Raw genomic sequence first — 46,857 nt, forward strand, 5'->3', positions numbered from 1 at the left:
TTTTACTCCCCAAAAAAACCCCCCCCCCCCCCCAAAAAAAACCCCCCCCAAAAAAAACCCCCCCCCACCCCCCCCCCAAAATTACCCCCCCCCCCCCGCCCCCCCATATCCCCCCGGCCCCCCCCGGGTTCCCGCCATCTCGATTGCAAGCTGCCCTGGAGGACCGATGGACGGTGCGGTTCCGCTCTTCCGCATGGAAGGCATATCCAAACGCTATGGTGGCGTGCGGGCGCTGGAAAAGGCCGAGCTTTCGGTCATGCCCGGCAGCATCCACGGCATCCTCGGCGAAAACGGCGCCGGCAAGTCGACGCTGATCAAGGTCATGGCCGGCGTCGTCGCGCCCGATGAGGGCCGTATGATGCTCGACGGAAGCGAGGTGAGCTTCGCTTCGCCGGCCGCCGCCAACCAGGCCGGCATCGTCAGCATCTTCCAGGAACTGTCGCTCGTCCCCGAACTGAGCGTCGCCGACAACATCGTCATTTCCAACCCGCCGACGCGTTTTGGCATGATCGACCGCAAGGCGCAGCGGCGCATCGCGGAAGAGGCGCTGGCGCGCGCAGGCGCCGCCGACATCCACCCGCTGGCGCTGGTCAAGGATCTTCCGCTTTCCAGACGGCAGATGGTCGAGATCGCCAAGGCGCTCGCTCGCAAGCCGCGCATCCTGATCCTCGACGAGGCGACCTCGGCGCTGACCGCGGCCGATGTCGCCAAGATTTTCGGCGTGCTGAAGCGGCTGCGGGAGGAGGGGCTGGCGCTGCTCTACATCTCGCACCGGATGAACGAGATCGCCGAGCTGGCCGACCAGTGCACCGTGTTCCGCAACGGCCGCAATGTCGCGAGCTATGCCGCCGGTTCCAAGAGCGACAATGAGGTTGTCGAGCTGATGATCGGGCGCGAATACAGCCATATTTTTCCGCCCAAGCCAGTGCGCCTGCCAGCGACCATCGCCCCGGTGCTCGAAGCGCGCAAGCTGTCGTGGACAGACCGGCTGGACAATGTCTCGCTGACCGTCGCGGCCGGCGAGGTGGTGGGCCTCGGTGGCCTCGACGGCCAGGGCCAGCGCGAGTTGCTGCTCGCCTTCTTCGGCGTGCTGCGCGGCCTCTCCGGAGAGATCCTGATCGATGGCAAGCCGGTGGCGATCGCCAGCCCGGCCGCGGCCCGCGACGACAGCATCGGCATGGCGCTGATCCCCGAGGACCGCAAGACGGAAGGGTTGATGCTGCCGATGACGGTGCGCGAAAACCTCTCTTTCGCCGCTCTCGACCGGCTGTCCAAAGCCGGCATCATCGACCGCGCCGCCGAACAGCGGCTGATCGACGACATGGTGGGGCTGCTGGCGATCAAAACGGCGGGCCTCGACATTCCGGTCGGCGCGCTGTCGGGTGGCAACCAGCAGAAGGTTGTCATCGCCAAATGGCTGATGCGCCAGCCGCGCATCATCCTGCTCAACGATCCGACGCGCGGCATCGATGTCGGCACCAAGCAGGAGCTCTACCAGCTGATGCGCAAGCTGGCGGATGCGGGTGCGGCGATCCTGTTCTACTCGACCGACTATGACGAGCTGATCGGTTGCTGCGACCGGGTGCTGGTGCTCTATGACGGTGCGGTCAAGCGCGAGCTGGTCGGTACCGGGATCACCGAACGGGCGCTGATCGCCAGCGCCCTCAACATCCATGGCGGCGACGCCACCCCTAGGCACGGAGCGGACGCGTGAAGGATTGGCGCTACTGGCTTGCCGAACAACGCGGAACGCTGCTGGCGCTCGCCATCTTCATCGTCATGTTCGCGATCTACACCGCGAACCATCCGGCGGGCTTTACCGCCAATGTCGTGCAGACGGCCTCCAACAAGGGCGTGCTGCTCGCCTTCGTCGCCATGGCGCAGACACTGGTGGTGATCACCGCAGGTATCGACCTTTCCGTCGGCATGATCTTCACGCTGACCAATTGCCTCGCCTCCTGGCTGGTTATCGGCACCGGCCTCGAGACCGCATTCGGCGTCATCGCGGTGCTCGGCACCGGGCTCCTGTGCGGTGCGATCAACGGCGCCATCGTCATCTATGGCCGCCTGCAGCCGATCGTGGCGACGATCGCCACCGGTGCCGTCTATTTCGGCATCGCGCTGCTGCTCAGGCCGTTCCCGGGCGGCTCGGTCAATGAGGATTTGGCCGATGCGCTCACCGGGCGCCTGTTCGGCGTCGTGCCGGCGAGCCTCGTCGCACTGTTCGCCGTGGTGCTGATCGTCTGGGTGCCGTTTAGCCGTTCGGTGCTCGGCCGCGCGGCTTATGCAGCGGGCTCTTCCGAGACGGCGGCCTACATGTCCGGCGTGCCGATCCGGCGCGGCAAGTTCGCCGCCTACGCGCTTGCCGGGTTGCTGGCGGCGATCGGCGGGCTGTTCCTGACCTTCTTCACCTATACGGGCGACGCAGCCTATGCCAGCGGCAACGCCTACACGCTGTTTTCGATCGCCGCCGTCGTGCTCGGCGGCGTTTCGCTGTTCGGCGGCAAGGGCAGTGCCATCGGCGCGATCTTCGGCGCGCTCGCCTTCCGCACCATTGGCGACCTGCTGTTCGTCTTCGATTTCGACCCGCTCTGGCAGCCGCTGTTCCAGGGCGTTATCCTGCTGATCGCGGTCAGCCTCGGCGCCTTCGCCCTGTTTCGGGTCCGCAACCGGCTGGAGTGGTTCCTGTGAGCGAGACGACCTTGGGCGGCATCGCCGGCCGCATGCCCAAATTCATCCGCCGCGCCGATCCGGCCGTTGTCACCGCCTTTGCCTGCATCGTGCTACTGCTCTTCCTCGGCAGCCTCTATTCGCGCAGCTTTCTGTCACCGGAATACCTGCTACAGCAGCTCAAGGTGGCGTCGTTCCTCGGCGTCATCGCCACCGGCATGATGCTGGTCATCCTGCTCGGCCAGATCGATCTGTCGGTGCCATGGTCGGTGGCGGTCGGCGCCATGATGGCGGCCGCGGCCGCGGCCTACGGCCCGGTCGGCGCGGCGCTTGCCATCCCGTTCGGCATCTGCTGCGGTATCATGATCGGCATCGTCAACGGCATCGGCGTCGCCTACCTGCGCATCCCCTCGATGATCGTGACGCTTGCCACCAACGCCGTCGCGCAGGGGCTGATGGTGGTCTACACCGGCGGCTTCTCGCCGCAGGATTCGGCGACCGGCGCCATGCGTTATCTCGCCACCGGCTTTGCCATTCCGGGTGTGCCCAATGCCGTCATCATCTGGGCGGTGATCGGCGCGGCCATGGTGTTCGTGTTGACCCGCACCGGTTTTGGCCGCAGCGTTTACGGCATCGGTAACCGCGAGCGCGCCGCCTATCTTTCCGGCATCGACACCAGGCGCGTGGTGATGATCGCGTTTGCTGTTTCGGGTGGGCTCTCGGCCTTCGGTGGCGTGCTGCTCGCCGGCTACGCCTCCAAGGCGGCGCAGTCGATGGGCGATGCCTATCTGCTGCCGTCGATCGCCGCCGTCGTGCTTGGCGGCACGTCGATCCTCGGCGGGCGCGGCTCCTATCTCGGCACGGTGGCCGGCGTGATCCTGATCACGCTCCTGCAATCCATCCTCTCGGTCATGCAGATGCCGGAGGCGGGGCGGCAGATCATCTATGGCGTCGTCATCGTCGCCATGCTCCTGCTCTACGGTCGCGCGCCGGCAAGCCGCTGACCGTGAATGAAGGAAGCGCAAGACAGCAGACCCCGGGGTTTCGCATGAGCGATCTTCGGACGGCGCCGGCCATCGTCGTGATGGGCGTTGCCGGATGCGGCAAGACGGCCGTCGGCGAGGCGCTCGCCAAGGCGCTGGGCGCCGACTTCATCGAAGGAGACAGGCTGCATCCGCCGGAAAACGTGGCGCGCATGGCGCGTGGCGAGCCGCTGACGGACGCGCTGCGCGAGGGCTGGCTCGACGCCATAGGCGAGCGTATCGCGACCTCCATTGCCGACGGACGGAAAGTGGTGGCGGCCTGCTCGGCGCTCAAGCGCGCCTACCGCGACCGGCTGAACCGCTTCTGCCCCGATATCGTCTTCCTCTATCTGAAGATAGATCGCGAAACCGCCTGGCGGCGGGTCGCCAGTCGCAAGGGCCATTTCATGCCCGCAAGCCTGGTCGACAGCCAGTTCGCCACGCTGGAAGAGCCTGCCGCGGACGAACGGGCGGTGACGGTCGACGGAACGCTGACGGTTGCCGAGATCGTGAGAGAGACTATCGAGTAGAGCGGTTATCAGACGCCTCAGGCGCCATCGTTGCCGATCGCGGCTTCGGTCGGCCGCTCGGTCAGCCGCACGGCGCTCGACCAGGCCATCATCTGCTCCGGGCACAGCTTGATCGTTTCCAGCATATGGTCGCGCTTCGACAGGATGTATCCGGCCTGAACGGAGAGGTTCTTCGCCGTCGTGTCCTTTGCCGGCGATGCGGGCACTTGCGGGTCCGCGTTCAGTTCGCTGACGATCGCCCGATACTGGCGGAAGGGGATCGTCTCGATGGTCGCCATATGAAACAGCGCCGCGCCGGCGCGCGCGGCGAAGTTTGCCGGCGCCGAGGCGAGGTGGGTCCAGCCACGCTCGCCCATCGCCGCCTCGGTGAAGGCGGAGCCGGCATAGACGGTGTTGGTCATCAGCACCACGCCATTTGCTTTCAGGGTCTTCTGGATGCGCGTGGTGACCTGATAGGCATCGGTACGCTCAAAGACGATCCGGCTTTTCAGGAAGCGGTTCTCGACCTTGACCAGTGGTGGATTGATGACGCGAAAGCCGAACTTGCTTGGCGAGAAGCCGTGGTATTGCGCGCTCACTTGATGGGCATCGACACCGGCCTCATGCAGCGCGCGCTTGCCCATGATCGTCTGCGCCGTGAACTGGTCACACCATATGATGGCGCCGCGCCCTTCGCGCACGGCTTGCTGCAGACCTTCGAGCCCTTCCAGCCGGATCGCCGGCGCCCAGCGCCAGCCGGCGACGAGATGCGCCGCAAGCGACAGCCGCCGGCGGTGAACGGCGGCAAGTTGTGCCTCGAACATTTCTCGCGTGTCGACGGCATCGCCGAGCACGGCCTTCACCGCGACGTCGTAGCGGGCGAACTCCTTGCGAAAGTGGCGCCTGCGCCTGAGGCTGGAAACCCAGCCGCAGATAGGTCCCCACCAGGAGACAGGCAGCATCGCGGCGACACCGAGATAGAAGCAGGACAGCAGGCTCTCGCGCAGGTCCCGATTGGAGAAGCGACGCAATTTGCCGGGGCGGACAACCTTGCGGCTGAAGAAGCGAACGCACTCGTTGCGTTCCGGCACCGCAACGTCGGCAGTGATTTCGGTTTGATAGATGTCGCTCGATGATGGTTGCCGGCTGGCCTTGCGGGAATTGCCAAGCCAAGGCAGCCTCATGCGTCAGAGCCCCGTTTCATCCTCCAGCCGCTTTACTGCGTCCGCAGCGGACTGGCAACCGAGGCCGATAAGCCGAGCCGGGCGGTTTCTCGTTCAGCGCAACTCCGGGCGGAAGGCTACGGCGAAGTCGCCGGGCCCAACATTTTGCCCGGGATCGCTTTAAATCTGGGAAGTGAGCTCCGCCGGAAAATCATCATTGTCGGCGTCGCGCATGGCGGCGAGGCTGCGGTTGTCGAGCACCTCGGCAATGGCCTGGCGCACTTCCAGCATCATGTGGCGGACCTGGCAGGTGGCTTCGTCGCAGTCCTCGCAGCGCTGGTACTGCGTGCGGCTGGCGCAAGGGATCGGCGCCAGCGGCCCGTCGAGCACGCGCACGACATGGCCGATCTTGATCTCGGAAGCGGGCCGGGCGAGGCGGTAACCGCCTTCCTTGCCCTTGCGGCTCTGGACGAAACCGGCATTGCGCAGCTCGCCCAGGATCGCATCCAGGAATTTCTTCGGGATGTTGTTGGCGACCGCGATGTCGTTGACGAATGCAAGCTGGCCAGCCGGTAGGCTGGAAAGATGCACGAGGGCCTTGAGGCCGTATTTGCCTTTTTTGGTCAGCATGCCCGATTCAGTTCATCAAACCCCAATGCGCCTGCATCTGGCGGTTGTTTGTGTGCAAATCATGACAGTTTGACCGCTGAACGCCCTCTGGACCAACAATTTGCCGGTACAGCTTAGGCATAAACGCGTTGATTCTTCGTAACGTTTTTCACGTTGGGGGTCGGGATTTCCCCCGCGAACTCATGCAGCTTCGCCTGCATGAAGAAAGCCGGCAAAAGCTGGCCTCGTTGCTCTTCCTGATTGTGGAGCCTTTTTCAGCGGCTGCCATAGGCCTGATCGAGCAGCCCGCCGGAGGCGAAATGCTCTTTCTGCACCTTGTCCCAACCACCGAACACCTTCTCCACCGTCAGCAGCCGGACATCGGGAAAGTCGGCCTTGTATTTCGCCGCCACGGTTGCGTCGCGAACCCGCAATCCGTTGCCGGCGGCGATGTCCTGGCCCTCGGGCGTGTAGAGGAAGTCGAGATAGGACCTGGCGAGATCGCGGCTGCCGTGCTCGTCGGCGACCTTGTCGACGATCGCCACCGGGAACTCGGCCAGCAGGCTGACCGAAGGCGTAACCTGCTCGAACTTGTCGTCGCCATATTCCTTGCGGATGCCGCGCGTCTCCGACTCGAAGGTGATCAGCACGTCGCCGATCTCACGCTGGACGAAAGTGGTGGTAGCGGCGCGGCCACCGGTGTCGAAGATCGGCACGTTGTTGAAGAGCTTGGTGATGAACTCCTTCACCTTGGCGTCGTCGCCCTTGAAGGCTTCCTTGGCGTAGGCGGTAGCGGCGAGATAGGTGTAGCGCGCATTGCCTGACGTCTTCGGATTGGGGAAGATCACCTGCACGTCGTCACGCACCAGGTCGCTCCAGTCCTTGATGTGCTTGGGGTTGCCGGCGCGAACCAGGAAGGACGGCAGCGAATAGAAGGGCGAGGCGTTGTCCGGAAAATCCTTTTGCCAGTCGGCGGAGACGAGGCCTTTCTTGACCAGGAAGTCGACGTCGGTGACCTGGTTGAAGGTGACGACATCGGCGCCAAGACCCTCGGCGATGGCGCGTGCCTGCGCCGAAGTGCCGGCATGCGACTGATCGATGGCGACGCCGGGGTGCTTGGCGATGAAGGCCTTGTTGATGTCGGCGAATAGCTCGCGGCCGACGTCATAAGATGCATTCAAAAGCTTGTCGGCCGACCAGGCTTGGGAGGACGCGAGGACGAGACCGGCAACAGCCGCAATGCCAAGGAAAAATCGCTTCATGAAAAGAACTCCGATGCAATGCATTTACGGCCGACCATAGCCGCGCGACACGGTGCGCGGCGAGGCATGCAGGCCGATTGCGTGGCGTCATCGCGAGAAAAGACGTCGCCCTAAATCCCTGTCATTAGAATTCCGTTCCAGCCAATGCCTTCTTTGCCTCGAAGTTGTTTCCTGATCTTGAATTTTGCAGCGCCTGCATATACAATTGGCATATACAAAAGGAAGCGATCATGCCCCACCATCGTCATTCAACAACGCCGCCGCCCAAAGAGGCAAAACTGTTCCGCAACAACCGCAGCCAGGCGGTGCGGATTCCCGTTGAGTTCGAACTCCCCGGAGACAAAGTCTTGATCAGCCGCGAAGGCGACCGCCTGATCATCGAGCCGGTCCGCAAACCCGGCCTTACCGCGCTGCTCGCCCAGTGGGCGAAAGAGCCGCCACTCGGTCCTGAAGATGACTTTCCCGAGATCGACGATACGCCAGTCAAATCGGAGGACATTTTCTAATGCGGTTCATGTTGGACACGAACATCATCAGCGACATGATTCGGAACCCGTCCGGCAAGGCCGCCAGTGCAATGGTGCGCGAGGGAGACGCCGCTGTGTGCACCAGCATCGTCGTCGCTGGGGAATTGCGATATGGTTGCGCCAGGAAAGGGTCGGCCAAGCTGCTCAAGAAGGTAGAGGAACTGCTGGCCGAGATTCCTGTCTTGCCGCTCGATGTGCCGGTGGACTCAGAGTATGGCGCACTTCGCGCCGAGCTGGAGGCCGTTGGCCGACCTATTGGCCACAACGACCTTTTCATAGCTGCCCACGCTTGCGCACTGGGCATGACACTGGTGACCGCCAACGTCGGTGAGTTCAACCGGATCAAGGGCCTGAAGGTCGAGAACTGGCTGGAATAACGCCCGACGCAAGGATCACGCGGCCGGAAAAAGCTTCCAGCGCCGCGGCCTGAAGGCCACGCGGCTCTTCTGCGCGGCGGGATGGTCGACCGGCAGTTCGATCTCGACACGCTGGCGTTCGCCGCCGATTTCGAGCTCGACGCGTCTCGTGCCGGCGACGCGGCGGCTGGCGGCAACCGTGCCGGCGATGCAGCCGCTGCAGCCGTCGAGCAGTTCGACGTCGTGCGGGCGGAAGTAGAGAACCGCCTCGCCGGGCGGCGCATGCGGCGCCTGCAGCCCGATCGGCCGGTCGGCGATCCAGACCTCGCCGTTCTCGACCTTGACCGGCAGCGAGCTCGACTCGCCGATGAAGGAGTAGACGAAGGGCGAGTTCGGCGTGTCGTAGATATCGTCGGCGGTGCCGACCTGCTCGATGCGGCCCTGGCTCATGACCACGACACGGTCGGCGAGCTCCAGCGCCTCTTCCTGGTCATGCGTGACGAAGACGGTCGTGTGGCCGGTGCGGTCATGGATCTCGCGCAGCCAGCGGCGCAGCTCGCGGCGCACTTGCGCATCCAAGGCGCCGAACGGTTCGTCGAGCAAAAGAACCCTGGGCTCGATCGCCATGGCGCGGGCCAAAGCCACGCGCTGGCGCTGGCCGCCGGAAAGCTGCGCCGGATAGCGCTTCTCCAGCCCCGACAGCTGGACGAGGTCGAGGAGTTCGGACGCGCGGCGGCGGATTTCCTGCGCCGACGGCCGCGTGGCGCCGTGCCGGACCTTCAGGCCGAAGCCGATATTGTCGGCCACCGTCATGTGGCGGAACAGCGCGTAGTGCTGGAAGACGAAGCCGACATTGCGCTCCTGGATCGACTTCTGCGAGGCGTCCTCGTCGCCGAAGAAGATGGCGCCCCTGGTCGGCCGCTCCAGGCCGGCGATCAGACGAAGCAGCGTCGTCTTGCCGGAGCCCGACGGCCCAAGCAACGCGATGAGCTCACCCGACCTGATGTCGAGCGACACGTCGTGGAGCGCCGGAAACCGCTCAAACTCCTTGCGCACGTTGGCAACGCGAACTTCCATAAATTGACCTCAGTTAGTTGACGTATGTCGTTATCCCAAAACCGCTACACACTTTTGGGCGACATGCATTCAATGTCCGCGTGTCGCGGCGATCTCGGCGCCGTAGCGCATCTCGAGAAGTGTTTTCAAGACCAGCGTCACCAGCGCGAGGCCGGCAAGCAGCGAAGCGACCGCGAAGGCGCCGACGGCGTTGTACTCGTTGTAGAGGATCTCGACATGCAGCGGCATGGTGTTGGTGAGGCCGCGTATGTGGCCCGACACCACCGAGACCGCGCCGAACTCGCCCATGGCGCGCGCATTGCAGAGCAGCACGCCGTAAAGCAGCCCCCATTTGACGTTGGGCAGCGTCACATACCAGAAGGCCTGCCAGCCGGTGGCGCCAAGCGAGAGCGCGGCCTCCTCGTCGCCATTGCCCTGTTCCTGCATCAGCGGGATGAGCTCGCGCGCGACGAAGGGGAAGGTGACGAAGATGGTAGCCAGCACGATGCCGGGCACGGCGAAGAGGATGACAATGCCATGTGCCCTCAGCCACTCGCCGAGCAGTCCTTGCGCGCCGAACAGAAGCACATAGACCAGGCCCGAGATGACCGGCGACACCGAGAAGGGCAGGTCGATGAGGGTGGTCAAGAACGCCTTGCCCTTGAATTCGAACTTGGCGATCGCCCAGGCGGCCGAAATGCCGAAGATGACGTTGAGCGGCACCGAGATCGCCGCCACAAGCAATGTCAGGCGGATGGCGGAGCGCGTGTCGGGGCCGGAAAGGGCTTCCGTGTAGGCGCCTATGCCTTTGGCCAGCGCCTCATGGAACACGACGATCAGCGGCAAAAGCAGGAAGACGGCGAGGAAGGCGAAGGCCGTCCCCATCACCACCCAGCGCACCGGCCGGCTTTCGGTAACCGCCGCCGACTGGCTCTCGTGATGCGGCTCGTAGGATTTGATCTCGGGATCAGCCATAGCGCTTGCGGCTCCATGTCTGGACGAGATTGACGACCAAAAGCATCAGGAAGGACAGCGCCAGCATGATCGCAGCGATCGCGGTCGCCGCCTCGTAATTGTATTCCTCGAGCCTGATGACGATCAGAAGCGGCGCGATCTCGGACTTGAAGGGCAGGTTGCCGGCGATGAAGATAACCGAGCCGTATTCGCCGACGCCGCGCGCGAAAGCGAGCGAGAAGCCGGTGATGATGGCCGGCGCTAGTCCCGGGAAGAGCACGCGGGTGATGATCTGGAAGCGGTTGGCGCCGAGCGTGGCGGCGGCCTCCTCGACCTCCTTGTCGATCTCTTCCATGATCGGCTGGACGGTGCGCACGACGAAGGGCAGGCCGATGAACACCAACGCGATGACGATGCCGAGCGGCGTATAGGCGACCTTGATGCCGAGCGGCATCAGAAGCTGGCCAATCCAGCCATTCGGCGCATAGAGCGTGGTGAGCGCGATGCCGGCGACGGCCGTAGGCAGGGCAAAGGGCAGGTCGACCATCGCGTCGGCAATGCGGCGGCCGGGGAAACGGTAGCGGACCAGCACCCAGGCGACGATGGTGCCGAACACGACGTTGACGGCAGCCGCCAGGAAGGCGGTGCCGAAGCTTATCTTCAGCGCGTTGAGGGTGCGTCGGTCGACGGCGATCGCCCAGAAATCGGCCCAGCCGAGCGCGGCCGAACGCCAGACCAGACCCGACAGCGGGATGAGGATGATGAGCGTGAGGTAGGCAAGCGAGAAGCCGAGCGTCAATCCGAAACCCGGAATGACACTCGGCTGTCTGAATCGCCACCCCGCCTTGGCGGGTGCTGTGGTCATGCTGTTCTGGATCGTCCCTTCTATTCAAACCAGAATGGCTTTGCGCAGTCGCGTTCGGCCGGCATGCCCGTGAGGCTCACCGGCCGTCCGGCCTCACTGCGCCGGCTTGTAGATCTGGTCGAATATACCACCGTCGCCGAAATGATAAGGCTGCGCCTTCTTCCAACCGCCGAATTGCGGATCGTCGATGGTGACCAGCTTGATCGCCGGCAGCTTGGCGAGATCCTCGGCAGGCACGAGGTCGGGCTTGGCCGGTCGGTAGTGGTTCTTGGCGATGATGGTCTGGGCGTCCTTGGAATAAAGCCAGCCCAGATACGCCTCCGCCACCTTGCGCGTGCCCTTGGCATCGACATTGGCGTCGACGACCGCGACCGGCGGCTCGGCCAGGATCGAGGTCGGCGGGTAGACGATGTCGAAATCGTCGGCGCCGAATTCGTCGAGCGCGAGATAGGCCTCGTTCTCCCAGGCGATCAGCACGTCGCCCAGCCCCTTCTGCGCGAAGGTCACCGTCGAGCCACGCGCGCCGGTATCAAGCACCGGGACGTTCGCATAGAGCTTGCCGACGAACTCCTTGGTCTTGGCTTCGTCGTTGCCGTCATTGGCGTTGGCATAGGCCCAGGCTGCGAGATAGTTCCAGCGCGCGCCGCCGGACGTCTTCGGGTTCGGCGTGATCACCTGAACGCCGTCCTTCACCAGATCGCTCCAGTCGTGGATGCCCTTGGGATTGCCCTTGCGCACCAGGAAGATGATGGTCGAGGTGTACGGCGCTGAATTGTTCTCGAACTTCGTGCGCCAGTCCGGGTTGATTTTCTTCGTCTTCGAGGCGATGGCGTTGATGTCGCCTTCAAGCGCGAGCGTCACCACGTCGGCGTCGAGGCCGTCGATGACGGCGCGAGCCTGCGCGCCTGATCCGCCGTGCGATTGCTGGATGGTGACCGTTTCGCCGGTCTCGGCTTTCCAGTGCGCCGCGAAGGCCTCGTCATAGGCCTTGTAGAGCTCACGTGTCGGGTCGTAGGACACGTTCAGGATGGTCGTATCGGCAAACGCGAAACCGAGCGTGCCGAACTGGACAGATGTGGCGACCAGTGCGCCGAGCAGTTTCCTGAAATGAGGGTTGGTCATTTCCGCCTCCGTTGAACTGCTGCGAACTTTACCGAGTTTATAGAATTTAGATGCATTGAATGTTGCCTTTTTCACCTCCTCGAAGCAATTTTTCGCCGAGCCCGGGCCGTTTGAGGAAATAACTTCCTCATCCGTTGGCCGTGTGACTCTTCATCAGCCGGCCTAATTAGAAGCGGTCGGGGTCAGGGCAAGCCCGGGCATGTTAATTGGCAGTGACCGGAAAATCGAAGCGCCGTTTTGGAAACGGCCGGCGCGAGGCCCCCCTCTCTGCCCTGCCGGGCATCTCCCCCTCAAGGGGGGAGATTGGCAGTTTCGCCGCTGCACCCGTCTTTCCAACGTTGAAGATTGGCGAAGGCAACGAAGCGAATAATCTCCCCCCTTGAGGGGGAGATGGCCGGCAGGCCAGAGAGGGGGGCCTCGCGCCATGCATCAGGCGAGAAATTCCGTGACCCGAAGCCTTAAGAAGTGCAATCCCCTGAATCGCTTGCACCATCCTATTCGACGAAAACCTTCACGCTTGCCGCCCGACCAGCGGCATCAATCACCGTCAGCGTCGAATAGCCGGTACCGTCAGGTTGCCAGGTCGCGGTGCGGCGCCGGTCGATGCCGGCGAGCGGTTTGCCGTTGGCGAGCCAGCGGAACGGTGCGCGGCCACCTTGCAGTTTCAGCACCAGCGGCGTGGCGTCGGCCGAATTGGTGCCGAGGTCGACGCGGGCGCCGTTGGGCGGGAATATGATGGTTGGTGCCGGCTCGGTGGCGGTGGCCTGGACCAGGCCGTCCGATCCGGCGCCGAAGCGGGCCAGCGTCACCGGCAATTCCTCGCGCTTGGGGTTGAAGACGCCCGGCGGGCGGCTGGGCAGCGGCACGCTGGCAAGGCCGGAACGGACGAAGCCTTCGAACAAGATGGGTGCTGCCGAGACATAGCCCGAGAGGCCGGGGACAGGGCCGGCGTCGGCGCGGCCGACCCAAACGCCCAGCACATAGCGTCCGTCGAAGCCGACGGACCAGGCGTCGCGATAGCCGTAGGAGGTGCCGGTCTTGTAGGCGATGCCGCGCTGCATGGCGCCTTCCGGCGGCTTTACGCCGGACAGGATATCATTGATCTGCCAGGCTGCCTGGTCGTCGAGGATGGTGGCGGTGATGCGCTCGGCATCGGCCGGCTCGGTGCCGTCATGCAGCGTACGCATCTTTCCGCCATTGGCGAGCCCGGTATAGAGCTGCACCAGATCGCGCAAAGTCACGCCGACCCCGCCGAGGCCGATCGCCAGGCCCGGCGCTTCGTTGACGGGCAGGATAGGGTTGACGCCGGCCTGGCGGAAGCGCGCCGTCAGCCGTGCCGGGCCGACCGCATCGAGCACGCGGATCGCCGGCACGTTGAGCGACAATTGCAGCGCCTGGCGGATCGAGACGTCGCCCTGGTAGCCCATGTCGAAGTTCTTCGGACGGTAGCCACCGAAATCGGCCGGGCTGTCCTCGATGATCATCTCCTGCGCCACCAGCCCCTGCTCGAAGGCAAGGCCGTAGATGAACGGCTTCAGCGTCGAGCCGGGGGAGCGCACCACCTTGGTCATGTCGATCCAGCCGGAACGGCTGGCGTCGAAGAAATCGGCGGAGCCGACTTCACCGAGAATGTCGCCGGTACGCGCATCGGCCATGACCATGGCGACGGAAAGTTTTGGTCCGAGCTTCCTGGCGGCATCCCTTGCCACCTGTTCCAGCCCCTGCTGCACGCTCTTGCGAATTGTGAGCTGCAGCGGCTGGCCGGGAACGGCCCTGGGCAGCATGGCATAGGAGGCGTGTGCGGCAAGCGCCGGCAGCTTGCGGCGCAATCCGGAAACATCGTCCAGCGCGGCGCGCGCGGCCTCGCGTTCGCCGAGCAGGCCGGCCGAGACCATGCGGGTGAGCACGCGGTCGCGCGCGGCATGGGCGGTGTCGAGGTTGCGGTCGGGCCGGCGTTTTTCCGGCAGTTGCGGCAGCGCCACGAGGAGGGCGGCCTCCGAGACGGTGAGCCGCTTCGGCTCCTTGCCGAAATAGGCGAGCGAGGCGGCGCGAACGCCTTCGAGATTGCCGCCATAGGGCGCCAGCGTCAGATAGCGTTCGAGGATTTCGCGCTTGGACAGCCGCCGCTCGATCTGGATGGCGCGCAGCATCTGCCTGATCTTGGAGCCGATGCTGCGGCTGTCGCGCGGCTCGATCAGCCGGGCAAGCTGCATCGACAGGGTCGAGCCGCCGGACACGATATGGCCGCTGGTGACGAGCTGGCCGGCGGCGCGGCAGAGCGCCAGGAGGTCGACACCGCGGTGGTCCCAGAAGCGCTTGTCCTCATAGGTGACCAGCATGTCGACGAACTCTCTGTCGACCTGATCGAGGCGGGTTTCGAGCCGCCAGTAGCCGTCCGGCGTGGCGAAGGCGCGCAGGAGCTGGCCGTCGCGGTCCTGGACCTCCGTCGAGACCGCCAGCTTTGCCGGCAAGGGCGGCGGAAAGGCGCGGTCGAGCTCCCAGAGGGTGGCGAGGGAAAGGGCCGCGACGCCGGCGAGGCAGGCGCCGGCGATCGCGGTGCGTTTGAGGAATGTTCTGGAGAGCACGGCGCTGCCCCTCATCCGCCTGCCCATCCTTCGCAGCAGCTACGCTGCAGCTTCGGAGGGTGAACCGGCACCTTCTCCCCGTAAAGAGACGGGGAGAAGGGAGATGTCGGCGACCTTTTCATCGCTACTCCGCCTTCACCTCCATGACGCCGGTGGCGGTGCGGGCCGAATATTGCGGCCTGTACATGTCCTCCACCGTCGCCGCCGGATGGGCGTAGGTGCCGGGCGTCACGGCGCGCACGACATAGGCCAGCATGATGTTGCGGTCGCCGTCGCCCTCGTTCGGATTGAAGGCGGCGACGAAGCGGTCGTCGCGGAACTCCAGATGCGCGGCGTCGGTCTGCGCCAGCCAGGAGAAGTTCGACAATTGCGCGCTGGAAACCAGGCCTGGATTGTCGATCTCGAAGCCGGCCGGCAACAGGTCGGTGATCAAGAGCCGTGATGGCCACTTGTTCTGCTCGTAGACCTTGAGCACGACCACGTAGCGCTCGTTCTGCCTGGCCTCGGTGACGTTGGCCTCGGTGCCGTCGAGTTTGTAGTAGGTGCGCTGGATGGTGAAGCCGTCGCCGCCGGCCGGCAACGGCTCGACCGGCGCGGCGACCGCCGTGACCACCGCCTGCAGCGACGTCGCGCCGGTGTTGGCGATGGTGAGCGGGCTGTCGACGAGGTCGCTGCCGGCGACCTGGTCGGAGTAGCCGCCCGAATGCGGCGCGCCATTGACGGAAAGCGTGATGGAATCATTGCCTTCCTTCAGCGCCCGCGCGGCGAGCAGCATCCAGGATTCGTCCTGCGTGCTCGTCCAGCGGGCATCGGCGCGTGCCACTCCCACCAGCTTGATCAGCTGCGCCATGATGCTGGGCACTGGCTTTGCTTCCGCCGCCAGCGCCAGCATCGCGGCGCCGTCACGCAGTCGCGAGCCGTAGTCCGAGCGGTAGTAGTCGTAGTCGGTCTCCGACTGCGCCAGCCGCAGCGCTGTCTGGAACGTCGCTTCGGAACGCTGCGTGTCGCCATAGAGCGCGAGGCTTGCCGCCAATTGGGCAACCGCCATCGGGCTGGAGAACGCTTCGAGCTGCGTGTCCGCATAATAGCGCAGATCGCCGATCGAGGCCTTCTTGTTGCGGGCAAGCACGTAGAGCGCGTAGGCGATCTCGCTGCCCCTATCCTGGACGTCCTGGTCGTAGCCAAGCGAGTTCTGCAGATTGTTCAACGCCTGGTTCATCGCCAGCGCCGGAACGTCATATTTCTGCTCGCGCGCCCGAGTCAGGAACTCGGTGACATAGGCATCGAGCCACAGATCGCCGGAGCCAGGACCCCAAAGGCCGAAGCTGCCGCTTGCCGCCTGATAGGACAGCACCTTGTAGATCGCATCCTGGATGCGGCCATGCAGGTCCGGATCGCTTTCCATGCCGATGCTCTTGGCCATGTCGTTGACATAGAGAAGCGGCATGGCGCGGCTGGTGGTCTGCTCGGCGCAGCCATAGGGATAGCGGTCGAGCGACATCAGAAGCGACGGCACGTCGAGCGCGGATGACTGCGAAACGCCGACGCTGACCGAAGCGCCATCGAGCACGCTTGCGGCAAGCAGCTCCTTGTCGACGCGCAACGAGCCGCCATTGGGCTTCAGATCGACGACCATGCGGTTGGTGACCGGAAGCTGCGCCGGGCGCACCGGCAGATAGAGCGTCTGCTCAACCTCGGTGCCTTCGGCATGCGTGAGCTTGACGGTGACCGAGGCGTCACCCGCGGTCTTCGCGACCAGCGGGAAGGTGAGCGACTGCCGCTTGCCCTGTGCGAGCGTCAGCTTCTGGGGTGGTGGTTTGTCGCCGGTCGAAAGATCGCCGGTCGTGGTGACCGACAAGGCGTAGTCGCCGGCCGGGCCATCGGTATCGGCGATGTCGAGGCGCATGGTCGCCGCGTCGCCCGGCGCCAGGAAGCGCGGCAGACCGGCGGTGATCACCACCGGATCGCGCACGATGACATCGGTCTGGGCATGGCCGACCGCATCCTTGGTCCAGGCAACCGCCATGACGCGCACGGTGCCGTTGAACTGCGGGATGTCGAAATCGATCCGCGCCTTGCCGTTGGCATCGAGTTCGACGGGGCCGGAAAAGAAGGCGACCAGCTTTTCGGTCGGCGGGCTGCCTTGCGCCTGCATGTTGGCGCCGTCGCCGCCAGTCCGTATTTTGCCCATGGCGCCGAGCGAGCCGTCGATCAGACGTCCGTAGAGGTCGCGGATCTCGAGACCCAGCATGCGCTGGCCGAAGAACCAATCCTCCGGATCGGGCGCTTTGTAGTTGGTGAGATTGAGGATGCCGACATCGACGGCAGCCACCATCACATAGGCGTTGCTGCCGGCTTGAGCGCCGTTGACGGCGATCGGGATCGACAGCTGCTGGCGCGGCAAGGTCTTTTCGGGCGGTGTCAACGTGACTGCCAGCTTTTTCGAACCCGGATCGACCGCCAGCCATTTGACGCCGATGGCGCGGGCCGGCATGCGCGATTCCTGCGCATCTCCGGGCCGGAACAAGGTCGCCGTGACATAAGCGCCGGCGCCCCAGTCGTCACCGACCGGGATGTCGACGGTGCTGCCGCCGGCCGGCACGGAAGCGGTGACGGTCTTCAAAAGCTTTTCGGCACCGATGGTGACCAGCAGCTCGCCGGCAAAATGCGGCGAGACCTTCAGCTTGGCGACTTCGCCGGCGGCGTAGTCGTCCTTGTCGAGGGCGATCTCGAGGCCGTCTGGCGTCTCGGTGGTGGTCGAGGCGACATACCAGCCGGCATCGAACTCATAGCTGGTCGCCGGACCATCCGGGTCGGCCGTCTCGATCTCGAGCCGGTAGCGGCCCCAGTCGACGGGCAGCGACACGGTCGCCTCGCCATCGGCCTTGAGGTCGACCGCGCCATTGGCAACGGCCTTGGTGAGGCTCACCGCCTCGTAGTTCCAGGAATTGTTGGAACGGTACCACTGATAATTGCGCTCGACCTTAACCAGCGACCACTGAGCGCCTTTCAGCTCCTCACGTTTGCCATTCGGGTCGACGGCGATGATGCTGAACTTGGCGGTCCCGCCTTGCGGGACCTCATCGCCTTCGAAATCCGGGCGAATGCCGATGACGTCGCGCTGCGGGCGAACGCCGATGTCGAGCGAGCGTTCGACGGCGCGGCCGCCGGCCTCGCGCATGCGCACGGTGACCTTGGCGTTGACCAGCTTGGTGGTCGACGGCAACTGGTCGATGGTGACCGGGAAGGTCGCCTTGCCGTCGTCGCCGACCACCGGAAGGTTGGTGAAAGGCGTCACGGTCGGCTCGCTCGACTGCTCGTCGGCCAGGCCGAAGCTGAAATCCTTGAAGCTGTCCCAGGTGCTTGTGGTCGACAGCGTCATCTCGCCTTCGAGCGCAAGGCCCGCGGCCGGCGCGCCATAGAGGAAGCGGCCGTCGACGGTGGCGTTGGCGGTTTCGCCCTGGGCGATCTCCTTCTTGTCGGCGGTCAGGTCGAATTCGATGCGATCCGGGACGAAGTCCTCGACCAGGAACATCTGGCTGGCGACGGGCGCCTGCTTGGGATCGGTGTAGATCGACACCGTCCAGGTGCCGCGCATGGCGTTGGCCTCGAGCGGCAGGTCGACGGCATGGCCGCCGGCGGACTCGCCATTGCTGACGATGCGGCGGTTCTCGACGCCGTCGGGACGGGTGAAGATGAAGGTGAGCGGCAGGTTCTCGACCGCCTTGGCGGCGCCGTCGCGGGCAAGGGCAGCGACATGCACATCCTCGCCGGCGCGGTAGATGCCGCGCTCCGTCCAGGCATAGACGTCGAGCGCGCCAGGCGAGGCACGTCCCTCGACGCCACGATCCGAAAGATCGAAGCCGGCCTTGGCCATATCGAGGAAGACGAAGTCGTTGTCGCCCTGCTTGGCCATCAGCACCGCCGGCACCATGCCGTTTTCGCCGCGCGTCAGGCCCGGATTGAAGATGGCGTGGCCCTCGGCGTCTGTGGTCGCGGTGCCAAGGATTTCGTTGTTCTTGGCAAGCAGCGTCAGTTCGGCACCAGAAATCGGCTTGGCCGAGCCCAGCGAACGAGCAAAGACGTTCAGGCCGTCCTGGCCGGTATAGGTGGAAAGGCCGATGTCGGAGACGACGAACCACTGCGTGGCGCGCGAACCATAGTCGTCGCTCTTGTCGTCGACGGGCTCCGCGGTCAGCACATAGACACCGGGCTTGCGCTGCGGGATCGCCTCATCCACTGGAAACGAAGTGGTCACTTCCTTGTTGAGATCATTGGCGATTTCGAGCGTGCCGGACCAGACGGCCGAGCCCATCTGGTCGGAAATGGTGGAAATATCGTAGCCGTCGAGCTGATGCAGGAACTGGTAGCCGGACAGAAGCTGTGCCAGCGAACGATCGCCGATACGGTATAGCGTCATCTTGGCGGCGGTCATGTTGACGGTGACGACCGGAATGCCGCGGCGCGCGCCGGCCGGCAGCACGAAGCTGTCGCCGGTAAAGCGGGCGGACGGAGCGCGGTCCTGAACGTAGATCGACAACACCACGGGCGCGGCGATCGTTTCGCCGACCGCGGCCGGCAGGCCGGCGCGGAAGGTCACGTCATAATGCTGGCCGTGTTCCAGACCTTCGACGCAGATTTGCTTGTCCTTGGCCTCGACGGCCTTGGGAGCGGCGTTGTCGACGGTCACGAACTGTGAATAGTCGACGCCGGCCTTGACCAGTTCCTCGGAAAACTGGGCGCAGATGCGCGGCGAGGAGGAATCGGCATCGACGGTGTGCTCGACGACGCGAAAACCCTTGCGCGCCTTGAGGTCGGCATAGTCGGCCTGGACGGCCGGCGAGTTCACCAGCGCAAGGCTCGCCTCATAGGCCTGGAGCGAAGGCCGGTAGAGATCGCGCTTGTCGAGGCCGGCGGCAAGCAGCGCCAACGCCTCGGCGCGGGTCTTAGCCGTGCGCACCAGCTTGTAGGCGTTGAAGGCCGCCGAGGTGGCGTTCATCGGGAAAGTCGCGGGTTCAGTGGTGTTGGAAGCTGGCTGCACGGCCAGCGTTTCGCGCGCCAGCGCCAGCCACAGCGCGCCGTCATCGGGCAGCACAGAGACCGCGGCCTGGTATTTCTGCATGGCAAGGCGATGATCGCCGGTCAGCGCTGCCTGCTCGGCGGCGGCTTGCAGGGCGGAAAGCCCTTCCGTCGGCTTGTCATAGGCCGGATCGGTCAGCTTGTTGCGGAACTGCTGGGCCTGGTCGGCCATCCAGTTCGGGAAAAAGGCCAGCGCCGGCGGGGCGCCGATATCGGGATCGCCATCGACATTGGCGACCTTGCCGGCGACGGCGCCGGTGAAGGATTTCAGCTGGTTATAGTCGGATTTGAGAAAACACCACTTTGCCTTGGTGTTGTAGGTGAAGGCACGGCAAGCGGGATCGCCGAGGCAGGTGGTTTTGCACTGGTCGAGGCTGACATTCTGCTCCGACCGCAGGTCGAAGCCGAAATAGTCGGAATTGTCGATTGTCACTATCCGCCGGGCTTCGGCCGCAAAAGCCGCCCCGCCCGATGAGAGGAAGATAGGGGCGAAAAAGACAAGGAGAAGGAAAGAGAGACCACGAGCCGCGCGCATTGCCATACCACCCTCCAGACATCGCCAGCGTCCGGGCATGATCAAGCTTCGGACAGGCTTGTCAACGCCGGGGCGCCGCAGGTTTATCACCCGCGAACAGTTTCCACGCCGGCCAAAGGCCGGTATTTCGACAGAACCTCTGTGAGACGGATCACACTTTCTTGCGAAAAGGTAAAAGGTGTGAATTCCAAGCCCGGTCTATTTCAGACAATTGGATTGTGGCCCCTTTACGAACGTTTCGGAACTTCATTCCAATTTTAGTTTTGTCGACTAGGTTGTCTTAATGCCGGCGCATGAAACGCAGATGTCGGAAGGGTTCGCGCCAGGGCGCGGGCTTCCGCGCGCCCTGCTTTTCGCGCTCATCTGCTCGACCGTGCTGGCCGGCGGGATACGGCCGGCGGCGGCTTTCGAGATTTTCGGCATCAAGCTTTGGGGCTCGTCCAAGGACGAGGATGCCGATATTGTCGATCCGTTGCGCTATTCGGTGACCATCGATGCGCCGGACGCCGACAAGGATCTGGTCAAGAGGCTCGAAAACGCCTCGTCCCTGAAGAGCGACGAGGACCATCCGGTGTCCGGATCGCTCGGCCTGATGGCCAAGGCGCGCGGCGACCGCGAGCAGCTCGTCGCCGCTCTTTACGCCGATGCCCGCTATGAAGGCGTGGTCACCATCACCATCGACGGCAAGTCGATCGATGAGTTGCCGCCGGATGCCGAGTTCAAGGGTCCTCAGCCTATTCCCGTGGTCGTGAGCGTTGCCGCCGGACCGAAATTCACGCTAGGCAACATCCGGCTGAAGGGCGACGCGGCAGGGTTGGCCAGCGCCGACTTCGGGCTGATCGCCGGCGGCGATGCCGGCTCCGGCGCGGTGCTCAAGGCCGAAGCATTGATCGTGCGGGCGCTGAAGGAAGAGGGCAGGCCGCTTGCAAAGGTCACGGACCGCGAGATCGTCGCCGAGCATGCCAGCTCAACGCTTGACGTCACGCTGACGGTGGCCGCCGGCCCGGTCGCCGGCTATGGCGACACGACGGTCGAGGGCACCGAAAAGGTCGATCGGAACTTCACCGAGTACATGACCGGGCTGAAGCGGGGCCAGCAATACTCGCCGCAGGAGATCGACGACGCCCGCGACCGGTTGCTCGGGCTCGAAGTCTTCAACAGCGTGACTGTCAAGGAGGGCGACAGCCTCGACGCCAACGGCAACATCCCAATCGATGTTCAGGTCAGCGAACGCAAGCCGCGTTATTTCGGCATAGGCGGCACCTTCTCGAACACGGAAGGCCTAGGCCTTGAAGGCTATTGGGGGCACCGCAACCTGTTCGGCCAGGCCGAGAAGCTGCGTATCGACGGCTCCATCAGCGGCATCGGCAGCAACAGCATTTCCGCGCTCAACTACAATGCCGGCGTCATGTTCGAGAAACCGGGCGTGCTCGGGCCGACGTCGAAATTCTTCACCGGCATCAAGACGGTGTTCGAGCATCCTGACGCCTACGACCATTTCTCGGTCAAGGGCGACGTCGGCGTTTCCTACGACCTCGACAAGAAGCAGCGGGTCTCGGCCGAATTCGACCTCGATTATTCGAGGATCACCGACGCCTTCGGCAAGCATACCTATCTGATCGCCAGCGTGCCGCTGCAATATGTCTATGACAGCCGAGACGACAAGCTCAACCCGACCAGAGGGTTCCGCTTCCTCGCCTATGCCGAGCCGAGCTACGACATACTGAATGGCGCGACCTTCCTGAAGCTGAAGGGCGAGGGCTACACCTACCAGTCGCTCGACACGGCAAGCAGGTTCGTGCTCGCCGAGCGCGCAACGCTGGGCTCGATCGTCGGCACCGGGCTGCAGAACGTGCCGGCCGACCGGCGCTTCTATTCCGGCGGCGGCGGCTCGGTGCGCGGCTATTCCTACCAGGGCATCGGCCCGAAGGACATCGACGGCCAGCCGATCGGCGGCCTCTCCTTCTTCGAAACCTCGGTCGAGATGCGCATCGGCGTCACCGACACGATCGGCATCGTGCCGTTCGTCGATGCCGGCACGGTCTCGACCAGATCCTTCCCCGATTTCTCGGATGTGAAGGTCGGCGCCGGCGTCGGCCTGCGTTACATCACGCCGTTCGGTCCGCTGCGCATCGACGCCGCCGTGCCGCTCAACCGCGATCCGGGCGATCCGCATTTCGGCATCTATGCCGGCATCGGCCAGGCGTTCTGACGATGATTTTCTGGCGCATCCTCCGCATCTGCGTCTACGCGCTCCTCCTTTTGCTGGTGGTGGCGGTCGGCGCGCTTGTCGTGCTTACCGGCACAGAGGGCGGCAGGCAAAATCTCGCCGGCCTGATCTCGAAGATGGCCTCGAGCGAGGACCGCAAGGTGACGGTCAGCGGTATCGAAGGCATCTGGTCGGGCGCGCTGAGGGTCGACCATGTGGTGCTGGAAGACCGCGTCGGCCCGTGGATGGTGGCGCGCAAGGTGGCGCTCGACTGGTCGCCGACAGCGCTGCTCTCATGGAATTTCAATGCAGACCGCTTTGCCGCCGGGCGCATCGAACTGGCGCGGCTGCCGCAGCCGAGCCAGCAGCCGTCTCAAGGTGGTTCGACGAGCCTGCCGGTGTCGATCGACGTCAGGGAGATCGACCTGCCGGAGATCGCGCTTGGCCAGGAGCTTGCCGGCAGCGGCATTGCCGAACTCGCCGCCAAGGGCTCGCTCAAGGCAGACCCGTCGCCGCTGGCGATCGAGAGCGTGCTCAACGTCTCCCGCCATGACGGCAAGCAGGGCAATGTCGACGCCAAGATCCATTTCGCGCCCGCCGACAACAAGCTCGACCTCGATCTCAAGGCGTCGGAGCCGGCGGGCGGCATCATCGCCAACCTGCTCAAGCTGCCCGATGCGCCGCCGGTCAACATCGTCGTTTCCGGCACTGGGCCTTTAGCCAACTGGAGCGGCATCGGCACCTTCATGGTCGATGGCCGGATCGTCAGCCAGCTGACCGGCCGGCACCAACTCACCGACAAGGGCCACCGTATCGAGGCCAATGGCGACGGCGAGTTCGAGGAGTTCCTGCCCGAGAAGATAAAGTCGCTGTTTGCCGGCAAGACGAGCTTCGATATCGCCGGAACGGCGACCACAGCAGGTGGGATAGATATCGAGCGGGCCACTATAGACAGTGGTACGGTGCACGGCACCGCAACCGGCAATGTCGATCCGAAGGGCGCCAGCGACCTGGCCGTCGAGCTCTCCGCCAAGGACAAGCCCGTCACAATCGATGTCGGCAACAGCGCGGTTCCGATCCTGGTCGCGGTCGAAAAGGCCACGGTGCGCGCCTTCGGCGACGGCAAGGCGCCGATGGTCGATATCGGCACGTCGCTTACCTCGGTGGCCGTCGGGGGCACGCAGCTCAATAATATTACGGGCGAGATCCATTCCGACGGCTTCGATATCGAGACCCGCAGCGGCCCGGTCAGCATCAAGCTCGCCGCCGCCGGCCTGAAGACCGATGTGGCGACTCTGGCGCCACTGGTGACCGGCAAGCTCGCCGCCGATCTTTCCGGCACGATCAGCCCAGAGACCGTGGCCATCGACAAAGGCACCTTGCGCAGCGATGCGCTCAATGCCGGGCTGACGGCAAATGTGGCGCTTGCCGATCTTTCGATGACGCTGAAGATGAATGCCGACGCCGTCTCGAAGGCATTGCCGCCGCAAATCAGCTCGCTGCTCGGCGAGCGGGTGACGTTTTCGGCAACCGCCACGCGCGATCCGCAGGGCGCGTTCGCCGCCAACTCACTGGAACTCACCTCCGGCTCGCTCAGCGCCAGCGGCACCGCCAGCGCGCAAGGGTCGGATATCCAGGCCGATGTGAAAGGCACGCTGGGCGACGTCTCATCGCTGTCGTCGCTCGCCGGCACGCCGCTTGCCGGCGGGATCAACTTTGCGCTGACCACGAGCGGCCCGCGCTGGGCGCCTGATTTCTCCGTCTCAGCCGACAGCGCCAGCCTGACTGCGGCCGGCCGCACGGTGAAGGACATCAGGCTTTCGGCCAAAGGCAAGGCCGACATCGCCAATCCGTCGGCCGACGTCTCGCTGACCGCCAGCGCCGAGGGCCAGGCGCTCGACATCGCAGCTTCGCTGGTTACCGCCGACGGCAAGCGCTCGATTAGGGGGCTTACCCTCGCGCTTGGCGACAACAAGGTTTCGGGCGATCTCGCGCTCGACGATCAATACCTGCCGCTCGGCACGCTGACGCTTGCCGTGCCTGACATCGGGCCGCTCGCGGCGCTCGCAGATCAGACGGCAACGGGTGATATCAACGGCACCATCGCCTTCGCCAAGGAGGGCGAGGCGCCGACCGTCACGGTCAACGCGGCCAGCACATCGATCGCGCGTGGCGAACTGGCGGCGAAAGCCATCACCGTCAACGCGCTGATCGCCAATTACCTGAAGGGGCCGGCGATTTCGGGCTCGATCAAGGCCGACAGCGTGACCTCCGGCAGCACGGTCATCAGCAGCATCGGCATCGATTTGAAGCGCGACGGCGACTGGACCAATTTTACCGGCGGCGCGACGGCGTCCGGCATTCCGGCAACCGCCGCCGGGCGGGTGAAGATCGCCAACGGCACGACAAGCGTGGAAATCGCTTCCGGCGAGGCGACGGTGCGCGGCATCAAGGCGGCCATCGCCGAGCCCTCCAGCCTTTCCATCGCCAATGGCGTGACCACGGTCGAGAAGCTTGCGCTCAATCTCGGCGGCGGTTCGGCGACGGTTTCCGGCAGCGCCGGGCAAACCCTGGACCTGACGGCCAACCTCGCCAATCTGCCGTTGGCGCTTGCCAATGATTTCGTGCCCGGCCTCGACGGGGCAGGAACGCTGGAGGGCACGGCACACGTCACGGGTCCATCGTCCAACCCCGATGTGCAGTTCAACGCGAAGGTGGCGGGCGCCGAGACCAGCCAGACCCGGCAGGCGGGGCTCGGGCCGCTGGATCTGGACGCTGCCGGCAGCTACACGCTGGCGGGCGGCGTGGCCCTGGACCACGCCACGCTTTCGGGCGACAAGATTTCAGGCAAGGCCGCCGGAACCCTCAACCCTAACGGCGCCAGCGATTTCTCCCTCGATCTTACATCGTCCGGGCCCAGCCTGCCGCTGACGGTCGGCAGCGCCGAGAGCCCGGTCAAGATCGCGGTCCAGTCGTTGTCGGCGAAGATGGCGGGCGAAAGCACGCAAGCGCGGCTCGATGTGTCCGCAATTCTGCCTTCCATTGCCGCCAGCCAGGCGAAGGTGGACGGTCTCACCTTGATGCTGCATTCGGACGCCTTCGACCTCAAGGGGCGGGCAGGTCCGGTTTCCGGCACAGTGACGGTGGACAGGATCGGCCTCGACAATCCCATGCTCGCGCCGCTGATCGCCGGCAAGGTCACGGCCAAGGTCAATGGCCGCCTGACGACAGATGCAGTCGCCGTCAACAGCGGCTCCTTCAGGAGCGATGCGCTCAATAGCCAGGTTGCCGGCCGGATATCGCTGGGCGATGGTGCCGTCGACCTCAATCTCAAGGCCGATGTTGCTTCTTCCGCCTTGCCTGCGGCGGTGCGCGGCATGCTTGGCGAGAGCGCGCAGTTGAGCGCCGCGCTGAAGCGCGATGCCAATGGCAATGTCAATGTGGACGGCCTGAAGCTCAATTCGGGCGCGCTCAGCGCTGACGGGCAGGCGAGCCTTGGCGACGGGAAGCTGGCCGCAGACATCGAGGGTGCGTTGAGCGATGTTTCGCGGCTCTCGAAAGACGCCAAGGGCGCCATCGCCTTTGCCCTGAACGCGCAAGGCCCGGTCACCGCGCCCGACCTGTCGATGACGGTGAGCAGCGACCGTCTTTCGGTGGCGGCGCGGGAGATCACCGGACTGAAGCTGACGGCCACCGGCAAGGCCGATGCCGCCAATCCGGCGGCCAATGTGCAGCTTGCCGGCAACGTCGCGGGGCAGAAGCTGCAAGGCAGCGCGGTGCTCGCCACGACCAATGGCAGCCGCGCGATCAACGGGCTTTTGCTGTCGCTCGGGCCGAACAGGATTTCCGGCGATCTCACGCTGGACGATGCCTTCGTGCCGGTCGGCACCGTTTCGCTCGACCTGCCCGATATCGGGCCGCTGGCCGCGCTGGCGCTGGAAAAGGCCGAGGGCAATGTGCGCGGCGCGATCGCCTTCTCCAAGACCGCCAACGGACCCAATGTCGCGGTCAAGGCGAACACCTCGGCAATCAAGCGCGGCGATCTCTCCGCCAAGAATGTCGCGATCGACGCGCAGGTCGCGAACTACATGGCAGCACCCGTCATCTCCGGCACGGTGCGCGCCGAGAGCGTCACTTCCGGCGGCACCGCCGTCACCGGCATCAATGTCGATCTCAAGCGCGACGGCGACTGGACCGGCTTCTCGGGCGGCGCCACCGTCAAGAACATCCCGGCGAAGGCGGCCGGCCGTGTGAAGGTCGCCAACGGCACGACGACCATCGAACTCGCGTCGGGCCAGGCGACGGTGCAGGGCATCAAGGCCGCGATCGCACAGGCCTCGACAGTGACCATCGCCAACGGGGTGACGACGCTCGACCGGCTGGTGCTCAACCTTGGCGGCGGCACGGCGACGGTGACGGGCAGGGTCGCGCAGGCGCTGGATATCAACGCCAACCTGGCCAGGGTGCCGATCTCGCTTGCCAACAGTTTTTCGCCGGGTCTCGACGCGGCCGGCTCGATCTCGGGCACGGTCAAGGTTACCGGCGCGCCGGCGAGCCCGTCGATCGGCTTCAAGATCGATGCGGCCGGCGTGCAGACCTCGCAGACACGCGGCGCCGGGCTCGGCGGCATGAACGTGTCGTCGTCGGGAACGTTCGCCGGCAACAAGCTCGCTTTCGACGCCAACATCAGCGACGGCGCTGGCCTCGGCCTCAAGGGCGGCGGCTCGGTGACGACGGTAGGCACGCCCACATTGGCGCTGGATTTCAATGGCAAGGTGCCGTTTTCCTTCCTTGCCTCAAAACTGGCCGCGCAAGGCCTGGCGCTTAACGGCACCGCCAACGTCGACGTGCAGGTGCGCGGTCCTGCGTCCGCGCCGGTCATCAGCGGCAAAGTCACCACGTCCGGCGCGCGCCTCATCGACGCGCGTTCCGGGCTCGCGGTCAACGACGTCGCCGCCGACGTTTCGATCGGCGGCGGCGTCGCCAGGATCAACCGGCTGACCGGAACGCTGTCGACGCGCGGCAACCTGTCGGCGAGCGGCACGGTGGGCATCACGCCGGCGCAAGGCTTCCCGGCCGACCTGTCGATCAAGCTTACCGATGGCCGCTATACCGACGGCCGGGTGGTGACCGCCAATCTCGGCGGCGACCTGACCGTCAAGGGACCGCTCGTCTCGGCGCCAATCATCGCCGGCACCGTCAACCTGGCAAGGACGGTCATCACCGTTCCGGACAAACTGCCCGGGTCGCTCTCGGAACTCGACGTCAAACATAAGAATGCGCCTCGCGCCGTGCGGGCGCAGGACAAGGCGTTGCGCCCGCCCACGTCCGGCGGCAGCAGCAATAGCGGCAGCGGGCTTACCCTCGATCTGACGGTGAACGCGCCGAACCAGATATTCATCCAGGGCCGCGGCGTCGATGCCGAACTGGGCGGGTCGCTCAAGCTGACCGGACGGGCATCCTCACCGCAAGCCGTGGGTACGTTCACCTTGCAACGAGGGCGGCTGACGATCCTCTCCAAGCGGTTGACCTTCACCGAAGGCACGGTCGGGTTCCAGGGTTCGCTGGTGCCCTACCTCAACCTGACGGCGACCACGACGACCAGCAGCGCCACCGTCACGATTGTGGTCTCGGGAGAAGCGACCGATCCCAAATTCAACTTCTCCTCGGTGCCGGCGCTGCCCCAGGACGAGGTGCTGGCACAGCTCATCTTCGGTCAATCCATGTCCAAACTTTCACCGCTGCAAATCGCCCAGCTTGCCGATGCGGCCGCGCAATTGGCTGGCGCGGGCGGTTCGACGTCGCTGCTCGACAATCTGCGCAACGCCATCGGTATAGACGATCTCGACGTGACGACGGACGAGAAGGGCGGCACCGCCGTTTCGGCTGGCAAGTACCTCAACGACCGCACCTATGTGACGATCCAGAAGGGCGACAAACCGGGCTCCGGCAAGGCGACGATCGACCTCAACGTCGGTCGCGGCGTGAAGCTGCGCGGCGAGGCCAATGATGCCGGCGAAGCCAAGGGCGGCGTCTTTTACGAACGCGAATATTGAGGGCGCGTCACCCTTCCTCGGCCTGCCGAACGGGCAGTCCGGCGCAGGCACGAGGCCCTTATCTGTATAAAATGTATTGATTTAATCGCCCGCGACGATTTTTTGGGAAATCCGGGTCGCGCTAGCAAATTTGCGCCAAGACTGTCGCTATCACGCGAACCGGGTTGCACTCAAAGATGCACATTCCCTACCATGTTCTTATTCCACACCGTCTTTTGACAACGCGGTCTGGATGCGGAATGGTAAAAGGCGGAAAGCCAACAATGGGAGTAAGTCATGGCAATCTATAAGAGCAATGGTGATCGTGTTCCGGATCACATCTTGAAAATGGCCGAAGAAGCCAAGTCGGGCGGTGTGGACCGCCGCGAATTTCTGGCCTTGGCCAGCGTCTTCGGCGCATCGACGGCAATGGCCTATGGCCTGCTGGGCCTCGCCGCTCCGACCCCGGCCAGGGCAGAGGACGTGCAGGGCAAGAAGGGCGGCGTGATCAAGGTCGCGATGTCTGTCAAGGATCCGAAGGATCCGCGCACCGCCGACTGGTCCGAAATCTCCAATGCCGAACGTCAGGCGCTCGAGCCGCTGGTGAAGTACACGAAGGAATACACCTTCGCGCCGTACCTGCTGGCAAGCTGGGACATCAATGACGACGCCACCGAATACACGCTGCATGTGCGGCCGGGCGTCGAATGGAACAATGGCGACAAGTTCACCGCCGACGACGTGGTCTACAATTTCACCCGCTGGGCGGACAAGGCCGCGGAAGGCAACTCGATGCCCGGCCGCCTCGGCAGCCTCGTCGACGACACGACCAAGAAGCTGCGCGAAGGCTCGGTCGTCAAGGTCGACGACATGACGGTCAAGCTCAAGCTGTCGAAGCCCGATATCGCCATCATCCCGGGCCTGTGCGACTATCCGGCGCTGGTCGTGCACAAGACCTTCGACGAGAAGGGCGCCAACTTCAAGAACTGCCCTATCGGCACCGGTCCGTTCGAGCTCGTGTCCTACGACGTCGGCCAGAAGGTCGTCTACAAGCGCCGCGAAACCGGCAAGTGGTGGCAGGGCGAGGCCTTCCTCGACGGCGTCGAGTTCATCGACTACGGCACCGATCCGGCCGCGACCGTCTCGGCCTTCGAGTCGGGCGAAGTCCAGACCAACCACGAAACCACCGCCGACTACGTCAAGATCATCGCGGATGTCGGCGCTCCGGTTTCGGAAGTCGTGACTGCGGCCACCGTGGTGTCGCGCTTCAACGTCACCCACAAGCCCTATGACGACCAGAAGGTTCGTCAGGCAATGTTGCTTGCCGTCGACAACGCCACCGTGCTGCAGCTCGGCTACGGCAATGCCGGCACGCCGGCGGAAAACCACCATGTGGCGCCGATCCATCCGGAATATGTCAAGCTGCCGGAGATCAAGCGCGACATCGCCAAGGCCAAGCAGATGCTGACGGAAGCCGGCGCGATCGATTTCGAGCACGAGCTGATCAGCAACGACGAGGACTACCACAAGAACACCACGGACGCGATCGCGGCGCAGCTGCGCGAAGCCGGCATCAAGGTGAAGCGCACCGTGCTACCGAGCTCGACCTTCTGGAACGACTGGACGAAGTATCCGTTCTCGGAAACCAACTGGAACATGCGCCCGCTGGGCATCCAGGTCATCGCCATTGCCTATCGCAGCGGCGAAGCGTGGAACGAGACGGGCTATGCCAATCCGGACTTCGACAAGAAGGTGAATGAGGCGCTCGGCATCGCCGATGCGGAGAAGCGCAAGGTGGTGATGAAGGACATCGAGCAGATGCTGCAGGATTCCGGCATCATCATCCAGCCTTACTGGCGCAAGCTCTACATCAACATCAAGCCCGAGGTGAAGAACCACTCGATGCACCCCACCTACGAGCACGACTTCGGCAAGGTCTGGCTCGACCAGGCGTGATCCATGGCGCGATAAATACGAGGGGCGGCAGCCCTTCGTATTTGCAGCTTCGCCGCCGTTGCATATGCTGCAGCGGTGGCGGGGCATCATCAGCTTTTCGCAACAGGGTTGAACCTATCTGACCCCAACCCGGCCGGCAGGGGGTGCGCATGTTCTCATTCATCGCCAGACGCATCGGCACGATACTGCTCACGATGCTGTGCTTGACGCTGGTCGTCTTCTTCCTCGTCAATCTCGAGCCAAATCTAAAGAAACTGGCGATCAGCCAGACCGAGATGCACACGCCCGCCGACCAGCTCGAAAGCTGGCTGGTAAATCATGGCTACAGGCAAAACTTCTTCGTGCGCTACGGCCAGTGGCTTGGCGTGTTTCCGAAGCATCCGATCACCGATCCGGCGACGGGCAAGACGACGCAACGCTTCTCCTTCTGCAACGACCCGGTCGAGTCGACATTCTCCGGCGTTCTGCAGGGCGATTTCGGCTGCTCGACCAAATTCAAGACGACGGTCGCGGCCAAGCTGTTCCCGGCCCTGGGCGCCACCGGATTGCTGATGTTCTGGGTGCTGGCGGTCATGGTGCCGATCTCGCTGCTGATCGGCATTCTCGCAGGCATGCGCGAAGGCTCGCGCACCGATCGCGTGCTGTCCGTGGCCTCGATCGCCTCGACGGCGACGCCTGAATACGTGTCGGGCGTCATCTTCACCGTCATCTTCGCATCATGGCTCGGCTGGCTGAACGGCTCCGCGGCGTCCGCCAGCCAGGGCATCACCTTCTACAATTTCACGCTGCCGGTGATCACGCTGGCGATCTACGGCATCGGCTATATCGCACGCATGACGCGCGCCTCGATGGTGGAGGTGATGACGCAGCAATATATCCGCACCGCACGGCTGAAAGGCCTGTCCTTCAGCAGCGTGGTCATCAAGCATGCGTTGCGCAACGCGCTGATCGCGCCCTTCACCGTCATCATGCTGCAGTTCCCGTGGCTGCTCACCGGCGTCGTGATCGTCGAGGTGATGTTCCGCTACCAGGGTTTTGGCTACACGCTGGTCGAGGCCGCCGGCAACAACGACATCGATCTGCTGCTCGGCTGCTCGCTGGTCTCGGTGTTCATCGTGCTGATCACGCAGCTCATTTCCGACGTCGGCTACGCGTTTCTCAATCCGCGTATCAGGGTTCAGTAGGGGGCAGGGCCGATGCAAACCGAATATATCAGCGCCTTCAACGTCGTTATCGGCGTGCTCTGGCGGTTCTGGCCGGTGTGGGTCGGGCTCATCCTGGTGATGGGCGCCAGCTTTAGCTACAAGAAGCGGCTGGGCCTCTACGGCCAACTTTTCGGCAGCGGCGTCGGCATCGCCGGCGTCTTCATCTGCCTGTTCTGGCTGTTCACAGCGATCTTCGCCTCGACCATCTCGCCCTTCGATCCGCTGGCGCAGGTCTCGGTGATGAAGGACACGCTGCCCGGCGCAATCGAACCGGCGTCGAAGCTCGTCTACTATTTCGGCGGCGACAAGCTTGCCCGCGACGTGTTCTCGCGCATGGTCTATGGCAGCCAGATCGTGCTGATCATCGCGCCGGCCGCCACCGGCTTCGCGCTGATGGTCGGCATCACGCTCGGCCTGCCGGCCGGTTACTATGGCGGCAAGATCGACACGCTGCTGTCGTTCCTCGCCAACCTGGTGCTGGCCTTCCCTGTTATCCTTTTGTTCTACCTGCTGGTGACGCCGGGAATCATGGACACGCCGATCCCCTACGGGATGGCGGGCTTGTTCTTCCTGTTCCCGATTATCTTCTTCAGCGTCCTGTTCTGGACCCGATACAAGAACCGGCCGGACCGGCTCTATATCCTGCTCGGCATCACGCTGGTCGTCGGCGGCTGGATCTATACCGGCCTGGTCTTCGACAAGGATCCGCTCAAGATCGTCCACATCGATCCCAACCAGCTCAACATCTTCGTGGCGGTGGTGTTCGCTTCCAGCCCCGGCGTGTTCCGCATCGTGCGCGGGCTGACCATGGACATCAAGACGCGCGATTACGTGGCGGCGGCGCAGACGCGCGGTGAATCGCCCTGGTACATCATGCTGTGGGAGATCCTGCCCAATGCGCGTGGTCCGCTGATCGTCGATGCCTGCCTGCGCATCGGCTACACGACGATCCTGCTCGGAACGCTCGGCTATTTCGGCCTGGGCCTCGCGCCGGAAAGCCCCGACTGGGGCACCGCGATCAAGGACGCCAGCCGCCTGCTGCGTTCCTTCATCCACCCGGCGCTGCCGCCGACGATCGCGCTGATGTCGTTCGTGCTGGGGCTGAATCTTTTGGCGGACTCGCTGCGCGAACAGTCGATGAAGGATTGATGGCAAGGCCTTTGGCCCTAATTGCCGATACCAAGGATTGGAGCGACCCATGAACGAGGCAGTTCGAGATCCAGCCAAATCGACCGGTCAGCCGATCATCGAGATCGAGAACCTCTCGATCTCCTTCTTCACGCGCAAGGGCGAAATCCCCGCCGTAATGGATTTTTCCTGCACGGTGATGCCGGGCGAAGCGATGGGCATCGTCGGCGAGTCCGGTTGCGGCAAGTCGACCGTGTCGCTCGGCATCATGCGCGACCTCTCCAACATCGGGAAGATCGTCGGCGGGCGGATAAAATTCCAGGGCAAGGACATGGGCGAGCTCTCCGAGGAGGAGTTGCGCGCCATCCGCGGCAACAAGATCGCGATGATCTACCAGGAGCCGATGGCGAGCCTAAATCCGGCGATGAAGATCGGCCAGCAATTGATGGAGGTGCCGCTGATCCACGACAAGGTGTCGAAGGAAGAGGCGCACGCCAGAGCGCTCGAGATGGTGCGGGCGGTGAAGCTGCCCGATCCGGAGCGCATGATGCGTTCCTATCCGCACCAGCTGTCGGGCGGCCAGCAGCAGCGCATCGTCATCGCCATGGCGCTGCTATCCAAGCCGGCGCTGCTCTTGCTCGACGAGCCGACCACGGCGCTCGACGTCACCGTCGAGGCCGGCATCGTCGAGCTGGTCAAGGGACTGGGCGAGAAGTTCGGCACCTCGATGATCTTCGTCTCGCACAATCTCGGCCTCATCCTCGAGACCTGCGACCGCATCACGGTGATGTATTCGGGCGAAGCCGTCGAGACCGGCAAGATCGCGGACGTGTTCGACCGGATGCGTCATCCCTATACGCAAGGGCTGTTCCGCTCGATCCCGCTGCCCGGCGCCGACAAGAACTCGCGGCCGCTGATCTCGATCCCCGGCCAGCTGCCGCTGCCGCATGAGCGGCCGAAGGGCTGCAATTTCGGGCCGCGCTGCCACCATTTCGTCGAGGGGGTCTGCAACGCCGCGGAAATCCCGATGATCCCGGTCGACGGCCATGAGGGACATTTCTCGCGCTGCGTGCGTTTCAACGAGATCGACTGGGAGGCGCTGCCGCCCGGCGCCAAGAAGGTCAATGAAAAGGTCGAGCCCGGCGCGCCGGTGCTCAAGATCGAGGACCTCAGAAAATACTACAAGGTCGGTGGCAGCGAGGTGTTCGGTTCCAGCGAGGGCCGCGTCGTCAAGGCCAATGAGACGATCTCGTTCATGGCGCGCGAATCCGAGACTGTCGCCATCGTCGGTGAATCCGGTTGCGGAAAGTCGACGTTGGCCAAGGTATTGCTCGGTCTGGAAACGGCAAGTTCCGGCAGTGTGACGCTCGGCAACAAGGAAATCCAGTCGACCGGGATCGAGAAGCGCAGCGTTGAGACGGTGTCGTCGATCCAGATGGTGTTCCAGAACCCGTTCGACACGCTCAATCCCAGCCATACGGTCGGTTCGCAGATCATCCGCACGCTGGAGAAATTCCATGTCGGCAAGAATGTCGCCGAGCGGCGCAAGCGCATGCTGGAGCTGCTCGACCTGGTGAAGCTGCCGCGGGCTTTCGAGACCCGCAAGCCGCGCCAGCTCTCGGGCGGCCAAAAACAGCGCATCGGCGTGGCGCGAGCCTTCGCCGGCGACGCCAAGGTGGTGGTGGCCGACGAACCGGTCTCGGCACTCGACGTCTCGGTGCAGGCGGCGGTGACCGAGCTGTTGATGGACATCCAGCGCAAGAACAAGACGACGATGCTGTTCATCAGCCACGACCTGTCGGTGGTGCGCTACATCGCCGACCGCGTCGTCGTCATGTATCTCGGCTATATCGTCGAGCAGGGCACGACCGACCAGATATTCTCGCCGCCCTACCATCCCTATACCGAGGCACTGCTCTCTGCGATCCCGATCGCCGACACCAGCGTGGTCAAGAAGCACATCGTGCTCGAAGGCGACATCCCGTCGGCGATGAACCCGCCGACCGGCTGTCCGTTCCAGACGCGCTGCGGCTACAAGAAGCTGGTGCCGGACAATCTGTGCGAGACGAAAGTGCCGCCGGTGAAGAATCTCGGCGACGGCCATATGAGCCTGTGCTGGCTCTCGGACGAGGTGCTGGCAACGATGGAGCCGGTGATCAAGTTCGACAAGGAACACGCGGCGCATGAAGGCGTGCCGGACGACGCGCCGCATGGCGAAGGCCCGGGATTTACGGGTTCACCGCCGAAGCGTCCGAGGGGCAAGAAGGCCAGCGCGGAAGCCGACGCGGCCGGAAAGCCTGGCGAGGATGCGGACGCCGTCTTGCGAGCCCGCCGCCACGAAGTCCGCGACGAGATTTCCGAAACCGGCGTTCCGAAGCCGAAAGACACGACAAGGCGGCATTAAAGCGGGTCGCGATCTTTCAGCTTCGCTCCATGCGCTTCAGGCCAGGCGAAGCGTCAGCTGCCGCATTGCCGCATCTGCGCGGCGTAATCGCGGGCCATCTGGTCGGTGGCGCGCGCGTAGCTTTGAACGCCGGCGTCGCCGCGATTGCCGCGGCCATAGGCGGTCCAGCCAAGATAGTAGGCCAGATAGAGATTGTAGGTGTCGTTGCGGGCGACACCGAACGTATCGGCGGTCTTGGAGTGGTACCAGCCGACGAAATCGATGGCGTCGGCAAAACGGGTGCGGCGCGCCGTCCAATTGCCGGTCTCGCTTTGGTACTGCGACCATGTGCCATCGAGCGCCTGCGAGTAGCCGGTGGCGCTCGAGACATGCGTCCACGGGATGAAGCCGAGCAGCTTGGTGCGCGGCGGGCGGGCGTTGCTCTTGAAGCCGGATTCCTTGCGCACGGTGGCCATCAGCACGGGAACGGGAATGCCGTATTTCTGCTCGGTCCGCTCGGCGGCGGACTGCCAATTGTCGAACCAGCCGTCATTCTGGTCGAAGACGGCGCAGACATTGTTGATGTGGCTGGGCGCCGTCGCGCAGGCGGAAAGCGCCAGCAGCACAGAGACAGATACAATTTTACTAAAACTCGACCTACGCATTGGAAGACGAATAGGCCGAAATCATAAAGGGAGTCTTGCGCGGTTCCTTAACGCCGACGCGCAAGGCGTGAAAAACCGAGTATCGATATTACGACCTTTGAAGTCGTCATCCTGTTCATCGATTTTGAAAAATGCCGCCTTGGCTAAAATCACGCCGGCAAACGGCGAATTCCTGACAGCTCGCGTGCGACGCCGGCGCTCTGATGGGCGCATGAGCGAACCAAGACGCAAGCGCGGCGCCGAGCGCACCAGCAACCGGGGACCTGCCGCCATTCCGCAACTGCCGCCGCGGCGGGTGGAGAATCCCTATCCGCCGATGGCGCTGCTGTCGTCCGACCAGATCGAGGCCATCCACCAGGCATCGATGCATATACTGGAGAATTTCGGCATCGAGGTGATGAGCCCGCTGGCGCTCTCGCTGTTCGAGCGCGCCGGCGCCAAGGTCGACCACGGCTCGATGAATGTGCGCGTCGATCGCGGCATGGTCGCGGAGGCGCTGAAGTCGACGCGTTCTGCCTATACGCTGACACCTCGAAACCACGATCATGCGATCCATCTTGGCGGCAACATAATCAACTTCACGCTCGTTGCCGGGCCGCCCAATGTGCACGACATGGAACGCGGCCGCCGCGCCGGCAACCTCGCGGACTACTCGGATCTCGTCCGGCTGGCGCAGCATTTCAACTGCATCCATATGCTCGGCAACCAGGTCTGCGCCCCGGTCGAGCTGCCGGCGAACACAAGGCATATGGACACCTATTTCGCCAACCTGACGCTGACCGACAAATGCTTCCACGTTTCGGCGATCGGCCGGGGCAGGGCACTCGACGGCATCGAGATGATGGCGATCTCGCGCGGGCTTACGCTGGAGCAAATGCGCGATGATCCCGGCGTCACCACCATCATCTCGGTCAACTCGCCGCGCCGTTTCGACGAGATGATGGCGGAAGGGCTGATGACGATGGCCGAATTCGGCCAGTCGGTGGCGGTGACGCCATTCACGCTGATGGGGGCGATGAGCCCGGTGACGCTGGCCGGCGCGCTGGCGCAGCAGAACGCCGAGGCGCTGTTCGGCGTCGTGCTGACGCAGCTGGTGCGTCCGGGCGCACCGGTGATGTATGGCGCCTTCACCTCCAATGTCGACATGAAGTCGGGCGCGCCGGCCTTCGGCACGCCGGAAAACACCAAGGCCAACATCGCCTCCGGACAGTTGGCTCGGCGCTATAATTTGCCGTACCGCACGACACCGGGTTCGGCATCCAATGCCGCCGACGCGCAGGGCGCCTACGAGACCCTAATGGCTTTGTGGGGCGCGGTGCTCGGCCACGGCAATCTCGTCTACCACGCCGCCGGCTGGCAGGAGGGCGGGCTGACGGCCTCGTTCGAAAAGCTCATCATCGATGTCGAGATGATCCAGCACATGATGGAATTCCTGCGGCCGATCGTCGTCAATGAGGCGGAGCTTGCGGTGGAGGCGCTGGGCGCGGTGCCGACAGGCGGCCATTTCTTCGGTGAGCCGCATACGCTGGAGCGCTACGCCACTGCCTTCTACCAGCCCATGCTTTCCAACTGGCAAAATTACGAGGCTTGGCAGGAGGCTGGCGGGTTGGACACGACGGCGCGCGCGACGCGGTTGTGGAAGAAGGCACTGGAAGAATATGTCCAGCCGGCGATGGATCCCGCCGTGCGCGAAGCGCTCGAAGCCTATATGGCACGCCGCAAGGAAGCGATCGGGCAGGGCGAGCCGTGAGGGAACAGCTTCCCAATCCGATTCATTTCATCTTCTCAACTCACTGAACTAACGAGAAAAGCCATGAAGTCGCATGCAAAGGTCGTGGTCATCGGCGGTGGTGTCGTCGGATGCTCGGTGCTGTTCCATCTGGCCCGCCATGGCTGGACCGACGTGGTGCTTCTGGAGCGCGACGAGCTGACATCGGGTTCGACCTGGCATGCGGCCGGCGGCATGCACACCATCAATGGCGATCCAAACGTCGCCAAGCTGCAGAAATACACGATCTCGCTCTACAAGGAGATCGAGGAGCTTTCTGGACAGGCGACCGGCGTGCACCTTACCGGCGGCGTGCTTCTGGCGGCGACCGAGGCGCGGCTCGACTGGCTGCGCGGCATGGTATCGAAGGGCCGCTATCTCGGCATCGACCTCGAGGTGATCTCGGCCAAGGAAGCGGCGGAATTGATGCCGCTCATCGATCCCAGCCAGTTCGTCGGCGCGGTGCGCAACAAGGAGGACGGCCACCTCGATCCGTCCGGCGTGACGCACGCCTATGCCAAGGCCGCGCGGAAACTCGGCGCGGAAGTCGAGCGCTTCACCAAGGTCGAGGACATCGTGCGCCGTCCGGACGGCTTGTGGCGCGTCATCACCAACAAGGGCGATATCATCGCCGAGCATGTCGTCAATGCCGGTGGGCTGTGGGCGCGCGAGGTCGGCCGCATGGTCGGGCTGGAACTGCCGGTGCTGGCCATGGAGCACATGTACCTGATCACCGAGGACATGCCGGAGGTCGCCGACTGGAACAAGAAGACCGGCACTGAGATCATCCACGCGGTCGATTTCGACGGCGAGCTCTATCTGCGCCAGGAGCGAGGTGGCATGCTGATGGGCACTTACGAGAAGGCCAACAAGGTCTGGTCCGAATTCTCCACACCCTGGAATTTCGGCCACGAACTGCTGGAACCGGACATCGACCGCATCGCGCCGTCGCTGGAGGTCGGCTTCCGCCACTTCCCCGCCTTCCAGAAGACCGGCATCAAGCAGATCATCAACGGCCCCTTCACCTTCGCGCCGGACGGCAATCCGCTGGTCGGTCCGGTGCGCGGCCTGCCGGGCTTCTGGGTCGCCTGCGGCGTCATGGCCGGCTTCAGCCAGGGTGGTGGCGTCGGGCTGGCGCTCTCCAACTGGATGATCGAAGGCGACCCGGGCGCCGACATCTGGGCGATGGACGTGGCGCGCTACGGCGACTGGGCGACGATGGCCTACACCAACGCCAAGGTGCGCGAGAACTATTCGCGGCGCTTCTCGATCCGCTTCCCCAACGAGGAACTGCTGGCCGGGCGCCCGCTCAAGACGACGCCGGTCTACGACACGCTGTCAGCCAGGGGCGCGCAGTGGGGCGTATCCTACGGGTTGGAAGTGCCGCTCTGGTATGCGCCGGACGGCATCAAGGATGAGTTCTCCTGGCGGCGTTCGACCGATTTCGACCATGTCGGCAAGGAAGTCGCGACGGTGCGCAACGGCGTCGGCCTGTCGGAGATTTCGAACTTCGCCAAATACAAGGTGGCAGGCGAGGGCGCGGCCGCCTGGCTCGATCGCATGCTCGCCTGCAAGCTGCCCAAGCGCGGCCGCATGGCGCTGACGCCGATGCTGAAGGACGACGGCAAGCTGATCGGCGATTTCACGCTTGCCAATATCGACGACGATGAGTGGTTCATTGCTGGCTCCGGCATTGCCGAGCAGTATCATATGCGCTGGTTCGAGGCGCATCTGCCCAAGGACGGTTCGGCGCATATCGAGGCGCTTGGTCAGAAGCTCACCGGCCTTGCCATTGCCGGGCCGAAAGCCAGGGACGTGCTCGCCAAGGTCACCCGGACCGACGTTTCCAATACGGCGTTCCCGTTCATGGCGGTGGCCCGGATGGATATCGGCATGGCGCCATGCCTGCTCGGCCGCGTCAGCTACACCGGCGACCTCGGCTACGAAATCTGGGTGGCGCCGGAATATCAGCGCGCCGCCTATCAGGCGCTGATCGCGGCGGGTGAGGAATTCGGCATCGGCCTGTTCGGCTCGCGCGCGCTCAACGCGCTGAGGCTGGAGAAAAACTACGGCTCATGGGCCCGCGAATACCGGCCGATCTATGGGCCGCTGGAGGCCGGGCTCGACCGCTTCGTCGCCTACGGCAAGGAGGCGGACTTCATCGGCAAGCAAGCAGCGCTGGCCGAGCGCAGGGAGGGCGGCAGGCTTCGGCTGCGCAGCTTCATTGTCGATGCCACCGATGCCGATGTGATCGGCGACGAGGCGATCTGGCACGACGGGGCCGTTCGCGGCTGGGTGACCTCGGGCGGCTACGCACACAATTCGACGAAGTCGGTCGCGATGGGCTATGTGCCGAAGGAAATTGCCGACAGGCCGGACGGTTTCGAGATCGAGATCCTCGGCAAGCGCCATGCGGCGCGCATCCAGGCGGCGCCGCTGTTCGATGCCAATTTCGAGCGGCTGCGTGCCTGAAGCGCTGCGGCTTCGCCGATGCGCTTCAGATTCTTGATTTGTGCATGTCGTTATCCCAAAACCGCTGAGCACTTTTCGGCGACATGCACTGGTTGCGCATCCTTTGTCAGGCGCTGCGGCGGTTGTCCAGCGCGAAGGCGCCGGAGCCGGCGAAGACCAGATAGAGGAAGATGAAGCAGAAGGAGATCGCCAAGTCGCCGCCATTGTTGACCGGGAAGAAGTCGCGCGGGAAGTGCGCCATGAAATAGGCGATGGCCATTTCTCCGGCTAGGAGGAAGGCAATCGGGCGGGTGAAAAGGCCAAGCGCCAGCAGGATGCCGCCGGCGAATTCGAGAATGCCGGCAGCCGTCGTCAGCCCGGTGAGGGCGTGCGGTTCTGCGCTGACCGGGAAATTGAACAGCTTCTGTGAGCCGTGTTCGATGAACTGCAAGGCGGTCATGATGCGCAATACACCCAGCGCCTGCGGCCGGTACTGAGCAAGGCCTTCGAAAAGCTTCATCTAAAACTCCATTTTACCCCGGTCGGGGATAAATTGTCCTCCGGCAATCGACCACTCACTTCCCATGGGCCTGCCATCAACAATCGGTGAGCGGAAATGGTTTCAATCCCCATATTTTATTCACGCCATGGTTGCATATTTATCCTTATGGTTGTATCGATATTGGAGGTAGTCAAACCATACGGGTCCGCTTTGCCATGAAAAAAGTCGTCATCAGCCTATTCGCAATCCTTGCAGGCACCAGCTTCGCCGCGGCCACGGACGCCGGCTGTGATGCCTTCAAATGGCCGGTTGCGCGCGAGCAGGCCTTGTTCCCGGCGGCCGCCGCTGCGCAGTCCGGCGCCGCCCTCACCATCGGACAAGCGGTGGATTTCTCGCTCGCGGCGGTCGACACGATCAGCTTCGAAGTGCCGCCGCAACGTGCACCGGCAGCCGGCACGTTCGGCGCGACGGCCAACGTGACCGTGCCGCCTGAAGGCGAGCTCCAGTTCAGCCTGTCCGACGAGGCCTGGATCGATATCGTCCAGGATGGTCATGCGGTGAAATCAGCGGCTTTCAGCGGCGTGAAGACCTGCCCGGGCATCCGCAAGAGCTTGCGCTTCAAGCTGTCCGCCGGTCCGGCCACCGTGCAGCTCAGCGGCGCGAAGAAGCCCGATCTGAAAGTGGCGGTGCTGACGCCGGAGTGATCCGGCGCCAGCCGATCGAGTAACGTGCTACCGCACCGGGGCGAGCAATGCGAAATGCGCGCCTTGCGGATCCTGGCACTGGATGATCCACTGGCCGCTCGGCACGTCCATCGGTCCCATCAGCACCTTGCCGCCATTGTCGGTGACACGCTTGGCGGCGGCGTCGATGGCATCGACGTTGAAATAGAACTGCCAGACGGGAACGGGGATCTGTGGCGGCTTGTTCATGATGCCGCCGCCGGATTCGGGGCCGGCGCCGAAAGTCTGATATGTACCCATCTCGCCCATGTCGAACTGGCCGGCGCTCTGCCAGCCGAACTGGCTTGAATAGAAGTCGAATGCCGCCTTCCAGTCCGAGGTGTAAAGCTCATGCCAGCCGACATGGCCGAGCGTGGTCGCCGGCACCGGCGGCTGCTCAGGCTGGTTGGGCTGCAGGAACATGAAGGTCGCGCCTTGAGGATCGGCAACGACGGCGAAGCGGCCAACGCCCGGAATGTCGTCCGGCGCGCGATGGACCGCCCCGCCTGCTTGCTTGAGCGCTTCCGTCGAGGCATCGACATCCTTGGTGTAGATATAGCCGACCCATGCCGGCGGCATGCCCATCTTGGCGGCGTCTTCCGGCAAGGTCATCAGGCCGCCGACGCCGCGCACGGCGGAATTCACGACGATGTATCGGGGCATGCCAGGCGCCTTGTCGAAGGGCTCGGCCTTCCAGCCGACAACGGCGGTGTAGAAGGCCTCGGCGGCGTCGAGGTCTGTGGTCATCAGTTCGTACCAGAAGAAGGGTGCTGGGGCATTCGGCATGGTCGGTCTCCTCACCGGTTCAGGCAGCGATCGCGGTTCGATCCATCTTAGGACGATGCCGGCGACAGAAATCCGACATCTGGGTAATCTCTCAGTTCGATTTCGGCTCTCGACACCAACCGGAAGTTCGAGCTGACCCGTTTGGTGCCACATGCGGACGTGATGCGCCGCCTCCATCCGGCCCAGAACTCTGTGCGCGTCATGCCCGACTCGCCCGAATGCTCAGCCACCAATCATCGGGCCTTCCCATGCACCGACGTATCTCGCTGACGACCCAGCCGGCGTCCGTGAGTGCGGACCGCAGGGCAGGCTCGCGCCAGTACGTCTCGACATAGCGCCGAGGCGCGGCATCGTCGCCATGTGTGGATACATCCTCGCCATCGCCATCTCTAACCGAGGCGTGCAGTCGGCCACCGGTCCGGGTCGCCTGGGCAAGCCGTCCAAGCACCGTGCCGAAATCCTCGCGCGCGACGTGAATCAGGCAGGCGCAGGCCCAGACCCCGTCATATGGCGTGCCAGGGCGCTGCGGGTCGTCCAGGTCTTCGGTCAGTGGGTCCAACAGGTCGGCCTCGAAGCCACTCTCGCGAAGCAGTTCGACAAAACACTTCGAAATGTCGGTGCGCCGGACGCTAATCCCCCGCTTCTCAAGCTCAAATGCGTCTCGCCCGCCAGCGCTTCCGATCTCCAGCACCCTGCCCGAGCCGCCCAGCCCGGCCACGAACGCATCGATCTCCGTCGCGACCCATTCGGGCATCGCCGCGGCCTCGGCGGCGTACTCCGCCGCGACCGCATCATAGGACCGCACGGTGTCCCGGTCGGTGCTCATCCCAGCGCTCCTCCCTCAAGAGAAGAGGCCCCGACAAGACAAGAGGCCCCGATGAGCGACAGGCCCATCAGCCCGTTGCGCCCTTCGCACTTTCGGCAGTTGGTGACATCGTGGACGATTTGCTTTCCAGCCATAGCAGAAATTCGATTTGAGACACTACCGACATCTGGGCTCGAATTCGCTCACGGCAAGCCGTTGGGGCCGCGATCTTGCGTGTTCCGCGGTTTTCGACTTTGCTGTTGTCAAAGAGGGGCTTGCGTTTTCCATGCGTCGAATGTCGCTCACGCCTGAGCTTGTGGCCCTGTGCCATCGGGAGGAGGTCGATCCTGGTCCCAGCGGGCAGTGGACGCAGTTGACCGACGAGAACTACGGAACGCTTGCCTCGCGCCTTTCCGGCGAAGCCGACAAGGGGCCGCTCTGGGTGTTCGCCTATGGCTCGCTGATCTGGAAGCCGGCCTTCGAATCCGTCGAGCAGCAGCGCGCCTCGGCCCATGGCTGGCATCGCTCCTTCTGCCTCGACATCGTCCGCTGGAGGGGCAGCGCCGCGCAGCCGGGGCTGATGATGGCGCTGGAACGCGGCGGGCGATGCGATGGCGTCGTCTACCGTCTCCCGGATGGCGAAAAGCCGGCACAGATCGAAAGGCTGCTGCGACGTGAGGTCGACGACCACGAGAGCATCAGTTCGGTGCGATGGGTTCCGGTGCGCACGGCGCAAGGCCGGCTGCGGGCACTGGGATTCTGGGTCGGCATGACCGGCAAGGGCACTTCGCTCGGGCAGCCGTTGGAAAAGGTGGCATCGGTGCTGGCACGCGCCTGCGGCCATGTCGGTTCCGGTGCGGAGTATCTCTACAACACCGTCAGCCACCTCGAGGCATTCGGCATCCATGACCGCAATCTGTGGCGCCTGCAGGATCTCGTCGCGGGCGAGATACGGTCGATCCATGGCAACGGGATCAAAGGCAGCGAGCCGTCAGTTGTGGAAGCTGCTTTAACATGAGTATACTTGTCATGTTTTTATGCAGGCATTACAGTGACTTGGCCGAAAATTGACCAATTGATAAAAAAATAAAACGTGCTAGCCTTTCCCAAAACGACAACAAGGGGAATTGGAATGGCGACTGGTCATTTCATCGAAGGCATTGCCGGCGGCCGGTTGTCTTCCGAGCAATATGCCGACAATTTTTCCGACCTGCACCCGCCGCTCGACCACCACGAGGCGCTGGTCGAATCCGACCGCTGCTATTTCTGCTACGACGCGCCGTGCATGAACGCGTGTCCGACGTCGATCGACATCCCGCTGTTCATCCGGCAGATCGCCACCGGCAATCCGCTGGGTTCGGCCAAGACGATCTTCGACCAGAACATCCTCGGCGGCATGTGCGCGCGCGTCTGCCCGACCGAGACGCTATGCGAAGAGGTCTGCGTGCGCGAAGTAGCCGAAGGCAAGCCGGTGCAGATCGGCCGCCTGCAGCGCTACGCCACCGATGTCGCCATGAGCCAGGACAAGCAGTTCTACAAGCGTGCCGAACCGACCGGGAAGAGCATCGCCGTGGTCGGCGCCGGGCCGGCCGGGCTGGCGGCGGCGCATCGACTTGCCCGCCATGGCCATGACGTGACGATCCTGGAGGCGCGGCCGAAGGCCGGCGGCCTCAACGAATACGGCATCGCCGCCTATAAGAGCGTCGATGATTTCGCCCAGGCCGAGGTCGACTATGTCACCGCGATCGGTGGCATCGACATCCAGAACGGCAAGGCGCTCGGCCGCGACTTCCAGCTTTCCGACCTGATGCGCAACTACGACGCGGTGTTCCTCGGCATGGGGCTTGGCGGCGTCAACGCGCTGCGCGCCGAAGGCGAGGATGCCGATGGCGTTGCCAATGCGGTGGAATTCATCGCGGAACTGCGGCAAGCGAGCGATCTTTCCGGCCTGCCGGTGGGCCGGCGCGTCGTCGTCATCGGCGGCGGCATGACGGCGATCGATGCCGCGGTGCAGTCCAAGCTGCTCGGTGCCGAAGAGGTGACGGTCTGCTACCGGCGCGGCCAGGAGCATATGAACGCCTCCGGTTTCGAGCAGGATCTGGCCGCCGCCAACGGCGTCACCATCCGCCACTGGCTGCAGCCGAAGCGCGTGATAGCCGAGAACGGCAAGGTGTCGGCGATCGAGCTCGAATACACCGCGATCGATGGCGACAGGCTCACCGTCACTGGCGAAACGCTGCGGCTCAACGCCGACCACGTATTCAAGGCGATCGGCCAGAGCTTCGTGCCGGCGCATCTCAACGGCAGCGGCGAGGCTATCGATCTCGAAGGCGGCCGCATCAAGGTCGATGCCGAAGGCCGCACTTCGCTGGCCAAGGTCTGGGCCGGCGGCGATTGCATCTTCGGCGGCGACGACCTGACGGTCTCCGCCGTGGCGCAAGGGCGCGACGCCGCCGAGAGCATCCACCGGGCACTGACCTCTAACGGGAGGGCATGAGCATGGCAGACATCCGCAACAATTTCGTCGGCATCAAGTCGCCCAACCCATTCTGGCTGGCCTCGGCGCCGCCAACCGACAAGGCCTACAATGTCGAGCGCGCCTTCAAGGCGGGCTGGGGCGGCGTGGTGTGGAAGACGCTGGGCGAAGAGGGCCCGCCGGTCGTCAATGTCAACGGCCCGCGCTATGGCGCGATCTGGGGCGCCGACCGTCGCCTGCTCGGCCTCAACAACATCGAACTGATCACGGATCGCGACCTGCAGGTCAATCTGCGCGAGATCAAGCAGGTCAAGAAGGACTGGCCCGACCGCGCCATCGTCGTTTCGCTGATGGTGCCCTGCGTCGAGGAAAGCTGGAAGGCGATCCTGCCGGTGGTCGAGGAGACGGAAGCCGACGGCATCGAGCTCAATTTCGGCTGCCCGCATGGCATGTCGGAACGCGGCATGGGTGCCGCCGTCGGCCAGGTGCCGGAATATATCGAGATGGTGGTGCGCTGGTGCAAGGCCAACACCCGCATGCCTGTCATCACCAAGCTGACGCCCAACATCACCGATGTGCGCAAGCCGGCACGTGCGGCCCTCGCCGGCGGCACCGACGCGGTGTCGCTGATCAACACCATCAACTCGATCACCGGCGTCAACCTGGACAACTTCGCACCGGAGCCGACCATCGACGGCAAGGGTTCGCATGGCGGCTATTGCGGCCCGGCGGTGAAGCCGATCGCCATGAACATGGTGGCCGAGATCGCGCGCGATCCGGAAACGCAGGGCCTGCCGATCTCAGGCATCGGCGGCATCACCACCTGGCGGGACGCGGCCGAATTCATGGCGCTCGGCGCCGGCAATGTGCAGGTCTGCACGGCGGCGATGACTTACGGTTTCAAGATCGTGCAGGAGATGATCGCCGGGCTGGAAAACTGGATGGACAAGAAGGGCCATGCCTCGCTCTCCGACATCATCGGCCGCGCCACGCCCAACGTCACCGACTGGCAGTATCTCAACCTCAATTATGTCGCCAAGGCGCATATCGACCAGGATGCCTGCATAAAATGCGGCCGCTGCCACATCGCCTGCGAGGACACCTCGCACCAGGCGATCACCAGCATGGTAGACGGCGCCAGGCATTTCGAGGTGATCGAGGCCGAATGCGTCGGCTGCAATCTCTGCGTCAATGTCTGCCCGGTTGAGGGCTGCATCACTATGGAGCCGCTGGCTGCCGGCGCGACGGACCAGCGCACCGGCAAGCCGGTATCGCCGATCTACGCCAACTGGACGACGCATCCGAACAATCCGATGGCCAAGGTCGCTGCGGAGTAGGGTTTCGCCACAAGAAGAGTGCCGAGGGCGCAGCAGCTTGTCCAGCCGATAGATGGGTAACACTTTGAACCGGATACATAGGTAACAGTTTTCCCCCTTATGATGGGTTCGCCGC

Annotated in this window: 31 protein-coding genes; 18 read left to right on the plus strand and 13 right to left on the minus strand. The window is 64.1% G+C overall.

What is annotated here, in order from left to right; genetic code table 11:
- Positions 1-166: 166 nt before the first annotated feature.
- Genes AC0L2L_RS16485 through AC0L2L_RS16500 form a run of 4 tightly spaced genes read left to right on the plus strand, consistent with a single transcriptional unit; the run spans position 167 to position 4,222 of the window.
- Positions 167-1,714 carry a sugar ABC transporter ATP-binding protein gene (locus tag AC0L2L_RS16485; protein ID WP_473579640.1) on the plus strand — a complete coding sequence of 516 codons (1,548 nt, stop codon included), beginning with the start codon at positions 167-169 and terminating at the stop codon, positions 1,712-1,714.
- Positions 1,711-2,691 (plus strand): ABC transporter permease, encoded by a 981-nt coding sequence (locus tag AC0L2L_RS16490; protein WP_473579641.1) that lies wholly within the window; start codon positions 1,711-1,713, stop codon positions 2,689-2,691. The genes AC0L2L_RS16485 and AC0L2L_RS16490 overlap by 4 nt, the downstream gene beginning before the upstream one ends.
- Entirely contained in the window at positions 2,688-3,674 is a 987-nt protein-coding gene (locus AC0L2L_RS16495; protein ID WP_473579642.1) for an ABC transporter permease, read from the plus strand. The genes AC0L2L_RS16490 and AC0L2L_RS16495 overlap by 4 nt, the downstream gene beginning before the upstream one ends.
- A gap of 44 nt (positions 3,675-3,718) precedes the next feature.
- Positions 3,719-4,222: a gluconokinase gene (locus AC0L2L_RS16500; protein WP_473579643.1), complete on the plus strand. Its 504-nt coding sequence runs from the start codon at positions 3,719-3,721 to the stop codon at positions 4,220-4,222.
- Positions 4,223-4,239: 17 nt separating this feature from the next.
- Here the strand turns inward: AC0L2L_RS16500 and AC0L2L_RS16505 are convergent, their stop codons facing one another.
- The 3 genes from AC0L2L_RS16505 to AC0L2L_RS16515 all read right to left on the minus strand — a co-directional run bounded on the left by AC0L2L_RS16505 (position 4,240) and on the right by AC0L2L_RS16515 (position 7,235).
- Entirely contained in the window at positions 4,240-5,385 is a 1,146-nt protein-coding gene (locus tag AC0L2L_RS16505) for a hypothetical protein (RefSeq protein WP_473579644.1), read from the minus strand.
- 159 nt (positions 5,386-5,544) lie between these two features.
- Complete coding sequence (locus AC0L2L_RS16510) at positions 5,545-5,994, minus strand: RrF2 family transcriptional regulator (RefSeq protein ID WP_027167615.1); 450 nt, start codon at positions 5,992-5,994, stop codon at positions 5,545-5,547.
- A gap of 254 nt (positions 5,995-6,248) precedes the next feature.
- On the minus strand, positions 6,249-7,235 hold the full coding sequence (locus AC0L2L_RS16515; protein ID WP_473579645.1) for a sulfate ABC transporter substrate-binding protein: 987 nt from the start codon (positions 7,233-7,235) through the stop codon (positions 6,249-6,251).
- A gap of 230 nt (positions 7,236-7,465) precedes the next feature.
- Here AC0L2L_RS16515 and AC0L2L_RS16520 point away from each other — a divergent pair, with 230 nt between their 5' ends.
- Positions 7,466-7,741: an antitoxin gene (locus tag AC0L2L_RS16520; RefSeq protein ID WP_473579646.1), complete on the plus strand. Its 276-nt coding sequence runs from the start codon at positions 7,466-7,468 to the stop codon at positions 7,739-7,741.
- Positions 7,741-8,139 (plus strand): PIN domain-containing protein, encoded by a 399-nt coding sequence (locus AC0L2L_RS16525; RefSeq protein WP_473579647.1) that lies wholly within the window; start codon positions 7,741-7,743, stop codon positions 8,137-8,139. Before AC0L2L_RS16520 ends, AC0L2L_RS16525 begins: the two co-directional genes overlap by 1 nt.
- A gap of 15 nt (positions 8,140-8,154) precedes the next feature.
- On the opposite strand, the gene AC0L2L_RS16530 is transcribed toward AC0L2L_RS16525, so the two are convergent.
- The 6 genes from AC0L2L_RS16530 to AC0L2L_RS16555 all read right to left on the minus strand — a co-directional run bounded on the left by AC0L2L_RS16530 (position 8,155) and on the right by AC0L2L_RS16555 (position 20,320).
- The gene (locus tag AC0L2L_RS16530) at positions 8,155-9,195 is read right to left on the minus strand and encodes a sulfate/molybdate ABC transporter ATP-binding protein (protein WP_473579648.1); all 1,041 of its coding nucleotides are present in this window, start codon (positions 9,193-9,195) and stop codon (positions 8,155-8,157) included.
- A gap of 69 nt (positions 9,196-9,264) precedes the next feature.
- A complete protein-coding gene (cysW, locus tag AC0L2L_RS16535; RefSeq protein WP_473579649.1) occupies positions 9,265-10,149 on the minus strand; it encodes a sulfate ABC transporter permease subunit CysW in 885 nt (294 codons plus the stop codon).
- Positions 10,142-10,993 (minus strand): sulfate ABC transporter permease subunit CysT, encoded by an 852-nt coding sequence (gene cysT / locus AC0L2L_RS16540; protein WP_027167611.1) that lies wholly within the window; start codon positions 10,991-10,993, stop codon positions 10,142-10,144. Before cysT ends, cysW begins: the two co-directional genes overlap by 8 nt.
- 93 nt (positions 10,994-11,086) lie before the next feature.
- Positions 11,087-12,115, minus strand: coding sequence for a sulfate ABC transporter substrate-binding protein (locus AC0L2L_RS16545; RefSeq protein WP_473579650.1), 1,029 nt, complete (start codon positions 12,113-12,115; stop codon positions 11,087-11,089).
- Between the two features lie 494 nt (positions 12,116-12,609).
- Complete coding sequence (pbpC, locus tag AC0L2L_RS16550) at positions 12,610-14,715, minus strand: penicillin-binding protein 1C (protein WP_473579651.1); 2,106 nt, start codon at positions 14,713-14,715, stop codon at positions 12,610-12,612.
- 109 nt (positions 14,716-14,824) lie between these two features.
- Positions 14,825-20,320 carry an alpha-2-macroglobulin family protein gene (locus tag AC0L2L_RS16555; RefSeq protein ID WP_473579652.1) on the minus strand — a complete coding sequence of 1,832 codons (5,496 nt, stop codon included), beginning with the start codon at positions 20,318-20,320 and terminating at the stop codon, positions 14,825-14,827.
- 277 nt (positions 20,321-20,597) lie between these two features.
- Here AC0L2L_RS16555 and AC0L2L_RS16560 point away from each other — a divergent pair, with 277 nt between their 5' ends.
- The 6 genes from AC0L2L_RS16560 to AC0L2L_RS16585 all read left to right on the plus strand — a co-directional run bounded on the left by AC0L2L_RS16560 (position 20,598) and on the right by AC0L2L_RS16585 (position 35,251).
- Positions 20,598-22,526, plus strand: coding sequence for an autotransporter assembly complex protein TamA (locus tag AC0L2L_RS16560; RefSeq protein ID WP_473579653.1), 1,929 nt, complete (start codon positions 20,598-20,600; stop codon positions 22,524-22,526).
- 2 nt (positions 22,527-22,528) lie between these two features.
- The gene (locus AC0L2L_RS16565) at positions 22,529-28,579 is read left to right on the plus strand and encodes a translocation/assembly module TamB domain-containing protein (RefSeq protein ID WP_473579654.1); all 6,051 of its coding nucleotides are present in this window, start codon (positions 22,529-22,531) and stop codon (positions 28,577-28,579) included.
- A 276-nt stretch (positions 28,580-28,855) separates the two neighbouring features.
- Positions 28,856-30,514 carry an ABC transporter substrate-binding protein gene (locus AC0L2L_RS16570; protein ID WP_473579655.1) on the plus strand — a complete coding sequence of 553 codons (1,659 nt, stop codon included), beginning with the start codon at positions 28,856-28,858 and terminating at the stop codon, positions 30,512-30,514.
- Positions 30,515-30,663: 149 nt separating this feature from the next.
- Entirely contained in the window at positions 30,664-31,698 is a 1,035-nt protein-coding gene (locus tag AC0L2L_RS16575; RefSeq protein ID WP_027167603.1) for an ABC transporter permease, read from the plus strand.
- 12 nt (positions 31,699-31,710) lie between these two features.
- On the plus strand, positions 31,711-32,868 hold the full coding sequence (locus AC0L2L_RS16580; RefSeq protein WP_473579656.1) for an ABC transporter permease: 1,158 nt from the start codon (positions 31,711-31,713) through the stop codon (positions 32,866-32,868).
- A gap of 49 nt (positions 32,869-32,917) precedes the next feature.
- A complete protein-coding gene (locus AC0L2L_RS16585; RefSeq protein ID WP_473579657.1) occupies positions 32,918-35,251 on the plus strand; it encodes a dipeptide ABC transporter ATP-binding protein in 2,334 nt (777 codons plus the stop codon).
- Between the two features lie 53 nt (positions 35,252-35,304).
- On the opposite strand, the gene AC0L2L_RS16590 is transcribed toward AC0L2L_RS16585, so the two are convergent.
- Positions 35,305-35,895, minus strand: a complete 591-nt coding sequence (locus AC0L2L_RS16590; protein WP_473579658.1) for a transglycosylase SLT domain-containing protein — start codon at positions 35,893-35,895, stop codon at positions 35,305-35,307.
- Between the two features lie 211 nt (positions 35,896-36,106).
- Here AC0L2L_RS16590 and AC0L2L_RS16595 point away from each other — a divergent pair, with 211 nt between their 5' ends.
- Entirely contained in the window at positions 36,107-37,645 is a 1,539-nt protein-coding gene (locus AC0L2L_RS16595) for a trimethylamine methyltransferase family protein (protein WP_473579659.1), read from the plus strand.
- A 63-nt stretch (positions 37,646-37,708) separates the two neighbouring features.
- Positions 37,709-40,135 carry a GcvT family protein gene (locus tag AC0L2L_RS16600; protein WP_473579660.1) on the plus strand — a complete coding sequence of 809 codons (2,427 nt, stop codon included), beginning with the start codon at positions 37,709-37,711 and terminating at the stop codon, positions 40,133-40,135.
- A gap of 106 nt (positions 40,136-40,241) precedes the next feature.
- Here the strand turns inward: AC0L2L_RS16600 and AC0L2L_RS16605 are convergent, their stop codons facing one another.
- Positions 40,242-40,634 (minus strand): DoxX family protein, encoded by a 393-nt coding sequence (locus AC0L2L_RS16605; protein ID WP_473579661.1) that lies wholly within the window; start codon positions 40,632-40,634, stop codon positions 40,242-40,244.
- Positions 40,635-40,831: 197 nt separating this feature from the next.
- Here AC0L2L_RS16605 and AC0L2L_RS16610 point away from each other — a divergent pair, with 197 nt between their 5' ends.
- Positions 40,832-41,320 carry a hypothetical protein gene (locus tag AC0L2L_RS16610; RefSeq protein ID WP_473579672.1) on the plus strand — a complete coding sequence of 163 codons (489 nt, stop codon included), beginning with the start codon at positions 40,832-40,834 and terminating at the stop codon, positions 41,318-41,320.
- Positions 41,321-41,347: 27 nt separating this feature from the next.
- On the opposite strand, the gene AC0L2L_RS16615 is transcribed toward AC0L2L_RS16610, so the two are convergent.
- Positions 41,348-42,124 (minus strand): VOC family protein, encoded by a 777-nt coding sequence (locus tag AC0L2L_RS16615; protein WP_473579662.1) that lies wholly within the window; start codon positions 42,122-42,124, stop codon positions 41,348-41,350.
- Positions 42,125-42,323: 199 nt separating this feature from the next.
- Positions 42,324-42,950: a class I SAM-dependent methyltransferase gene (locus tag AC0L2L_RS16620; protein ID WP_473579663.1), complete on the minus strand. Its 627-nt coding sequence runs from the start codon at positions 42,948-42,950 to the stop codon at positions 42,324-42,326.
- Positions 42,951-43,215: 265 nt separating this feature from the next.
- Between AC0L2L_RS16620 and AC0L2L_RS16625 the strand changes: the two genes are divergently transcribed.
- The 3 genes from AC0L2L_RS16625 to preA all read left to right on the plus strand — a co-directional run bounded on the left by AC0L2L_RS16625 (position 43,216) and on the right by preA (position 46,742).
- Complete coding sequence (locus AC0L2L_RS16625; protein ID WP_473579664.1) at positions 43,216-43,947, plus strand: gamma-glutamylcyclotransferase; 732 nt, start codon at positions 43,216-43,218, stop codon at positions 43,945-43,947.
- A gap of 114 nt (positions 43,948-44,061) precedes the next feature.
- Positions 44,062-45,426 carry an NAD(P)-dependent oxidoreductase gene (locus AC0L2L_RS16630; protein WP_473579665.1) on the plus strand — a complete coding sequence of 455 codons (1,365 nt, stop codon included), beginning with the start codon at positions 44,062-44,064 and terminating at the stop codon, positions 45,424-45,426.
- 2 nt (positions 45,427-45,428) lie between these two features.
- The gene (preA, locus tag AC0L2L_RS16635) at positions 45,429-46,742 is read left to right on the plus strand and encodes an NAD-dependent dihydropyrimidine dehydrogenase subunit PreA (protein ID WP_473579666.1); all 1,314 of its coding nucleotides are present in this window, start codon (positions 45,429-45,431) and stop codon (positions 46,740-46,742) included.
- The last annotated feature ends 115 nt before the right edge of the window (positions 46,743-46,857 follow it).

The sequence above is a fragment of the Mesorhizobium sp. WSM4832 genome (assembly GCF_055811115.1).

What these genes read in the sequence shown, in the direction of transcription:
- AC0L2L_RS16595 (WP_473579659.1), top strand. Translation starts at nt 36,107, where the DNA reads ATGAGCGAACCAAGACGCAAGCGCGGCGCCGAGCGCACCAGCAACCGG.
- pbpC (WP_473579651.1), bottom strand. Translation starts at nt 14,715, where the DNA reads ATGAGGGGCAGCGCCGTGCTCTCCAGAACATTCCTCAAACGCACCGCG.
- AC0L2L_RS16520 (WP_473579646.1), top strand. Translation starts at nt 7,466, where the DNA reads ATGCCCCACCATCGTCATTCAACAACGCCGCCGCCCAAAGAGGCAAAA.
- AC0L2L_RS16585 (WP_473579657.1), top strand. Translation starts at nt 32,918, where the DNA reads ATGAACGAGGCAGTTCGAGATCCAGCCAAATCGACCGGTCAGCCGATC.
- AC0L2L_RS16575 (WP_027167603.1), top strand. Translation starts at nt 30,664, where the DNA reads ATGTTCTCATTCATCGCCAGACGCATCGGCACGATACTGCTCACGATG.
- AC0L2L_RS16580 (WP_473579656.1), top strand. Translation starts at nt 31,711, where the DNA reads ATGCAAACCGAATATATCAGCGCCTTCAACGTCGTTATCGGCGTGCTC.
- AC0L2L_RS16620 (WP_473579663.1), bottom strand. Translation starts at nt 42,950, where the DNA reads ATGAGCACCGACCGGGACACCGTGCGGTCCTATGATGCGGTCGCGGCG.
- AC0L2L_RS16570 (WP_473579655.1), top strand. Translation starts at nt 28,856, where the DNA reads ATGGCAATCTATAAGAGCAATGGTGATCGTGTTCCGGATCACATCTTG.
- AC0L2L_RS16605 (WP_473579661.1), bottom strand. Translation starts at nt 40,634, where the DNA reads ATGAAGCTTTTCGAAGGCCTTGCTCAGTACCGGCCGCAGGCGCTGGGT.
- AC0L2L_RS16545 (WP_473579650.1), bottom strand. Translation starts at nt 12,115, where the DNA reads ATGACCAACCCTCATTTCAGGAAACTGCTCGGCGCACTGGTCGCCACA.
- AC0L2L_RS16525 (WP_473579647.1), top strand. Translation starts at nt 7,741, where the DNA reads ATGCGGTTCATGTTGGACACGAACATCATCAGCGACATGATTCGGAAC.
- AC0L2L_RS16560 (WP_473579653.1), top strand. Translation starts at nt 20,598, where the DNA reads ATGCCGGCGCATGAAACGCAGATGTCGGAAGGGTTCGCGCCAGGGCGC.
- AC0L2L_RS16630 (WP_473579665.1), top strand. Translation starts at nt 44,062, where the DNA reads ATGGCGACTGGTCATTTCATCGAAGGCATTGCCGGCGGCCGGTTGTCT.
- AC0L2L_RS16505 (WP_473579644.1), bottom strand. Translation starts at nt 5,385, where the DNA reads ATGAGGCTGCCTTGGCTTGGCAATTCCCGCAAGGCCAGCCGGCAACCA.
- AC0L2L_RS16500 (WP_473579643.1), top strand. Translation starts at nt 3,719, where the DNA reads ATGAGCGATCTTCGGACGGCGCCGGCCATCGTCGTGATGGGCGTTGCC.
- AC0L2L_RS16485 (WP_473579640.1), top strand. Translation starts at nt 167, where the DNA reads ATGGACGGTGCGGTTCCGCTCTTCCGCATGGAAGGCATATCCAAACGC.
- AC0L2L_RS16510 (WP_027167615.1), bottom strand. Translation starts at nt 5,994, where the DNA reads ATGCTGACCAAAAAAGGCAAATACGGCCTCAAGGCCCTCGTGCATCTT.
- AC0L2L_RS16610 (WP_473579672.1), top strand. Translation starts at nt 40,832, where the DNA reads ATGAAAAAAGTCGTCATCAGCCTATTCGCAATCCTTGCAGGCACCAGC.
- AC0L2L_RS16600 (WP_473579660.1), top strand. Translation starts at nt 37,709, where the DNA reads ATGAAGTCGCATGCAAAGGTCGTGGTCATCGGCGGTGGTGTCGTCGGA.
- preA (WP_473579666.1), top strand. Translation starts at nt 45,429, where the DNA reads ATGGCAGACATCCGCAACAATTTCGTCGGCATCAAGTCGCCCAACCCA.
- AC0L2L_RS16555 (WP_473579652.1), bottom strand. Translation starts at nt 20,320, where the DNA reads ATGGCAATGCGCGCGGCTCGTGGTCTCTCTTTCCTTCTCCTTGTCTTT.
- AC0L2L_RS16530 (WP_473579648.1), bottom strand. Translation starts at nt 9,195, where the DNA reads ATGGAAGTTCGCGTTGCCAACGTGCGCAAGGAGTTTGAGCGGTTTCCG.
- cysW (WP_473579649.1), bottom strand. Translation starts at nt 10,149, where the DNA reads ATGGCTGATCCCGAGATCAAATCCTACGAGCCGCATCACGAGAGCCAG.
- AC0L2L_RS16615 (WP_473579662.1), bottom strand. Translation starts at nt 42,124, where the DNA reads ATGCCGAATGCCCCAGCACCCTTCTTCTGGTACGAACTGATGACCACA.
- AC0L2L_RS16515 (WP_473579645.1), bottom strand. Translation starts at nt 7,235, where the DNA reads ATGAAGCGATTTTTCCTTGGCATTGCGGCTGTTGCCGGTCTCGTCCTC.
- AC0L2L_RS16590 (WP_473579658.1), bottom strand. Translation starts at nt 35,895, where the DNA reads ATGCGTAGGTCGAGTTTTAGTAAAATTGTATCTGTCTCTGTGCTGCTG.
- AC0L2L_RS16565 (WP_473579654.1), top strand. Translation starts at nt 22,529, where the DNA reads ATGATTTTCTGGCGCATCCTCCGCATCTGCGTCTACGCGCTCCTCCTT.
- cysT (WP_027167611.1), bottom strand. Translation starts at nt 10,993, where the DNA reads ATGACCACAGCACCCGCCAAGGCGGGGTGGCGATTCAGACAGCCGAGT.
- AC0L2L_RS16625 (WP_473579664.1), top strand. Translation starts at nt 43,216, where the DNA reads ATGCGTCGAATGTCGCTCACGCCTGAGCTTGTGGCCCTGTGCCATCGG.